This is a genomic window from Polycladomyces zharkentensis, from assembly GCF_016938855.1.
Taxonomy (GTDB): Bacteria; Bacillota; Bacilli; order Thermoactinomycetales; family JIR-001; genus Polycladomyces; species Polycladomyces zharkentensis.
The window spans coordinates 1-57,671 of the sequence record NZ_JAFHAP010000001.1 but is presented as its reverse complement, the minus strand read 5'-3'; the positions used below and the strand labels follow the sequence as shown (position 1 = coordinate 57,671).

General features: G+C 53.4%; 51 protein-coding genes (1 of these 51 running past the window's edge). 40 read left to right on the top strand and 11 right to left on the bottom strand.

Translation table 11 applies throughout. The annotated features are described in order from the left end of the window. The 19 genes from JQC72_RS00255 to JQC72_RS00165 all read left to right on the top strand — a co-directional run. Window positions 1–283, top strand: the 3' end of a protein-coding gene (locus JQC72_RS00255) for an argininosuccinate synthase (protein WP_205492116.1). The gene continues 974 nt to the left of window position 1, outside the view; the window shows 283 of its 1,257 coding nt (coding positions 975–1,257); the start codon falls outside the window, past its left edge; it ends in the stop codon at window positions 281–283. After that, the gene (gene argH, locus JQC72_RS00250) at window positions 234–1,637 is read left to right on the top strand and encodes an argininosuccinate lyase (protein ID WP_205492115.1); all 1,404 of its coding nucleotides are present in this window, start codon (window positions 234–236) and stop codon (window positions 1,635–1,637) included. Before JQC72_RS00255 ends, argH begins: the two co-directional genes overlap by 50 nt. 333 nt (window positions 1,638–1,970) lie before the next feature. Continuing rightward, entirely contained in the window at window positions 1,971–2,657 is a 687-nt protein-coding gene (ftsE, locus tag JQC72_RS00245; RefSeq protein ID WP_205492114.1) for a cell division ATP-binding protein FtsE, read from the top strand. Continuing rightward, window positions 2,647–3,543 (top strand): permease-like cell division protein FtsX, encoded by an 897-nt coding sequence (gene ftsX, locus JQC72_RS00240; RefSeq protein ID WP_205492113.1) that lies wholly within the window; start codon window positions 2,647–2,649, stop codon window positions 3,541–3,543. The genes ftsE and ftsX overlap by 11 nt, the downstream gene beginning before the upstream one ends. A gap of 31 nt (window positions 3,544–3,574) precedes the next feature. Continuing rightward, window positions 3,575–4,732, top strand: coding sequence for a murein hydrolase activator EnvC family protein (locus tag JQC72_RS16680; RefSeq protein ID WP_205492112.1), 1,158 nt, complete (start codon window positions 3,575–3,577; stop codon window positions 4,730–4,732). A gap of 42 nt (window positions 4,733–4,774) precedes the next feature. Then, entirely contained in the window at window positions 4,775–5,836 is a 1,062-nt protein-coding gene (locus JQC72_RS00230) for a murein hydrolase activator EnvC family protein (RefSeq protein ID WP_205492111.1), read from the top strand. 223 nt (window positions 5,837–6,059) lie between these two features. Continuing rightward, window positions 6,060–7,124, top strand: coding sequence for a murein hydrolase activator EnvC family protein (locus tag JQC72_RS00225; protein WP_205492110.1), 1,065 nt, complete (start codon window positions 6,060–6,062; stop codon window positions 7,122–7,124). Between the two features lie 63 nt (window positions 7,125–7,187). Further along, window positions 7,188–7,403 (top strand): hypothetical protein, encoded by a 216-nt coding sequence (locus JQC72_RS00220; protein ID WP_205492109.1) that lies wholly within the window; start codon window positions 7,188–7,190, stop codon window positions 7,401–7,403. 462 nt (window positions 7,404–7,865) lie between these two features. Beyond that, window positions 7,866–8,036, top strand: coding sequence for a hypothetical protein (locus tag JQC72_RS00215; RefSeq protein ID WP_205492108.1), 171 nt, complete (start codon window positions 7,866–7,868; stop codon window positions 8,034–8,036). 303 nt (window positions 8,037–8,339) lie between these two features. Further along, on the top strand, window positions 8,340–9,425 hold the full coding sequence (locus JQC72_RS00210; RefSeq protein ID WP_205492107.1) for a murein hydrolase activator EnvC family protein: 1,086 nt from the start codon (window positions 8,340–8,342) through the stop codon (window positions 9,423–9,425). A 219-nt stretch (window positions 9,426–9,644) separates the two neighbouring features. Further along, window positions 9,645–11,117 carry a S41 family peptidase gene (locus JQC72_RS00205; protein WP_205492106.1) on the top strand — a complete coding sequence of 491 codons (1,473 nt, stop codon included), beginning with the start codon at window positions 9,645–9,647 and terminating at the stop codon, window positions 11,115–11,117. Window positions 11,118–11,212: 95 nt separating this feature from the next. Then, the gene (locus tag JQC72_RS00200; protein WP_205492105.1) at window positions 11,213–12,373 is read left to right on the top strand and encodes a PDZ domain-containing protein; all 1,161 of its coding nucleotides are present in this window, start codon (window positions 11,213–11,215) and stop codon (window positions 12,371–12,373) included. Window positions 12,374–13,249: 876 nt separating this feature from the next. Further along, window positions 13,250–15,232 (top strand): excinuclease ABC subunit UvrB, encoded by a 1,983-nt coding sequence (uvrB, locus tag JQC72_RS00195; protein ID WP_205492104.1) that lies wholly within the window; start codon window positions 13,250–13,252, stop codon window positions 15,230–15,232. A gap of 4 nt (window positions 15,233–15,236) precedes the next feature. Then, window positions 15,237–18,116, top strand: coding sequence for an excinuclease ABC subunit UvrA (gene uvrA, locus JQC72_RS00190; protein WP_205492103.1), 2,880 nt, complete (start codon window positions 15,237–15,239; stop codon window positions 18,114–18,116). Between the two features lie 334 nt (window positions 18,117–18,450). Next, entirely contained in the window at window positions 18,451–19,164 is a 714-nt protein-coding gene (treR, locus tag JQC72_RS00185) for a trehalose operon repressor (protein ID WP_205492102.1), read from the top strand. A 106-nt stretch (window positions 19,165–19,270) separates the two neighbouring features. Then, window positions 19,271–20,683 (top strand): PTS system trehalose-specific EIIBC component, encoded by a 1,413-nt coding sequence (treP, locus tag JQC72_RS00180; protein WP_205492101.1) that lies wholly within the window; start codon window positions 19,271–19,273, stop codon window positions 20,681–20,683. A gap of 23 nt (window positions 20,684–20,706) precedes the next feature. Beyond that, the gene (treC, locus tag JQC72_RS00175) at window positions 20,707–22,392 is read left to right on the top strand and encodes an alpha,alpha-phosphotrehalase (RefSeq protein WP_205492100.1); all 1,686 of its coding nucleotides are present in this window, start codon (window positions 20,707–20,709) and stop codon (window positions 22,390–22,392) included. Window positions 22,393–23,023: 631 nt separating this feature from the next. Next, window positions 23,024–23,296 carry a hypothetical protein gene (locus tag JQC72_RS00170; RefSeq protein ID WP_205492099.1) on the top strand — a complete coding sequence of 91 codons (273 nt, stop codon included), beginning with the start codon at window positions 23,024–23,026 and terminating at the stop codon, window positions 23,294–23,296. 80 nt (window positions 23,297–23,376) lie between these two features. After that, a complete protein-coding gene (locus JQC72_RS00165) occupies window positions 23,377–23,769 on the top strand; it encodes a DUF302 domain-containing protein (protein ID WP_205492098.1) in 393 nt (130 codons plus the stop codon). Window positions 23,770–23,819: 50 nt separating this feature from the next. Here the strand turns inward: JQC72_RS00165 and gnd are convergent, their stop codons facing one another. The 3 genes from gnd to JQC72_RS00150 are packed head-to-tail and all read right to left on the bottom strand — an operon-like array spanning window position 23,820 to window position 27,608. Continuing rightward, entirely contained in the window at window positions 23,820–24,719 is a 900-nt protein-coding gene (gene gnd / locus JQC72_RS00160) for a phosphogluconate dehydrogenase (NAD(+)-dependent, decarboxylating) (RefSeq protein WP_205492097.1), read from the bottom strand. Window positions 24,720–24,740: 21 nt separating this feature from the next. Beyond that, window positions 24,741–26,072: a GntP family permease gene (locus tag JQC72_RS00155; RefSeq protein ID WP_205492096.1), complete on the bottom strand. Its 1,332-nt coding sequence runs from the start codon at window positions 26,070–26,072 to the stop codon at window positions 24,741–24,743. Window positions 26,073–26,084: 12 nt separating this feature from the next. After that, window positions 26,085–27,608, bottom strand: a complete 1,524-nt coding sequence (locus JQC72_RS00150) for a gluconokinase (RefSeq protein WP_205492095.1) — start codon at window positions 27,606–27,608, stop codon at window positions 26,085–26,087. 348 nt (window positions 27,609–27,956) lie between these two features. Between JQC72_RS00150 and JQC72_RS16760 the strand changes: the two genes are divergently transcribed. From JQC72_RS16760 to JQC72_RS00105, 9 genes are all read left to right on the top strand, one after another. Further along, window positions 27,957–28,097 carry a helix-turn-helix domain-containing protein gene (locus tag JQC72_RS16760; RefSeq protein WP_419179823.1) on the top strand — a complete coding sequence of 47 codons (141 nt, stop codon included), beginning with the start codon at window positions 27,957–27,959 and terminating at the stop codon, window positions 28,095–28,097. A 174-nt stretch (window positions 28,098–28,271) separates the two neighbouring features. Beyond that, the gene (locus tag JQC72_RS00140) at window positions 28,272–28,619 is read left to right on the top strand and encodes a phage holin family protein (protein ID WP_205492093.1); all 348 of its coding nucleotides are present in this window, start codon (window positions 28,272–28,274) and stop codon (window positions 28,617–28,619) included. After that, window positions 28,616–29,605: a PucR family transcriptional regulator gene (locus JQC72_RS00135; protein WP_205492092.1), complete on the top strand. Its 990-nt coding sequence runs from the start codon at window positions 28,616–28,618 to the stop codon at window positions 29,603–29,605. Before JQC72_RS00140 ends, JQC72_RS00135 begins: the two co-directional genes overlap by 4 nt. Window positions 29,606–29,724: 119 nt before the next feature. Next, window positions 29,725–30,834 (top strand): ABC transporter ATP-binding protein, encoded by a 1,110-nt coding sequence (locus JQC72_RS00130; protein WP_205492091.1) that lies wholly within the window; start codon window positions 29,725–29,727, stop codon window positions 30,832–30,834. A gap of 363 nt (window positions 30,835–31,197) precedes the next feature. Further along, window positions 31,198–32,133: an HPr(Ser) kinase/phosphatase gene (gene hprK, locus JQC72_RS00125; protein ID WP_205492090.1), complete on the top strand. Its 936-nt coding sequence runs from the start codon at window positions 31,198–31,200 to the stop codon at window positions 32,131–32,133. 81 nt (window positions 32,134–32,214) lie between these two features. Next, window positions 32,215–33,246: an acyltransferase gene (locus JQC72_RS00120; protein ID WP_205492089.1), complete on the top strand. Its 1,032-nt coding sequence runs from the start codon at window positions 32,215–32,217 to the stop codon at window positions 33,244–33,246. A 218-nt stretch (window positions 33,247–33,464) separates the two neighbouring features. Further along, window positions 33,465–34,388, top strand: coding sequence for a prolipoprotein diacylglyceryl transferase (gene lgt, locus JQC72_RS00115; protein WP_205492088.1), 924 nt, complete (start codon window positions 33,465–33,467; stop codon window positions 34,386–34,388). 202 nt (window positions 34,389–34,590) lie between these two features. After that, a complete protein-coding gene (gene ppaX, locus JQC72_RS00110; RefSeq protein WP_335342363.1) occupies window positions 34,591–35,253 on the top strand; it encodes a pyrophosphatase PpaX in 663 nt (220 codons plus the stop codon). Between the two features lie 274 nt (window positions 35,254–35,527). Beyond that, window positions 35,528–36,031: an acyltransferase gene (locus JQC72_RS00105; protein ID WP_205492087.1), complete on the top strand. Its 504-nt coding sequence runs from the start codon at window positions 35,528–35,530 to the stop codon at window positions 36,029–36,031. A gap of 15 nt (window positions 36,032–36,046) precedes the next feature. Here JQC72_RS00105 and JQC72_RS00100 read toward each other — a convergent pair whose 3' ends face one another. Both JQC72_RS00100 and JQC72_RS00095 read right to left on the bottom strand, forming a co-directional pair. Beyond that, window positions 36,047–36,487: a macro domain-containing protein gene (locus tag JQC72_RS00100; RefSeq protein WP_205492086.1), complete on the bottom strand. Its 441-nt coding sequence runs from the start codon at window positions 36,485–36,487 to the stop codon at window positions 36,047–36,049. A 99-nt stretch (window positions 36,488–36,586) separates the two neighbouring features. Beyond that, window positions 36,587–36,814 (bottom strand): hypothetical protein, encoded by a 228-nt coding sequence (locus tag JQC72_RS00095; protein WP_205492085.1) that lies wholly within the window; start codon window positions 36,812–36,814, stop codon window positions 36,587–36,589. Window positions 36,815–37,338: 524 nt separating this feature from the next. Between JQC72_RS00095 and JQC72_RS00090 the strand changes: the two genes are divergently transcribed. From JQC72_RS00090 to JQC72_RS00080, 3 genes are all read left to right on the top strand, one after another. Then, window positions 37,339–37,923, top strand: coding sequence for a hypothetical protein (locus JQC72_RS00090; RefSeq protein WP_205492084.1), 585 nt, complete (start codon window positions 37,339–37,341; stop codon window positions 37,921–37,923). A gap of 820 nt (window positions 37,924–38,743) precedes the next feature. Beyond that, window positions 38,744–39,370: a TetR/AcrR family transcriptional regulator gene (locus tag JQC72_RS00085; RefSeq protein ID WP_205492083.1), complete on the top strand. Its 627-nt coding sequence runs from the start codon at window positions 38,744–38,746 to the stop codon at window positions 39,368–39,370. Window positions 39,371–39,399: 29 nt separating this feature from the next. Next, on the top strand, window positions 39,400–42,918 hold the full coding sequence (locus JQC72_RS00080) for an efflux RND transporter permease subunit (protein ID WP_205492082.1): 3,519 nt from the start codon (window positions 39,400–39,402) through the stop codon (window positions 42,916–42,918). 524 nt (window positions 42,919–43,442) lie between these two features. Here the strand turns inward: JQC72_RS00080 and JQC72_RS00075 are convergent. The 6 genes from JQC72_RS00075 to JQC72_RS00050 form a co-directional block, all read right to left on the bottom strand. Further along, window positions 43,443–43,787 carry a hypothetical protein gene (locus JQC72_RS00075; protein ID WP_205492081.1) on the bottom strand — a complete coding sequence of 115 codons (345 nt, stop codon included), beginning with the start codon at window positions 43,785–43,787 and terminating at the stop codon, window positions 43,443–43,445. 240 nt (window positions 43,788–44,027) lie between these two features. After that, the gene (locus tag JQC72_RS00070; RefSeq protein WP_205492080.1) at window positions 44,028–45,302 is read right to left on the bottom strand and encodes an MFS transporter; all 1,275 of its coding nucleotides are present in this window, start codon (window positions 45,300–45,302) and stop codon (window positions 44,028–44,030) included. Between the two features lie 48 nt (window positions 45,303–45,350). After that, window positions 45,351–46,712, bottom strand: a complete 1,362-nt coding sequence (locus JQC72_RS00065) for an ATP-grasp domain-containing protein (RefSeq protein ID WP_205492079.1) — start codon at window positions 46,710–46,712, stop codon at window positions 45,351–45,353. Further along, window positions 46,709–47,839, bottom strand: coding sequence for a KamA family radical SAM protein (locus tag JQC72_RS00060; protein ID WP_205492078.1), 1,131 nt, complete (start codon window positions 47,837–47,839; stop codon window positions 46,709–46,711). The genes JQC72_RS00065 and JQC72_RS00060 overlap by 4 nt, the downstream gene beginning before the upstream one ends. A gap of 597 nt (window positions 47,840–48,436) precedes the next feature. Further along, window positions 48,437–49,519: a quinone-dependent dihydroorotate dehydrogenase gene (locus JQC72_RS00055; RefSeq protein WP_205492077.1), complete on the bottom strand. Its 1,083-nt coding sequence runs from the start codon at window positions 49,517–49,519 to the stop codon at window positions 48,437–48,439. Between the two features lie 234 nt (window positions 49,520–49,753). Next, on the bottom strand, window positions 49,754–49,900 hold the full coding sequence (locus JQC72_RS00050) for a hypothetical protein (RefSeq protein WP_205492076.1): 147 nt from the start codon (window positions 49,898–49,900) through the stop codon (window positions 49,754–49,756). A gap of 175 nt (window positions 49,901–50,075) precedes the next feature. Between JQC72_RS00050 and JQC72_RS00045 the strand changes: the two genes are divergently transcribed. From JQC72_RS00045 to hisIE, 9 genes are all read left to right on the top strand, one after another. Further along, window positions 50,076–50,666 carry a non-canonical purine NTP pyrophosphatase gene (locus JQC72_RS00045; protein WP_205492075.1) on the top strand — a complete coding sequence of 197 codons (591 nt, stop codon included), beginning with the start codon at window positions 50,076–50,078 and terminating at the stop codon, window positions 50,664–50,666. 272 nt (window positions 50,667–50,938) lie between these two features. Continuing rightward, window positions 50,939–52,117, top strand: coding sequence for an ATP phosphoribosyltransferase regulatory subunit (gene hisZ, locus JQC72_RS00040; protein ID WP_205492074.1), 1,179 nt, complete (start codon window positions 50,939–50,941; stop codon window positions 52,115–52,117). After that, the gene (gene hisG / locus JQC72_RS00035; protein WP_205492073.1) at window positions 52,114–52,755 is read left to right on the top strand and encodes an ATP phosphoribosyltransferase; all 642 of its coding nucleotides are present in this window, start codon (window positions 52,114–52,116) and stop codon (window positions 52,753–52,755) included. The genes hisZ and hisG overlap by 4 nt, the downstream gene beginning before the upstream one ends. Continuing rightward, the gene (gene hisD / locus JQC72_RS00030; protein WP_205492072.1) at window positions 52,755–54,047 is read left to right on the top strand and encodes a histidinol dehydrogenase; all 1,293 of its coding nucleotides are present in this window, start codon (window positions 52,755–52,757) and stop codon (window positions 54,045–54,047) included. The genes hisG and hisD overlap by 1 nt, the downstream gene beginning before the upstream one ends. Beyond that, window positions 54,040–54,630 carry an imidazoleglycerol-phosphate dehydratase HisB gene (gene hisB / locus JQC72_RS00025; RefSeq protein WP_205492230.1) on the top strand — a complete coding sequence of 197 codons (591 nt, stop codon included), beginning with the start codon at window positions 54,040–54,042 and terminating at the stop codon, window positions 54,628–54,630. The genes hisD and hisB overlap by 8 nt, the downstream gene beginning before the upstream one ends. 2 nt (window positions 54,631–54,632) lie before the next feature. Then, complete coding sequence (hisH, locus tag JQC72_RS00020) at window positions 54,633–55,253, top strand: imidazole glycerol phosphate synthase subunit HisH (protein ID WP_205492071.1); 621 nt, start codon at window positions 54,633–54,635, stop codon at window positions 55,251–55,253. Continuing rightward, complete coding sequence (hisA, locus tag JQC72_RS00015) at window positions 55,250–55,996, top strand: 1-(5-phosphoribosyl)-5-[(5-phosphoribosylamino)methylideneamino]imidazole-4-carboxamide isomerase (protein WP_205492070.1); 747 nt, start codon at window positions 55,250–55,252, stop codon at window positions 55,994–55,996. Before hisH ends, hisA begins: the two co-directional genes overlap by 4 nt. Further along, entirely contained in the window at window positions 55,993–56,769 is a 777-nt protein-coding gene (hisF, locus tag JQC72_RS00010; protein WP_205492069.1) for an imidazole glycerol phosphate synthase subunit HisF, read from the top strand. Before hisA ends, hisF begins: the two co-directional genes overlap by 4 nt. Next, window positions 56,748–57,392: a bifunctional phosphoribosyl-AMP cyclohydrolase/phosphoribosyl-ATP diphosphatase HisIE gene (hisIE, locus tag JQC72_RS00005; protein WP_205492068.1), complete on the top strand. Its 645-nt coding sequence runs from the start codon at window positions 56,748–56,750 to the stop codon at window positions 57,390–57,392. Before hisF ends, hisIE begins: the two co-directional genes overlap by 22 nt. Window positions 57,393–57,671: the final 279 nt, after the last annotated feature.

Here is a 57,671-nt window from a genome sequence, read left to right as displayed (position 1 = left end):
CGCCTTTATCGACGTGACGCAAGAAACCGTCAGCGGAACGGTGCGCGTCAAGCTGTTCAAAGGGCATGCCGTGGTCACCGGCCGTAAGTCGGATCGATCTCTGTACAATGAAAAGCTGGCCACCTACACGCCGGAGGACACCTTCGATCATCAGGCAGCCGTCGGTTTTATCCGTCTGTGGGGATTGCCGACGCAAGTATTCGCCACCGTCAACCCGAAGAAGGAGGATCACGATGAAGCTCTGGGGCGGGCGATTTACCAAGCCGACCAACCAGTTGGTTGAGGAATACACCGCATCGATCGGGTTTGATCAACGGCTGGCCGAAGAAGATATCCGGGGGAGTATGGCCCATGTGCGCATGCTGGGCGCCTGTGGCATTTTGACGAAGGAAGAGACGAAGACCATCCTTTCCGGGTTGGAAACGATCCGGGAACGCATCCGCCGCGGGGAAGTGTCGTTTTCGGTCGAGAATGAAGACATACACATGAACATCGAGAAACTGTTGATCGAGGAAATCGGTCCCGTCGGCGGCAAACTGCATACGGGTCGCAGCCGCAATGATCAGGTGGCGTTGGATATGCACCTGTACGTTCGTCATCAAACCGTTGAACTGGTCCGTTTGCTTGTCGGCGTGCAGGAAGCGCTCATCGCACAGGCGGAAGTGCACGTGGATACCATCCTGCCGGGATACACCCACCTGCAGCGTGCCCAGCCCGTGCGGCTGGCCCATCACCTGTTGGCTTACGTTTCCATGTTTCAGCGTGATATCGAGCGGTTGATGGACAGTTACAAACGGGTCAACATTTCGCCGTTGGGTGCCGGTGCGATCGCCGGGACGACCTTTCCGATCGACCGGTACATGGTAGCGGAGGAACTCGGCTTCGACGGTATCTATGACAACAGCATGGACGCCGTCAGCGATCGTGACTATCTGGTGGAGTTTCTCTCCATCGCTTCGCTCATCATGGTTCATCTCTCCCGTCTGTCCGAAGAGTTGATCCTGTGGTCCAGTGAAGAGTTCGGTTACATCGAGTTGGATGATGCCTTCTGTACGGGCAGCAGCATGATGCCGCAGAAGAAAAATCCGGACGTCCCCGAACTGGTCCGGGGGAAAACAGGACGCGTCATCGGTCATCTGGTGGCGTTACTCACTGCATTGAAGGCCTTGCCACTCACTTACAACAAGGATATACAGGAAGACAAAGAGGGCGTGTTCGATACGGTGGACACGCTGACCGGGGCGCTCGCGTTAACGGCGCCGATGCTTTCCAGCATGAAAGTGAATGTGGAGAAAATGCGGGAAAATGCGCAAAGCGGGTTTGCCAACGCCACTGATCTGGCTGATTATCTGGTGAAGAAAGGCTTGCCGTTCCGCGAAGCGCATGAAGTCGTCGGGCGTTTGGTACTGCATTGCCTGGAACGGGGCAAGACATTGACGGATTGTGAATTGGCGGAATTCAAGGCCGCCTGCCCGCTGATTGAGGCGGACGTTTATGAAGCACTTCAATTGGAACGGGTGGTGGACGCGCGAAATATCCCCGGCGGTACGGGGCGTCAAGCCGTTTTGGCCGCGATCGAAGAAAAAAAATCGAAAATCGATGAAACCCATACGTGGTTAGATCACGTTATTGATTAATGAAATGGATTTCTATCAACCGAAATCGGATATAGAAACCCTTGCCTGACGGCAGTCAGGGTGTTGACAAGATGCGGACGACATTTGTCCGGGAGAGGGAGCAAGGGTCGAAAAAACGACCCGTTTCCCATTGTCAGCAGTCCACTGCGGGAGGGTAGTGGGTTTCTTTCGTTTTGCTTTTGTCGAATTAGCGAACGAACAGGAAAGGCGGCTGGGATTGCGGGATAAAGATGCTATACTATAATAGTAATGTGATTTGATGCGTGTGATAGGATGGGGAGTTTGTTACATAGTTTCATAGAAAACCAGGTACACGAGGCTTGAGGTGATATTGTGATCGAAATGCATGATGTTTGGAAAAGATACCCGAACGGTGTTGAGGCGTTGCGTGGAATTGACGTCAAGATCGAACAGGGAGAATTCGTCTACATTGTCGGACCGAGTGGTGCGGGTAAGAGTACCTTTATCAAGCTCATGTACCGGGAAGAAAAGCCATCCAGCGGTGTCATCCTGATCAACGGCGTCAATGTCAAACGCGTTCGGGATTGGAAAATTCCGTATTTGCGTCGCAATATTGGAGTGGTATTCCAAGATTACAAATTGTTGCCCAACATGACAGCGTATGAGAACGTCGCTTTCGCCATGGAGGCGATTGAGGCGCCGAGACGGCAGATTCGCCGGCGCGTGGAGGAAGTCTTGGAGCTGGTCGGTTTGCAGGATCGGATGCACGCCCTCCCGTCCCAATTGTCCGGTGGGGAACAGCAACGGGTCTCCATCGCCCGGGCGATTGTAAACAATCCCAGTTTCCTGATTGCGGACGAGCCTACGGGGAACCTGGACCCCGAAAACTCGTGGGACATTATGTATTTGCTGCAGGAGATCAACAACCGTGGAACGACCATCGTGATGGCGACCCACAACAAAGAGATCGTGAACACGATGCGCAAGCGCGTCATCGCCATCGAACAAGGCGTCATTGTGAGGGACGAGTGGCAGGGGGAATACGGTTATGAAGATTGATACGATGTTCCGCCATGCTCGCGAGGCGGTCAAAAGTTTACGCAGAAACTCGTGGATGACGTTCGCCGCGGTCAGTGCGGTGGCCGTCACCTTGCTCATTTTCGGATTCTTTCTCGTGTTTGCCTTCAATGTCAGCTATTGGGCCGGCGAATTGGACAAACAGATGGGTGTAACGGCGTTCGTCTCGCAGACGGCCACTACGTATGACGTGGATGCGTTGAAAAAACAGATCTCGCAGATGCCGGAAGTGAAAAGCGTGGAATTCGTCCCCAAATCGGCGGGACTGGAACAGATGAAAAAGCAATGGGGGAAAGATTCCACATTCCTGGAAGGATTGGAAGGGAACCAGAACCCGTTGCCTGACATGTTCCGTATTGTGCCCAAAAACCCGCAAAAAATCGAGGAATTGGAGAGCAAGATCAAACAGCTCAACCAAATCGATGATGCCGACTCCGGTGACGGGGTCTCCGACAAACTGCTCGATCTGTCCTATTACGTCCGTATCGTGGTGTTGGTCTTCGGAACCGGGTTGGCCGTCTTGGCTGCGTTCCTGATCTCCAACACCATCAAACTGACCATCTTCGCCCGCCGCCGTGAAATTGAGATCATGCGGTTGGTGGGGGCGAGTAACTGGTTTATTCGTTGGCCGTTTTTCATTGAAGGTGCCTTGATCGGGATTTTGGGATCGATTGTGCCGGTGACGATCGTGTTGGTGGTGTATAACGCGTTCCTCCACATCATGGATGCGGGTCAGGGGTACAACTTCTTCAAAGCGTTGGACATGTGGCCCCTGTCTCTGTATGTCACGCTGTTGACCATGGCGTTGGGTGTTGTGATCGGAGTCTGGGGAAGTATCATGTCGATTCGCCGATTCCTGAAAGTCTGATCATGCCAAAAACGTTTTGGAGGGGAATGGTGTGAAGCGCTTCTTTTTGTTGGCGGTAAGCGTTTGTTTGGCCTTGGGAGTCGTCTTGCCGCCTGCCGGCGCTTCGGCTCAATCCGGGCCGAGTGAAATCGATCGGAAAAAGGAAGCCATCAAAGAGCGGGACAAGCAGATTCAGCAAATCGAAAAAGAGAAAAAGGTGAAAGCCGAAGATTTGCAGTCGCTGGTGAAGCAAATCGATGAGATGAAACAACGGCTGGCGGCATTGAATGATCAGGTATACCGATCAGAACAGCAGTTACAACAGTCGAAGGCGCGTCTGTCGCAACTGGAAAAGCAGCTGGAGGAGCGGCAGGCGCTGTTTCGAAATCGGGTACGACAGTTGTATATGCAGGGCAACATGTTTTACTTCGAAGCGCTGATGAGCTCCGACTCGTTCGCACAATTCCTCTCCCGGCTTTATTGGGTACGCGAAGTGGTCAAGGCCGACCGGCAATTGATTGCGGGGTTTCAGAAAAACCGGCAAGAAGTCGCGCGTCAAAAATCCCTCATCGAGCAGCAGTTGAAACAGAAAAAACAGCAGATGGCCGCAGCAGAGGGTTTACATAAACAACTGATCGCCGAATATCGTCGGAACGAAGCGCAATTGGCCCAGTTGGAACAGCAGCGGTCGCATTTGGAAGAACTGAACGAGCAGGACACCCGGCAGGTTCAGCAGTTGATCGCACAAAGGGAACGTGAGTTGGAAAAGCGTGCATCCGGCGGTGACAAAGGCGTTCAGAAACCCAAATATCAAGGCGGGAAATTTTACTGGCCTGTGGACGGTGGCCGCTTGACATCCAAATTCGGCCTTCGTTACCATCCGATCAAGCATCGGTGGCGTCTTCACGCGGGAATCGACATTGCCGACCGTCTGGGATCGCCGATTCACGCCGCCGCTGACGGCGTGGTGATGGAATCCCGTCCCGCCAGTGGTTACGGTTGGATCGTTGTCATCTATCACGGCAACAACTTGGCCACGTTGTACGCACATGTATATCCTCAGGATGTGCGGGTCAGCGTGGGACAGCACGTATCGCGGGGCCAGGTGATTGCGGCGGTTGGCAATAATGGGGTGTCCACGGGACCCCACCTCCATTTTGAAGTTCACAAAAACGGAGAACCCGTCGATCCCCTGCCTTATTTCAGATGATCCGTGGACAACTGGAAGAACACAACACAGGGAGAGGGTTGGATGAAGCGCACGTTGCTTGCAATGGTATTGGCTGTCAGCTTGGTTTTCAGCGGGCTGACGGTCAACGGGGTGAACGCGGAGAGCAAAGTGGACAAGACCAAAAAGGAATTGCAGGATATTCGGAACCGGAAGTCACAGAAGGAAGCGGATCTGGAAAAAGTGAAGGAACAGCTTGATGCCAGGGAACAAAAACTGAATGAGCTGGAGAAAAAATTGGACGAACAGAACAAAAAGGTGGAGAAAGCGAAAAAAGATCTCCAGCAAGCGGAAAAAGAACTCAATCAGCATGCGGCCATCTTCAAACAACGAGTCCGTGAGATTTACATGAAAGGCGACATGGGATACATGAAGGCCTTGTTTTCAGCCGGCTCCTTCAACGAATTCCTGGTCCGTTTTGAGACGATCCGCCTGATCGTCAAACAGGATCGCACCCTGTTGAATCATTATTTCGAAGCCAGGGAGAAAAAAGAGAAAGATCAGCAAAGGTTGTTGGCAGAGCAAAACAAATTGAAAGAGGAAAAGGCCAAGGCGGATGAAGAATATCAAAAGCTCGTCGCCTTGGTGAAACAGCACGAAGCGTCTTTGCACCAGCTGGAGGAAGAAGAAGAAATCAAGCAGGAAGAGCTGGACAAGATCAACGCGCAATTGGCCTACAGCCGCGGCCTGTGGAATGGCGGATATTTGTCACGTCCGTGCGACGGACCGATGACGTCCCCCTACGGTTGGCGCGTTCACCCGGTGACCGGGGAAGCCAAATTCCACGAAGGCGTGGACTTCGGCTGTCCAATGGGATCGCCGATCTATGCCGCGGCCAGCGGAAAGGTGATCGAAAACCGTCCGTCCAACGGGTATGGATGGATTGTTGTCATTGACCACGGCGGATTGTCCACCTTGTATGCTCACATGTATGGCAACACGGTTACGGTCAATGTGGGTGAACGCGTGGCTCGCGGTCAAAAAATCGCGGAAGTGGGGAACAACGGGCGTTCCACCGGACCGCACCTTCACTTTGAAGTGCGGAAAAACGGAAGATTGCAGGATCCGGCGAAGTATTTAAGGTAATCATTCTTCCTTTTTCAAATCCAGCAATAAGTCGACCCGCCCGATTGGTTCAATCAAACGCCGGGATAGATGCAGGAAATGCGAACGGGGCATCCGTCCTGATCCGGGAGCGGGTCGACTTTTTTATATAGTATTTTTAGTATTCGGTGATCAAACGAGATGCCGGGCAAGTCCCCGACGGTTTTCGTTGACACCTGAAAAAAACATATGGAGAGAGGGTTGAATGAAGCGCACGTTGCTTGCAATGGTATTGGCTGTCAGCTTGGTTTTCAGCGGGCTGACGGTCAACGGGGTGAACGCGGAGAGCAAAGTGGACAAGACCAAAAAGGAATTGCAGGATATTCGGAACCGGAAGTCGCAGAAGGAAGCGGATCTGGAAAAGGTGAAGGAGCAACTGGATGCCAGGGAACAAAAACTGAATGAGCTGGAGAAAAAATTGGACGAACAGAACAAAAAGGTGGAGAAAGCGAAAAAAGATCTCCGGAAAGCGGAAAAAGAACTCAATCAGCATGCGGCCATCTTCAAACAACGAGTCCGCGAGATTTACATGAAAGGCGACATGGGATACATGAAGGCCTTGTTTTCAGCCGAATCCTTCAACGAATTCCTGGTCCGATTTGAGACGGTCCGCCTGATCGTCAAACAGGACCGTACCCTGTTGAATCATTATTTCGAGGCCTGGGAGAAAAAAGAGAAGGATCAGCAAAGGTTGTTGGCGGAGCAAAACAAATTGAAAGAGGAAAAGGCCAAGGCGGATGAAGAATATCAAAAGATTGTCACCTTGGTGAAACAGCACGAAAAGGCGTTGAGCCAACTGGAGGAAGAAGAAGAAATCAAGCAGGAAGAGCTGGACAAGATCAACGCAGAGCTGGCTTACAGCAGTGGGATGTGGAGTGGCGGAAAATTGTCGAGACCGTGCAACGGGCCGATCACGTCCCCCTTCGGTTGGCGGCCACACCCGGTGACGGGGGGATACAAACACCATGATGGTGTGGACATTGGTTGCCCGATGGGAGCGTCCATTCGTGCCGCGGCCAGCGGGAAGGTGATCGAAAGCCGTCCGTCCAGCGGATATGGGTGGATTGTTGTCATTGACCACGGCGGATTGTCCACCTTGTATGCTCATATGTATGGCAACACGGTGACGGTCAATGTGGGTGATCGCGTGGCTCGCGGTCAAAAGATCGCGGAAGTGGGCAACAACGGCACCGGCACCGGCCCGCACTGCCACTTCGAAGTGCGGAAAAACGGCAAGTTGCAGAATCCTGTGTATTATCTGTCGAGATAGTCCATTGTCTCAATCAAGCAACAAGTCGACCCACCCGGTGGCCCAAGATATTATCGGTGGTGGATGAAAAATCCAACAGGAACACAATCGATCAACCATTTGCCGATCCGGGAACGGGTCGACTTTTTTCGTGACTTGCCCCACACGGCTGAAGCACCGGAGGCACTCCCTTTGGTCGTCGTGGTCTTTTCGCTTCATCTGGCGTGGCAGCCCACATCCATCCACGATGGTTTCGTCATGCCTGGGCAATTTTCGTTTCACGAGTTTTTGCTCGCATAGCAGTTTTAAGTGTTTTCGCACTTCTTGACTCGATTGCACCAAAATTCTGTCGGACAAGCAAAACCCGCAGGATCAGGAAGCAGCCGCATAGGTGGCGCAGTTGAAACCGAAAGTGGCCGCCGAGATGCAAGCGCTGAAACAGCTCAATGCACAGCTCGCTTTCATCCCAACCCTGAAGGGATGGGTTTTCCTGCACGCTCTTCATAAAAGTATCACATTGATGTGTAGCGAAACGAGAGCCGGTGGCCACGTCCAGGGCGTGTCCAGAGTTGGTATGGTTCGATCAGACGGACAATGCACATACTGATTCATTCGCTGAATGGCAGCATTCAAAACATGCGAATGGAAACACCTTTTTGACACTGGATTCCATTTTGAGGGAATATTCGAAGAGAATAACGATACAGACAAAAGGATCACGCGCAAGGAGAGGATGGAATGAATCGAGGAGGGTAGACAGGGGTGATGGTGCTCAGTCTGGTGTTTCGGGAGGGCCGGCAGGCGTATCGTTACGGGGAAATCAAGACGGATCAGAAGAAAAGAGCGGGAACATGGGTGTGTTCATCCCGTTACCGGGAGGCAGGAGTCGATTTCGACGGACCCATGGCACACCGATTCATGCTGCTGCGGTGAAGGAAAGTCACCCCGCAAGCGGCTACGGCGGGCCGTCATTCTGGATCAGGCGGTTTCACCATGTTGGATGGGCATAGTTCGGTACGCGTGAGTGCGGGCAAACGGATGCTGCGGCCAGGTGATCGCGGAAAATGCCGGGTCCTCGCATACATCTGCAAAATCCGATCCGTTACCTGCAGGGATCAGCTCCATGAGCAGAGTGGCCTTTTTCCGGAACGCGACCGTTGCGGGAGTGGGCGGGAAAAAGGCCACTCACAGAGAAGAAAATCAGCACAACCAGGAGAGATGGAGGAACAGAGAAAGATGCGGAAAGGAATCCTGTTGGCGGCAGCGGTTTGCTTGGGACTGTTCATTTCTTCTCCGGCATGGGCGGTTCCCTCCTCAGCAGTGAAATCGAAGAGTGAGCTCAATCAGGTACGTCAGCAAAAAGGACAGGTGCAGGGGAAAATCAAACAGTTGAACGAGAAGATGAAAGCCAACCAGGCGGAGCTGGAACGTTTGGAGAAAGAAAGTTACCGAATTGATGACGAGATTCTGCGGACGCAGCAAGAGATCCGTCAGATCAACGCAAAGTTGACCCGCCAGCAAGCCATTTTCAAACAACGGGTTCGCCGTTTGTATGAGCAAGGGGATTTCGGCTTCATGCGCACCTTGTTGACAGCCGATTCCTTTCAGGCGTTTCTCACCCGTTTTGAGACGATGCGCCTGATCGTCAAACAGGATCGGAACCTGTTCGACTCTTATTTTAAATGGAAGCAAGCCAAAACCCGTTACGAATCCTCACTGGTTCAATTGAAGGCCGAACAAAAAAAGAAAGCCGAAGAAGCCAAAGCGGCATATGACCGAATGTTGGCCGACCTGAAGAAAAACCGGGTACGGCTTGCCGAGCTGGAGGGGTTGGAAGATATCAAAGAAGACGAAGTGCGTCGGATCAATCTCAGCTTGCTGCACAGTGGCCGGTTGTCCTTTCCGTACGAGGGCGGCCCTCTTCGTTGGCCTGCCAACAGTCATGAGATCACGTCCCCGTATGGACCGCGCGTCCACCCGCTCAAAGGGGTGATGCGACCGCATATGGGGATCGACATCCACGGAAACTACAACGATCCGGTATATGCGGCGGCCGGCGGAGTGGTGGTGAGAAGCGGGCCGTCACTCGGCTACGGTTGGATTATTGTCATTTACCACGGGAAAAAAGGGGGACAAGACCTTTTTACCTGGTATGGTCACAGTTACGAAAATCAGGTTTTGGTGCATGAAGGCGACGAAGTGAAGCGGGGACAGCGCATCTCCGGGATTGGCAGCAACGGTTTTTCCACGGGTCCGCATCTCCATTTTGAGGTGCGGTTGGGAGAGAAAGCGGTCAACCCTGTTCTGTACCTTTCCCATTGAGGAAGCACGGGGATGATTCCGGTGACACATTGCGCTATAATAAATGGATGAACGAACCAATCCGAAAAGAACTGTACAGTTCCACGGACTGGACAGTCTTTCTTTTTCGATATGCCTGTTGGAATTCCTGACTATTCCCGGCCTGTCTATCATATATTATCTTCGACCTGCGATCGGGGATGAACGGAAGACATACAGGCTGACAAAGGTGGTGTCGACATGCAATTTCGCGGACGGACGGTGGCGCTGATGGTGATCGTTTCCATCGTCCTCAGCAGTGCCGCGACAGCAGCGGTGGTCAAAGACGGCGGCATTTGGGATCGGTTGACAGGAGCGCCGGCCCTGTGGTTGAACGGTGATTTTTCCGCCGCCGTGCAAGGTGATGTTGACGGATTTGAAAAATTAAAAACGGCGTATGCCGTGATCAAGTCCCAATATGTACGGGGAGCAAACGACAAAAAACTGATCGACGGTGCCATCCAAGGGATGGTGGATTCGCTCGGAGATCCCTATTCCGCCTATATGGACCCGACTACGGCCAAACAGTTTGAGTCTACTCTGGAATCGTCATTCCAGGGAATCGGGGCGGAAGTCACCATGAGAAACGGAAAGGTGACGATCGTCTCCCCGTTTAAGGATTCACCGGCGGAAAAAGCGGGATTGCGCCCCAACGATCAAGTGATCAAGGTGAACGGCGTCAGCTTGGAAGGAATGAGCCTGAATGAAGCGGTGATGAAGATTCGCGGGCCCAAGGGGACCATTGCCAAGCTGGAAGTGATCCGTCCCGGTTACAGTGGGGTATTGCACATCAACGTCAAGCGGGACAACATTCCCATCAAGACGGTCGAATCCAAAATGATGCCGCAACAAATCGGCTACATTCAGATTACGCAGTTTTCCAACGACACGGCGAAAGATTTCGGTAACCAGCTGAAACAGCTGGAAAGCAAGGGGATAAAAGGGCTGGTTATCGACGTGCGTGGCAATCCGGGCGGTTTGTTGCCTGCGGTGCTCGATATTGCCGATCAGCTGGTGCCTGGCGGGAAAAATGTGCTGGTCACGCAAGACAAAGCCGGAAACAAAGTCGTTTATAAATCGAAGCTGCAAGGGAAAAAATCGTATCCGATCACCGTCCTGATCGATAAGGGCAGTGCCAGCGCGTCGGAGATTCTGGCCGCCGCGTTGAAGGAATCCGCCGGAGCGCAAGTGGTGGGCGAGAAGTCGTTCGGCAAGGGAACGGTACAGACGGTGAAGGACTTTGACGACGGCAGCAACCTGAAGCTGACCGTAGCCAAATGGCTGACACCCGGAGGAACCTGGATCGACCAGCATGGCGGTACCGCAGGAATCCAACCGACGATCCCGGTGAAGTCTCCGGAATACGCACAGGCAACGCCCCCGTCTCCAGGACAGACGCTGAAGCGGGATATGAATTCTTCTGCAGTGCGCAACCTGCAGATGGTGCTGGATGGCTTGGGATTCAATCCGGGTCGAAAAGACGGTTACTTTGATCAGAAAACGGAATTGGCCGTCAAAGCCTTCCAAAAAACCGAGGGCTTGCCCATGACCGGAGTGGTGGATGACAAAACCGCCGCCAAAATGCAGGATGTGTTTATTGCGATGTTGCGCGACCCGGCAAATGACGTGCAATTACAAGTGGCCATTGAAGCGACCAAGAAAAAGATCCACTAAATAAAAAAAGGAAAATCAAACCGGTTGTCGAAAATCAACCCCACGACGAGATTCGCCGTGGGGTTTTGATTGCAATTTGCCCAGGAGGGATCGGCTTGATTTCATGGTTGGCTTCTCCATTGTCGTCACCGAACACATGGAAAGCCTTGTTGGTCCATCCGCTGTGGTGGACGGCTTTGATGTGCGTGTTGATGCAATTCGTGTTTAAAGGCTTGCGGGAATGGCGAAAATACGGTCGGCGTCTGGACCCGCCCACGCCGTTGTTGTTGCGTACGGTTTTTTTGGGAGCGGTGAGCGGTGGAGTGTGTTCGGTTCTCATTTCATTTTGGCAGTGGGAAGTCCGCCCCATGGAGTTGTGGTGGATTTGGGGATGGACGGTGGTGCTCGGTTTATTCCGGCTGCGTTGGGCGTGTGTCGCTTATGGAGGCGGATTGCTTGTCTTGTTCGCGCTTGTTGCGTCACACGTGTCGGCTGAGCAGGTGCCGCCGGAATGGCTGGACGTATGGCGGAGATTCTCCATGGTCACCGAGCGGGACTGGTTATATTTGATTGGATTGCTGCATGTGCTGGAGTGGTTGTTAATCCGAATGGACGGTTTGGCCGGGTTCATTCCGGAAACAGTCCGGCACCGTGACGGGTACATGGTCGGCGGATTCCGACTGCAAAAGCTGTGGGCGGTTCCGCTCATTGTTCCGACTGCGGGCGGATGGTTGCCATTGCCCTTGTTGCTGGGCTTCTCTCGTCTCAATCTGTCGATGCTTCATCAGCAACAAAAACGGCGGGCATCCACTTTTGCCTTGCTGTATGCGCTTGTATTGGCCGGGTTGACCTGGGCTTCCACATGGTGGACACCTTTGATATGGGTGGCTGCTGTTTTTTCCGTGGTGGGTCATGAGGCCATCTATCTGATTGGGAAATGGCGGGAAAAAAGGAGAGAACCACGGTTTGCCTCCCATTTTCGCGGAATGTCCGTGTTGGCCGTGTTGCCGGATACGCCGGCGTCACAGATGGGGATTCGTCCCGGTGAACGGATTACCAGGATGAACGGTGTTCACATTCGGACGGTGGACGATATACGGTTGGCGATGCAAAAGTCGCCCGCTTACTGCAAGCTGGAAGTGGTGGATGAAATGGGGGAAACGAGACTGGTACAACGGGCGGTATACGAGGGGGACCCGTCAGACCTCGGTGTGATCCCCTCACCGGGCCCGATCACTCGGATCTCCTCACCTGTTTCGGAGGCGGTTTCTCCCTAGGGAGTGTGTTTGAATACGGTCCAATTCCGTTCCCGGCTCGCTCCACCCGTGTCCAGCAAGCAAGCAGATCATGGCGCTCCGCCCCGGTAAGTGCGGGATGCCGGCAAAGTACGCTATGCTCTAAGGAAATTGCCCGTGATTCCCTTCTGCGCTTTTCGGGTCTTCGCCCGGCAGGGCGTGTCTGTCGCTTGTCTGGGAAAACTTTTGATCCTTCATGGATTTACCGGACACGTCTGGTATGATTGGCAGCTATTGTGATCAGATCGCTCCCGTTTCGGGAGCGTTGTTTTGTTGGCGGCGGTGACGAGGAAGAAGCATAGGGAATGGTACAGTAGTGCGACCTTTTAAGAGTGCCTTTGAAGAGGGAAAATGTTTCCCCCGGACGGGTGACTATGGTCGTGAAAGTATGGAGAAGCGTGAAAGATGGTTGTTCGCACACCGGCACGGAAGAGATGGTTTGAAAATGACCTGTTTGCGGCAACGATAAGGAAGGAAACAGTTTCGTATGCAGGGACAATTTCACTAGGGGCAATGTTTTTTTCGAATGAACGACGATCCAGGCTCGAGCATGGATCCGGAAAACCGTTCTTCGATCGTGGATGATTTGTCCACCATGGTTCTGGAAGGCAACAGGGTGAAAATGGTCTCTTGGTACGATAACGAGTGGGGCTTCGCCGGCAATCTCCGCTGTACGAAGCGTGTGTTGCCCATCTCTTGTGCCGCTCGGTTTCCTTCTTAGCAGGGTACTGGTGGAACGAGTCGGGAATGTGATGTGTGTGCTATTTTCCAAATACATCCTAGAACGGATGTTCCCTTACCTGGTTTTTCTTATGATATAATGAAAAGGATGACGAAACGGAGCCGAGGTGATGGGCCTTGGAACGAAAGTTTCAATTGGTTTCCGAATACGAGCCGTGCGGCGATCAGCCGAAAGCGATCGAACAGCTTGCACAAGGCGTTTTATCGGGAAAAAAGTTTCAGACCCTGCTGGGAGCTACCGGAACGGGGAAAACGTTCACGATCGCACACACGATCGCCCGCGTGAACAAACCGACCCTTGTGATTGCACCCAACAAAACGCTGGCCGCCCAGCTGTGCGGGGAGCTGAAAGAGTTTTTCCCGCACAATGCGGTGGAGTATTTCGTCAGTTATTATGATTACTATCAACCGGAAGCCTATGTGCCGCAAACGGACACATATATCGAGAAAGACGCGTCCATCAACGATGAGATCGACAAATTGCGCCACTCCGCCACGAGTGCATTGTTGGAGCGGCGGGACGTCATCATCGTGGCGAGTGTCTCCTGCATCTACGGCTTGGGTTCACCGGACGAGTACCGTGACCAGGTGCTCTCCCTGCGCGTCGGGATGGAGCGGGATCGAAACGAGGTTCTGCGCAAACTGGTGGATATCCAGTACCAGCGCAATGACATCAACTTTGTCCGCGGCACTTTCCGTGTACGGGGCGACGTGTTGGAGATCTTCCCCGTTTCACGGAGCGAGCAGGCAGTGAGGGTTGAATTTTTCGGTGACGAGATCGACCGGATTCGCGAGATCGACGTCGTCACCGGTGAAATTATCGGGGATCGCGAACATGTGGCCATCTTCCCCGCGTCGCACTATGTGACGCGGGAAGAAGTCATGCGTCGTGCGCTCCGCGATATCGAACAGGAGCTGCAGGAGCGGTTGGCCGAATTGCGCGAGCAGGGCAAACTGCTCGAAGCCCAGCGGCTCGAGCAGCGCACCCGCTACGACATGGAGATGATGCGGGAGATGGGATTCTGTTCGGGCATCGAGAACTACTCCCGTCACCTGGTGGGCAAAAAAGCGGGTGAACCGCCGTATACGCTGCTGGATTATTTCCCCGATGACTATCTGATCGTCATCGACGAATCGCACGTTACCGTGCCCCAGATCCGTGGGATGTACAACGGAGACATGTCGCGCAAAGAGGTATTGGTGGAGCACGGCTTCCGGCTGCCCTCGGCCAAGGATAACCGACCGCTCAAGTTTGAGGAGTTTGAGGAACGGATCAATCAGGTCATCTTCGTTTCGGCCACACCGGGTCCATATGAACTGGAAAAAGCACCTGACGTCGTGGAGCAGATCATCCGTCCCACCGGTCTGGTCGACCCCAAAGTGCATGTGCGGCCGATTGAGGGGCAGATCGATGATCTGATCGGTGAAATCCACAAGCGGATCGAACGGGACGAGCGGGTGCTGGTCACCACCCTGACCAAAAAGATGGCCGAGGATTTGACGGACTATCTGAAAGACGTCGGTATCAAGGTGCGCTATTTGCATTCGGACATCAAAACGATTGAGCGGATGCAGATCCTGCGCGACTTGCGGTTGGGCGAATTCGATGTCTTGGTGGGGATCAACCTGCTCCGGGAAGGATTGGACCTGCCCGAGGTGTCGTTGGTGGCCATCCTGGATGCGGACAAGGAAGGTTTCTTGCGCGAGGAGCGTTCCCTGATCCAGACGATCGGCCGTGCGGCCCGCAATGCTAACGGCGAAGTCATCATGTACGCCGACACCATCACCAAATCGATGCGAAAGGCAATCGACGAGACGGAACGGCGTCGCCGCATCCAGATCGCGTACAACGAGCAGCATGGCATCACACCGCAGACGGTGCGCAAAAAAGTGCGCGATGTGATTGAAGCGACCAAGGTGGCAGAAGATAAGCCCACATATGAAACGGCCAACCGGGTCGCGAAGATGACCAAAAAAGAGCGTCAACGGTTGATCGCTCAGCTGGAAAAAGAGATGAAAGCGGCGGCCAAGGAGTTGGAGTTCGAGCGGGCGGCGGAACTTCGGGACATGATCATCGAACTGAAAGCGGAGGGAGCATGAACACATGGCACAGGAACACATTGTGGTTCGCGGTGCGCGAGTGCACAACCTGAAAAATATCGACGTCACCATTCCGCGGGACAAATTTGTCGTGTTGACGGGATTGAGCGGATCGGGCAAATCTTCGCTTGCCTTCGACACCATCTATGCGGAGGGGCAACGTCGTTATGTGGAATCCCTCTCCGCCTATGCCCGCCAGTTCCTCGGCCAGATGGACAAACCCGACGTCGACGCCATCGAGGGATTGTCTCCGGCCATTTCCATCGATCAGAAAACGACCAGCCGCAACCCGCGTTCAACGGTGGGGACGGTGACGGAGATTTACGATTACCTCCGCCTGTTGTTCGCTCGTATCGGTCGCCCCGTCTGTCCCGAACACGGAATCGAGATTTCCTCGCAGACGGTACAGCAAATGGTGGACCGGATCATGGAACTGCCTGAGCGGACGAGGATTCAGGTTCTGGCCCCCATGGTGAAGGGACGGAAAGGGGAACATGTCAAACTGTTGCAGGACATCGGCAAACAGGGGTTTGTCCGGGTGCGGATTGACGGGGAGATCCGGGACTTGTCCGAAGAAATCAAACTGGAGAAGAACAAAAAACACACCATTGAAGTGGTCGTGGACCGTCTCGTCGTCAAACCGGGGATCGAGACCCGACTGACCGACTCAATCGAAACGGCACTGGGACTTACCGATGGCCAGGTATTGATCGATGTGGTGGACGGGGAGGAACTGTTGTTCAGCCAAAACCTGGCTTGCCCGGAGTGCGGATTCAGCATCGACGAGCTTTCGCCCCGGATGTTCTCGTTCAACAGCCCGTTTGGTGCGTGTCCGACCTGCGACGGATTGGGCAGCCGGATGGAAATCGACCCCGAGCTGGTGGTACCGGACCCGGAGAAAACGATTCGGGAAGGCGCGCTGGAGCCGTGGGCCCATTCGTCCAGCAATTATTACGAACAACTGTTGGAAACGGTCTGCGACCATTTCGGCATCGACATGGACCGGCCCTTTGCCGAACTGTCGCAGGAAGAGCGAAATCTCTTGTTGTATGGTACGCAAGAGCGGATTCCGTTCCGCTACACCAACGATCTGGGTCATCGGCGCGAAACCCAGGTGCGTTTCGAGGGCGTGGTCAATAACCTGCAACGTCGCTATCATGAGACCGGTTCCGATTCGGTTCGCGAAATGATCGAAAACTATATGAGCACCAAGGCTTGCCCCACCTGCAAGGGAGCCCGTCTGCGCAAAGAAAGCCTGCATGTCTTTGTCGGCGGGAAAAACATCGACTATGTGACGCGGCTGTCCGTCCGTGACGCACTTGCTTTTTTCGACAACCTGGAACTGAATGAAAAGGAACAACAGATCGCCCGTCAAGTGTTGAAAGAAATCCGGGAACGTCTCGGATTTCTGGTCAACGTGGGACTGGATTACCTCACCCTGCACCGCTCGGCGGGCACGCTCTCCGGTGGAGAAGCCCAGCGGATCCGTTTGGCCACCCAGATCGGCTCTTCATTGATGGGGGTCCTCTACATTTTGGACGAGCCGAGCATCGGACTGCACCAACGGGACAACAACCGTCTGATCGAAACGTTGGAGCGGATGCGTGATCTGGGCAACACACTGATCGTCGTGGAGCACGATGAAGACACGATGCTGGCCGCCGACTACATCATTGACATCGGGCCGGGTGCCGGTGCACACGGGGGGCGTGTCGTGGCGGCAGGCACACCGGAAGAGGTGATGCGCCATCCCGATTCGTTGACCGGGCAATATCTGAGCGGGCGCAAATTCATCCCGCTCCCCGAAGAGCGGCGCAAGCCCAACGGCAAGTGGCTGGAGGTGCGCGGTGCCAGAGAGAACAACCTGAAAAACATCGACGTCCGCATCCCGCTCGGAGTGTTTACCTGTGTGACGGGCGTTTCCGGTTCCGGCAAAAGTACGCTGGTCAATGAAGTGCTGCACAAGGCGTTGGCCCGTCAACTGAACAAGGCCAAAGTGATTCCCGGCGCCCACGACGAAATCTTCGGGATTGAGCATTTGGACAAAGTGATCGATATCGACCAATCGCCGATCGGGCGCACGCCGCGTTCCAACCCGGCCACCTACACCGGCGTGTTTGACGATATCCGCGAAGTGTTCGCGTCGACGCCGGAGGCCAAAGTCCGCGGTTACAAGAAAGGGCGTTTCAGCTTCAACGTCAAGGGAGGCCGTTGTGAAGCCTGCCGCGGAGACGGAATCATCAAGATCGAGATGCACTTTTTGCCCGACGTCTATGTACCGTGTGAAGAGTGCAAAGGCAAACGGTACAACCGCGACACGTTGGAGATCAAATACAAAGGGAAGAACGTGGCTGATGTGCTGGAGATGACCGTGGAGGAAGCGTTGGAGTTCTTCCAAAACATCCCGCGCATCAAGCGAAAACTCCAAACCTTGTACGATGTCGGATTGGGATACATGAAACTGGGTCAACCGGCGACGACGCTTTCCGGCGGGGAAGCCCAGCGCGTCAAACTGGCTTCCGAGTTGTACAAACGGAGCAATGGCCGAACGCTTTACATCCTGGATGAACCGACCACCGGTCTGCATATCGACGATATCGCCCGCCTGCTCCAAGTCCTGCAACGGTTGGTGGACAACGGGGACACGGTGCTGGTGATCGAACACAATCTGGACGTGATCAAAACAGCCGACTACATCATCGACCTCGGACCGGAAGGCGGAGCCGGGGGAGGCACCATCGTCGCCGCAGGCACTCCCGAAGAAGTGGTGGAAGTCAAGGCCTCCCACACTGGACGTTACCTGAAGCCCATCCTGGAACGGGATCGTCAACGGATGGAACAGTGGATGAAGGAATTGGAGCGCAAGGTGTCCGCATCATCCTGAGATCCAAAGGGAAGTGGTTTGTTTCCGTCTCTGCTGTGCCTGACCATTCCCTCAGGCGGCCATGTTTTCCCGGGCGAGCGATGGATCAAGCCCGACCGGGCATCGGTTCGGAAAGGTGCAGGAGCCCACAGCGGGCATGTCCTTTTTGAGCGAAGACTATGCCCGCGTTCTGCGTCTCCGGTTCGGAGCGGCCTTGCGTTGCTTCCTTGCGGATGCAGGTCGGGCGAGCCGGGAAAATCATGCACACGATCTGGACAGACGCACTTTGTCAAAAATCTGAGCCGCCGGTAGGCGGCGCTTTTTATGCGGGCACGACCGGAAAAGGGGGGAGAACATGAGCCGGAGATATATCCGGATATATGAGGATATCAAAGGGAAAATATTGGAATATCATTATCTTCCCGGCGATAAGTTGCCGTCTGAAAATGACTTGTGCCGACATTACGGAGTCAGTAGAGGAACCATTCGAAGAGCGTTGGATTTATTGGCCGAAGAGGGACTGATCCACAGTCTGCACGGGAAAGGCGTTTACGTGTTGGAAAACAAACCGATCACCTTTTCGGTGGGGGGACTCGTCAGCTTCAAGGAGGCCAGCAAATTGAGTGGCCAAGCCTTTGTCACCCATGTCCCCAAGTTGGAAAGCGTGATGATCAGCCCTCCTCTTCACAAAAAAACCCAACTGCCTCTCGGGGAAGAGGCGTATCATCTGTATCGTGTTCGCGAGTTGGATGGGGAAAACATCATTTTGGACATCAACTATTTTTTAAAGGATGTCGTGACCGACCTGACAAAGGAGATCGCGGAAAACTCCATCTACGAATATATGGAACAAACGTTGCAACTCAAAATCGGATTTGCCCGAAGAGTGATCCAGGTCGAACCGGCTACTTCGAAAGACAAGGAATATCTGGACCTCCAGCCGAACAATCCCTTTGTCGTGGTGGTGAAGAATTTCGTCCATTTATATGATGGAACCCGGTTTGAATATACCGAATCCCGCCACCGACCCGATCGATTTGTTTTTACGGAATTTGCCCGTCGCCGATAAGGCGACTTTTTTTATGATAACTTGTATAGACAAGCATTGACGAAACTTGTATATACAAGTTATCATAGTGTCGAAATATGTAAGCGGATACAGGAGGAGAAACAACATGGATGCGATGAAGCATTCGGTGGAACGGATCGTTCAAGCCGTTGGGGGCAAGGACAACATCGTCACCGCCACCCATTGTGTCACGCGGTTGCGGCTGGTCTTGAAAGATGAAGGGAAAGTTGACAAAGATGCACTGGAACGTGTGGATGTGGTGAAAGGTTCCTTCTCCGCCAACGGACAGTTTCAGATTGTCATCGGTTCGGGCGTTGAGAAGGCTTACGGATATTTGCGTGAAATCACGGGTATGCAACATGCCACCAAGGAAGAAGTCAAAAGCGAAGCCGAGAAAAAACTGAATCCTCTCCAAAGACTCATCAAAACATTGGGAGATATCTTTATTCCGCTTCTGCCGGCGATTGTCAGCGCGGGTCTGTTGATGGGGATCAACAATGTATTGACGGGAAAGGGCATTTTCTATCCCAATCAGGCCTTGATCGACGTCCATCCGGAATGGAAGGATTTCGCCGGCATCATCAATTTGATCGCCAACACCGCCTTTGTTTTCTTGCCGGGACTGATCGGTTGGTCTGCCGTCAAACGTTTTGGGGGCAGTGAGCTTTTGGGCATCGTACTGGGATTGATGCTGATCCATCCGGATTTGATGAATGCCTGGAGTTACGCCGAAGCCGTCTCCAAAGGAACCGTTCCTTACTGGAACGTATTTGGGTTGAGTATCCAAAAAATCGGATACCAAGGTCAAGTCTTGCCGGTACTTGTATCCGCTTTCGTGTTGACCAAGATTGAATTGTATTTGCGAAAACGGGTACCGGAAGGTTTTCAACTGCTGTTGGTGGCACCGATCGCGCTTTTGATCACCGGATTTCTGGCTTTCATCGTGATCGGTCCTGTTACATTTGCCGTTGGGAAAGCGATTACATCTGCATTTGTCTGGGTCTTCCATCAATTGCCGTTGATTGGGGGACTGATTTATGGTGCATTCTATGCGCCTTTGGTGGTCACCGGCATGCACCATACGTTCCTGGCCGTGGATCTGCAGCTGATCGCAAGCACGGGCGGCACCTTCCTGTGGCCGATCCTGGCGTTGTCCAATATCTCTCAGGGATCGGCGGCGTTGGCCATGATGTTTGTTTCCAAAGAGGAAAAGGTCAAAGGAATGTCTTTGGTCTCCACGATCTCCGCTTATCTCGGCATCACGGAACCGGCGATGTTTGGGATCAACATCCGCTACCGCTATCCTTTTTATTGCGGCATGATCGGGTCCGCCATCGGAGCAGTGGTCATCACTTCGCAACATGTCAAAGCTTCTTCGATCGGCGTGGGCGGTCTCCCCGGATTCCTGTCCATTTTCCCTCAGTATTGGGGTGTGTTCTTCATCGGGATGGCCATTGCGTTGATCGTGCCTTTCGCCCTGACGATCGTATGGGGAAAATCGAAAAAGAAATCCGCATAACCACATCAAAAAGGTGATGGAAAATGACGCAACCCTGGTGGAAAAAAGCAGTCGTGTACCAAATCTACCCGAAGAGCTTCAAAGATACGACCGGGAACGGTGTGGGCGATCTGCAGGGGATCATCGAAAAGCTCGACTATCTGAAAACATTGGGGGTCGACGTGATTTGGTTGACGCCCATCTATGAATCCCCGCAAAGGGATAACGGTTATGACATCAGTGATTATTACCGGATCAATCCGGAATACGGCACGATGGAGACATTCGAAAGACTCCTTAAGCAGGCGCATGACAAAGGGATCAAAGTGATTATGGATATCGTGGTGAACCATACTTCCACCGAACATCCATGGTTCCGGGATTCGGCCAGGTCGAGGGAAAATCCCTATCGTGACTTCTACATTTGGAAAGACGGAGTGAATGGAGGACCGCCAAACAACTGGCAATCCAAATTCGGCGGGAGTGCATGGCAGTATGATAAACGAACGGGGCAGTATTATCTGCATTTGTTTGATGTGACACAAGCCGATTTGAACTGGGAGAACCCGGAGCTTCGCGAGCGCATCTATGAAATGATGCGATTCTGGATCGACAAGGGCGTGGATGGATTTCGGCTGGATGTGATCAACCTCATTTCCAAGGATCAGCGTTTCCCCGATGATACGCTGGAAACGCCATTGGACGACGGACGCAAATTCTATACGGACGGCCCGCGTATACACGAGTTTTTAAAGGAAATGAACCGACGCGTGTTTGCCGGGAATCCTGAGCTTCTGACGGTGGGAGAGATGTCCTCGACGACAATTGAAAACTGTATCAAATACACCCATCCGGATGAAAAGGAACTGAACATGGTTTTCAGTTTCCATCATCTCAAGGTAGATTATCCGAACGGGGAAAAATGGGTCGCCGCTGATTTTGACTTTCTCCGATTAAAAAGGATTTTAAGCGATTGGCAATATGGAATGCAGCGGGGCGGAGGATGGAATGCCCTGTTTTGGTGCAACCATGATCAACCGAGGGTGGTCTCCCGATTTGGCGATGACCGGAAGTACCATAAGGAATCGGCCAAAATGCTGGCAACCGCCATCCACTTGTTGCAGGGGACTCCCTTTATCTATCAGGGAGAAGAAATCGGCATGACCAATCCCTGTTTTGACAATATCGAGGATTATCGGGATGTGGAGTCCATCAATGCCTATCATCTGCTGCGGGCGCAGGGAAAAGACGAGAAAACCGTGATGGCCGCCTTGAAGCAAAAATCACGGGACAATGCGCGTACGCCCATGCAATGGAGCAGTGAAGAGAATGCAGGCTTTTCGAGTGGAACCCCGTGGATTGGTCTCGCGCCCAACTATGAGGAAATCAATGTGGAACAAGCTTTAAAGGACCCGGATTCGATTTTTTATCACTATCAAAAACTGATCCGGTTACGCAAAGAATACGATGTGATCGCCTATGGGGATTATGAATGGATTTTGGAAGACCATCCCCACATCTATGCGTATCTCCGTCACTATCGTCAGGAAACGCTGTTGGTGATCAACAACTTTTACGGGGTGGAAACGACCTTTCATTTGCCTGAGCATCTCAATCTTGGCGGGCGGCATCGCATATTGATATCCAATTATCCGGACACGGAAAACCAATTGCACCATCTGAAATTACGTCCATATGAATCGGTGGCTTTTTATATAGAGCGAGCGTAAACACCCAACCCTTCAAGATTGGGATGAAAGCGAGCGTCGGACGCGGGGGGCTTGGTCCCTCTCGCAAGTCCGACAGCATTTGGGTACCATCGAGTCGTGAAGGGCGAAAACACTGAAAACCGCCAGGCGAGCAAAAACTCGTGAAACGAAAAAACACCCGCGCCTGGATGAAGCCATCGTGGATGGAGGTGGGCTAACGCCGGATGAAGCGAGAAGCTCACAGCGTTCGAAGGAAGTGCCTCCGGTGCTTCAGCCGTGTGGGGCAAGTCACATGGTGGATGTACCCGTACCGCAATAACAAAGGTACGGGCTGTTTTGTGAATCGGTAAAGAAGTGTCTGGTCATTCCAAAAGGGGCATTGTTTTTCCATGCAGTGACAAGCCCCAACCCGATTGTACATTGATAAAGCTCAGTAATGGAATAGTGGGCAATTTCCTCTTGGAAAAGCGTACGTTGGCCGCGTCCTGAGCCTGAACGTTTGGAGCGTCTTGCGTTGCTTCCTTGCGGGTGCGGGTGGATCGAGCCGGAAAAGTATCAGGTGATATTTGCCGGACAGGCCCCAACCCACTTCCCTAATTCCTATTAATATGATAGGATTAATCGTATATAAAAGCGCAAGGAGGTCGAAAACATGTACATCACCTTGCGGGAACGCCTGTTTCTGGGGAAATTCGTCGCTTCACTACAACGGACGGCCATGAACGGAGAGCGGAGGCTCAATCTCTCCATTCTCAATAAATTGGTAAACCCCCATCTGTCTTTTGACCAAAAAGAGTATGCGTATTTGATCAAAAAGTTGTCAGATCGCTTTGAAGAGGCGTGCGATTGCAGAAACGAACATGAAGTCAATCTTGTACAAAGTCTGATGGTGAAGCTGGAAAACAGCATGAAAGCACATACTTGATCAAAACCGCAGTCGGCCAACCCTCCTTTCGGGTAAAATGGTGGTGGAAGGGAAGTTGCCTGGAATAGGAGGGGTTAGAAATGTTCCACTATACTGTAGAGACAGAAAAAACGGTGGACGAGGCTGTTCGTGCGGTGGAAGAGGCTTGTGCCAAGCGAAAATTCAGTGTGTTGTGGCAATTGGACATTCCGACCAAACTGTTGGAGAAAGGAATCCATTTTGATCAATCGTATCGCGTGTTGGAAGTGTTTAACCCGGATATAGCCAAAAAAGTTTTGACCCGCAATCAGCAGGCGGGCCATTTTCTCCCTTGCAAAATCGTGGTATATACGGATGTAAATACGGGAAAGACACAAATCGGCCTGAGTCGACCAACTGCGCTGTTTGCATTGACGGAGGACGAACATTTGCAGCGTATCGCCAAAGAGGTGGAATCAACACTGGTTTGTGCTCTTGATGAGGCCAAGGGTTGATCACTGGAATGACGAGACCCCCGCCAAGTGCGGGGGTCGGATGTTTGTCGTCACTTTTTCTCCACTGCGTGTCCGCCGAATTCGTTGCGCAAGGCGGCGACGACTTTTCCGTGGAAGGTGTCGTCTTCCAACGAGCGGTAGCGCATGAACAGCGACATCGCGATGACCGGGGCACTGGCCTGGACATCCAAAGCCGTCTGCACCGTCCACAATCCTTCGCCGGAAGAATGCATGACACCGCGAATCCCTTCCAGCCGGGGATCTTTGGCGAAAGCGTTTCGGGTCAACTCCATCAACCAACCCCGGATGACGGAACCGTTCGACCATACGCGGGCCACTTCTTCGTAATCAAAGTCGAACTGGGATTTGTCCAAAATCTCGAAGCCCTCGGCGATCGCCTGCATCATGCCGTACTCGATTCCGTTGTGCACCATTTTGAGAAAATGGCCGCTGCCGGTACGTCCCGCGTAGAGATAACCGTTTTCCACGGCGAGGTCACGGAACAATGGCTCCAAATGTTGCCCAAACGTCTCCTTGTCGCCGCCAATCATGAAACAGGCGCCGTGACGTGCTCCTTCCATTCCGCCGGACGTGCCGACGTCGAAAAAGCGAATTCCCCGGTCACCGAGACGCTCGGCCCGGACGATGGAATCACGGTAGTGGGAGTTGCCGCCGTCAATGACGATGTCGCCTTCCTCCAGCACGGGGACCACCGATTCCAACACCTGATCCACGATGTCCCCCGCGGGCACCATCAGCCACACGATGCGTGGGCGCGACAGCTTCCGGGCCAATGTTTCGATACTGTCAGCGGGGATGGCGCCCTTTTCTGCCAGGGTTTGTACGGGTTCGGGGTTGACGTCGTGGACGACCACCTCGTGACCGTGGTCCAAGGCGTTCAGGACGAGGTTCATCCCCATTTTGCCGAGACCGATCATGCCGAACTTCATTATCTTCATCTCCTTCAGCTGTTACACTATCCCATTTAACAACAAAATCAACGGCAAGGCAACGACGGACAGCAGGGTTTCCGCCGCGGTCCAGGTCCAAAACGTCTCTTTCAGGCTAATCCCAAAATATTCCTTGATCATCCAGAATCCCGAGTCATTCACATGAGACAAAATGATCGAGCCCGCCCCGGTGGCCAACACGAGCAATTCGGGTGATGTTCCCGGTACGGCCTGGGCGATGGGAGCGACAATCCCGGCTGCCGTCAACATCGAAACGGTGGCCGAACCGGTTGCCACACGGATTGCCGCGGCGATCACCCAAGCGAGCAGAATGGGTGACAAATGGGATTTTGCCGCCAATTGGCCCACGGCTTCACCAACCCCGGAGTCGATCAGCACTTTGTTGAACGCACCACCTCCGCCGATCACCAACAGGATGGAGGCGGTGGGAGCCAGACAATCGTTTGCCCAGCGTTGTATCGTCTCGCGGTTTGTCCCCTGCAGGGTTCCCAAGCTGAAGAAAGCGTACAAGGTGGCGATCAGCAAGGAAACGATGGGATCGCCGACAAACGACAACACGGAAGAGAGCACCCCATTTTTCGGCAGGAAAATTTCTGCCACAGTGGCGACCAACATCAGAATGACGGGCAACAAAATGGTAAACAGGGTGTTGGCGAAACCGGGCAGATTTCCCTCCCGGCGGCGAACGGAGAAAGAAGCGGCCATTTTTTCGGGAACGGACTTATGAATCCGTTTGCCGATCCATTGCCCGTACAGGGGGCCGGCGACAGCAGCGGCGGGCAGGCCAACCAAGAGGGCATAGAAAATGGTCTTACCCACATCGGCGTGATAGATGTCCACCGCCGCCATGGCGGCCGGATGGGGCGGAACCAACCCGTGCACCACGGACAACCCCGCCACCAGCGGAATACCGATCATCACCAAGGAAAGGCCCGTTTCAGCAGCGATGGTAAATACCAGCGGAATGAGCAGGACAAACCCCACTTGAAAAAAGACGGGGATTCCGACGAGAAATGCCACCGTCATCATCGCCCAATGTACGCGGCGGCGTCCGAACCGGCGAATCAAGGTATTGGCAATTTGCTCCGCTCCGCCCGATTCGGCCATCATTTTCCCCAACATGGTGCCCAATGCCAGCACGGTGGCGATGAAGCCAAGGGTATTTCCCATGCCTTCCTTGAGGGATTTGACAATATCGGAGAGCGGCATACCGGCGACAAGTCCGAGACCGACAGCGGTTACGATCAGGCTGACGAACGGATGCCATTTCACCCAAGTGATGAGTATGAGCAATACGACAATGGACAGTGCGGCAAGCAGCAACAAGCTCATCCGGATCTCCTCCTATTGTTGCCATTGGGATAGAGTGTGAAAAGACGGTCGCAAACGACGGTAGGTTTCTTCAAACAACGGAAACCATTGTCGGTACAGGCGTACCCGTTCCGGGTCCGGATGCATGCGTCGTGTGATGCGGAGCCACTCGCTCACGCGGGACAAATCGTCCATCGCCCGGATGGCCGTCAAAGCCAATACAGCCGCGCCCATCGCCGAGGCCTCCTTGTTTTCCGGCACTTCGACGGTGGCATTCAATACATCTGCCGTCAGTTGCAACCAAAATGGGGATCGGACAAATCCGCCCGATGCCCGGATCGTTTCAGTTTGTGCGCCGCTCACGTCACGTACGGCATCAGTGATGGCGCGCAGGGTGAACGTTACGCCTTCCAATGCCGCCCGTGCCAGATGGGCGGTTTGGTGGTGCAAACGCAAACCCACCCAAGCTCCACGGGCGTCAGGGTCCCAATAAGGGGCGCGCTCACCGGTCAAAAAGGGGAGAAACAGCAATCCATCAGCACCGGGTGGAACCGATTCGGCAAGGGACAACAGGCGGTCGACGGAGGGAGGAGACGAGTCGGAGGCGCCCTTGAACACGGATTCGGACAGCCAGCGCAACATGTCTCCACCGCTGTTGGTGGCTCCGCCGATCACCCACCGGTCATTTGTCAAGGCATAACAAAACGTGCGAGCGTTTTCATCGGTCGCCGGAGAGAAAGCCGCCGTCCGAACCGCACCGCTCGTTCCCACGGTGACAGCCAATTGTCCAGGTTGGATCGCTCCAACGCCCACGTTGGCCAGAACGCCGTCACTGGCACCGATGACGAAGGGGGTGTCGGGGGAGAGACCCATCCGTTGCGCACAATCCCGTCGCAACCCCGTAAAAACCTCGGTCGGAGAAACGACGGGTGAGAGGCGATCCGATGCGATGCCGACAAAGTGCAGGATGTCCGGGTCCCAGTCGCGGGAGGACAAATTGTACAGCCCCGTTGCGGAAGCGACAGAGGCGTCTGTGGCCCAACGACCGAACATCCGATACCATATGTACTCCTTGATCGAGACGAATTTGGAAGTACGTCGAAATAAGTCCGGCTCTCGTTCTTTCATCCACAACAATTTGACCAGTGGGGACATCGGATGAACGGGTGTCCCCGTCCGTCGGTAACAATCACGGCCGAACGGCAGGGTACGCAGTTTTTCCGCCTGCTCCGCCCCGCGGTTGTCCGCCCAGATCCATGCACGGGTGAGCGGATTTCCGTCGGAATCTACGGCGATCAAAGCGTGCATCGCCGCACTGAATCCGACGGCGGCCACTTTTTCCGGGGAGATGCCGGCCGCATCGACAGCTGTTCTTACACTGTGCATAACAGCTTGCACGATCTCATCGGGGTCTTGTTCCACCCAACCGGGATGTGGTTGAATCAGTGGATAGCCCGTGGTACCTAGTCCCAAAACGTTTCCGTAAAAGTCGAAAACAACTGCTTTGGTGCTCGTTGTGCCAATGTCTACACCGATGACGACGGATGGAGAAGTCATAACAAACCTCCTGTGGGTAGGTCGAGTCTGGTATGAATGAGGGGACCGGCCTGATTGAATTGAACAGAGGGGGTGGCCTGTTTCCGTAATCAAAGGATAATGGAAACGTTATCATTTATGCAATACCTTTTCTTTCGAATCTTATGTCAGCGGTTATAAAGAGCGTGCGGGAAAACCCAGCCCTTGACCCGGCCTTTTAGGGTTGGGATGAAAGCGAGCGTCGGACGCGGGAGGGTCTCAGCTCTATCAAGTCCGACATTGTTCCAAGTAATTCTGATCCATTCTGAAAATGCCGGTAGAATCACGTAACATACAAGAAAAAGACCGTACAAAGAGTCGATCACGGTGATGAGAACCTGCAAATTCAGGCTGAAACCAACGAAAGAGCAAATCGAGAAGATGGAAAGGACACTGGGCATGTGCCGCCGGCTCTGCAACTCCATGCTTGAACAACGAAAGTTCGCCTGCAAAAGACGCGGTATGAAATGAAATCAATGGGTAATTGGAGATCCGTTCCACCTCAGCCGGGTTTTGTTGTCAGCAACACACATTTCCCAAAAACGTTCACCAATGGATTATGCCGGGAATAAGGCAAAAAGAAGTGTCTCCATGATCCTCGGAAGGGTAGAATATATACGGTAGCAATCAAAAGGAGGATTGCGCGTGGGCTGGATTGTCAAATGGTTGATCAATGGTTTGGCCGTTTTCTTGGCCGCGATGTGGATACCCGGCGTTCAGGTGAAGGGATACGGTACGGCATTGCTCGTCGCACTGGTGCTGGGAATTGTGAATGCTTTGATCCGTCCGATTTTGGTGGTCCTGACGTTACCGCTCAACATCATGACGCTGGGGTTGTTCACGTTCATCATCAACGGATTTCTGTTTTGGCTGGTGGGACATGTCATTCAAGGGTTTTACGTGACCAGCTTTCTCGGTGCGATTTTGGGCGCGATCTTTGTCAGCTTGGTCTCTTGGGTGTTGAACATCATTTGGAAAGGAATCGCCCGATGAACCAAAAGTGGGTGTCATGGGCACTTCGCCTCCGGCAGATGCTGGGGGCGGAGGTTCGCATCGTCCGCACGGGAGAAGCCCGAAACACGCAACATGCATACCTCCCCATACCAGAAGCCGAATGGTGGTCGCTGGAGATCGCCGCTCCGTTGACAGAACGCGAGCGTAAACTGGTCACCGCGTTGTTGACGGAATGGACCCATGAAAATGAATCGTCCGCGAAAAGGGAAGGATTTGCGGAACGGATCGCGCGATGGCTGCATGACGCAGAACGTGACCCGGATACACCCGTGCCGATCGAGCTGTCGGAGCGGGATTGGGAGGGGCGCGTTCCACTGTTGGTCATGCATGCGAAGGCGGCTTTCCCACCGGCTGCGCTGGCTGTCCTCGAATCCTATTTTGAACGGCAGGCTTGGCTGGTACCGATGCGGGAGCGGGAGTTGCTGGTATTGGTACCGGCTTCTCTCATCCAAACGGACGAGGAAACCACATTGACCGAGGAGTTGTACCGAGCCGGGGAAGGATTGGTCGAAGTGGCTGCAGCCGAGATCGGAGAGACGGTGACGGTTGTGATCCATCCGCCGTTGTTCGATCCTGATCAATTGCCGGTTGCGGTGAAGGAACTCAGAGCCGCTTGGCGGCTGGGTCGGCGTTTCCACCCCCAACGGGCGGTGATTGCCACATGGAATGCCCGGATGGAGCGGTTATTGATGGAAATTCCCGATGACGCCGTTCGTCAGTGGCTGACACAATCTCCGACACCGTTTTGGGAGGACGGGGAACTCAGAGAGACATTGACGGCGTTGTTTCGTCACAACCTGAATCTGAGCGAGACGGCCCGAGCGTTGTATGTACACCGGAACACGTTGCTCTACCGGTTGGAGAGATTGAAACAGGAAACCGGTCTGGATGCCCGCCGATTTGAAGATGCCGTTTATATCTATACGGTTTTGCTGTTGACGGCGACAGAGGCGCATGAGGAATAAACCTTTCGGCAGATTGTTCAAACAATGGCGACAAATTTTGTGCGGTTTGACCATGGCCCGTGATCGGTTCCTTTCGTTACAATCAAGTCAAGACAGCGCTTACACGGGAGGGGACGAACATGGCACAGGTCCGGTTGAATCATGTGTATAAACGGTTCGGTGATGTGACGGCCGTGAAGGATTTCCATCTGGAGATTCAGGACAAGGAATTTTTGGTGTTGGTCGGTCCGTCCGGCTGCGGGAAATCGACCACGTTGCGCATGATCGCCGGTTTGGAGGAAATTTCTGAAGGAGAGCTGTACATAGGGGATCGTTTGGTCAACGACGTGCCGCCGAAGGATCGCGATATTGCGATGGTTTTCCAAAGCTACGCCTTGTATCCGCACATGAACGTCTACCAAAACATGGCGTTCGGATTGAAACTGCGCAAGTTCAAAAAAGAGGAGATCGACAAGCGGGTGCGCGAGGCGGCCCGGATTCTGGACATTGAACATTTGCTCGACCGGAAGCCCAAGGCACTCTCCGGCGGTCAGCGCCAGCGGGTGGCGTTGGGACGGGCCATCGTTCGGGAACCGCAGGTATTCCTGATGGATGAGCCGTTGTCCAACCTGGATGCCAAATTGCGCGTACAGATGCGCACGGAAATCAGCAAACTGCATCAGCGTTTGGAAACCACCGTCATTTATGTTACCCACGATCAAACGGAAGCGATGACGATGGGCGACCGGATCGTCGTCATGAAGGACGGTGTGATCCAGCAAGCGGCGACGCCCTCGGAAATCTACAGCAACCCCGCCAACATGTTTGTTGCGGGCTTCATCGGATCGCCGGCGATGAACTTCATTGACGGGACGCTGTTTGAAGAAGCCGGGGACGTCTATTTCCGCAGTCAGGGATTGCAGGTGAAAGTGCCGCAGGGTAAAGCCAAGCTGTTGCGTGAAAAGGGATATGTCGGCAAAGAAGTGGTATTCGGGATCCGTCCGGAAAACATTCATGACGAGCCGCTGTTTGTGGAATCTTCTCCGGACAGCACCTTCCGTGCCAAAGTGGAAGTGGCCGAGAACATGGGGGCGGAAATGTACCTCTATCTGAGCGGCATCGCAGACAAGTGGGTAACGGCCCGCGTCAACCCACGGATGAACTTTACGCCGGGAGTGGAAGTGGAATTGGCCTTCGACATGAACAAAATGCACATCTTTGACAAAGACACCGAACAGACAGTGTTGTGACCCAACGGCGTTCATGCGGGTGATGTTGATGATGACGAAAGCGGTCGTGGATGGACGTGGGTTGCCACGCCACGGGACCAAAGTGAGTGCTCCGGTGTTTTGGCCGTGTGATGCAAGTCACTCGTCCGCTTTGCAGGGAAGGCGACATTTTTCTGCAAGCGGCTTTTAACAAGTGTATCAGCCGTTTCCCGCGTTGTCCGGGAAACGGTTTGTTGTTTCGGGAGAGCGTTTGAAATTTTGGGATCACGGCCGGTGGCATCCACCTCGGGAACATGCTACACTGTTGACAAAACGTACATGGCGGAGACAGATTGATCATTCCGTCCGATGTTGTTCGTGGAATGTGGAAAAGAGGGGAAAGTCATGGGCAAAACGATTACGGTGAAAGAGCTGGTCCAGCAATTCAACTTGGAAGTCATCTGCGGTTGGGAAGGGTTGGAGCGTCCGCTGACGGTGAGCGATTTATACCGACCCGGGATGGAATTGGCGGGTTTTTTCACGTATTATCCCGCTGAGCGGCTGATGCTGTTGGGGAAAACCGAATTGACGTTCATCAACGGCCTGACTGAGGAAGAACGGAAGGAACGGCTGTGGCGGTTGTGTCATGAATCGACCCCGTGCTTTTGCATCACCCGGGATATGAATGCCCCGAAAGAATTGGTGGAGGCGGCCAAAGAGAAAAAGATTCCGGTGTTGCGTACATCCATGGCCACCACCAAATTTGGAAGCAAAGTGACCAACTATCTGGAGAAGCGTCTGGCGCCCACCACCACTGTTCACGGCGTACTGGTCGACGTGTATGGGGTGGGTGTGCTGATCATGGGCAACAGCGGAATCGGCAAAAGCGAAACCGCACTGGAGCTGGTCAAACGGGGACACCGGCTGGTGGCTGACGATGCGGTGGAAATCATGCAGACCGAAGAGGATGAGTTGGTCGGGCATGCACCCGAGTTGATCCGTCACCTGCTGGAAATCCGCGGGTTGGGCATCATCAACGTGATGACGTTGTTCGGTGCGGGGGCCGTTCGGGAATACAAGAAGATCTCCCTCGCGATCAAACTGGAAAACTGGCAGGAAAACCGGCAATATGACCGCCTCGGACTGGATGAAGAGCGAATTCGCATCATCGACACCGAGCTTCCGCAGCTGACCGTGCCGGTTCGACCGGGGCGAAACCTGGCGGTCATCGTCGAAGTGGCCGCTATGAATTTCCGGCTGAAACGGATGGGATACAACGCCGCCCAACAATTTGCACAAAAATTGGGTCAAGCGATCGAAGACGCAGATGAATTGGATTAAACGTTTTCCTTTTCCCCTGATAGGGAAAAGAGACCCTGAGAGACAGGCGTCCGGAATTTCGGTGGATATGGGGGGCATACCATGGAAACACGAATCCGGGAAGCGGATTTCATCAAGGGGATTGCCATCCTCGGGGTCATTTTGATTCATGTGACTGCATTCAGTTTGCGGGATACGGTGCCGACCGCCGACGGCGGTATCTACCTGGCGATCAACCAGATCAGCCGGTTCAGCGTACCGGTTTTTTTCATGCTGTCGGGATTGTTTTTGTTTCACCGGTATTATGGCTCCGGATTTTCAATGGCACGATTTCTGAAAAAACGAGCCCGTTACATCCTCGTTCCCTATCTGATCTGGTCCGTATTTTATGTTGCGTACGCATGGACCTTTCATCCGGAGACGGCACCACATACAGCGGAGGACTTCGTGATGGCGCTGTTGACGGGCCGTGCTTACTACCACCTCTATTTTGTGTTTGTGATGGTGCAGTTTTACCTGATTTTGCCCGTCCTGTTTTGGGGTTATCGCCGGTTCGGCGGTCTCACCATGGTGGCTTTGGCACTGATGGTGTATGCGCTGTCAGAGGTGATCACATGGTGGGACGGCGCCGGTCGTCCTGAATGGAGCAAGGAATACACGGAAAACGCGATTTCTTTGTTTCCCACGTGGCTTTTTTACTTTTGTCTGGGCGGATGGTTGGGCCAACGGGTGGAACGGCTGAAGCGGATGATTGACCGATTGTCAACGACGGGCGTCTCTCTCATTTTTGGATCAATGGTCATCCTGACGTTGGCCGAGAGCTTTTTTCGCGGGCGGTTCGGCTTTTACAACTTCACCGTCTCGATTTATTCCATCGCTTCATTGATCTTGTGGTTTCAGCTGGGGGAACGGTGGAAACGGTCGTGGGTCGCGGTACTGGGTCGATACTCTTACGGGTTGTATCTTGTCCACCCATTTTTGCTCAACCTGTTGAGCCGTGTGACGCCGCATCTGTTTCCGGAAGCTTCCTGGCAGGAGTTTTCGTTTATGCTGGTGATGGTGACGGGGCTGTCTTGGGCGATGGTGTGGGTGATCAGCCGGATGCCGTACGGTGAATTGCTGAAAGGAAAGTGACGAGAAAAACAGAGGCCTGTCGGTATGCAAGCCCACTCGGTGGGCATTTTTTTCGGTTTTCATTTTAATCACCCGTTCATTTTCATTTGCCGTGGAAGTAATGTAAAATGGTAAAAGCAAACATGGCGGATGACGAGGCGATCATTGCATCGTCATGGAAGATCTGAGAAGATCTGAACGAGAACGGACACGCTATTGAGAAGGGAGAGCGACCACACATGCACTTGGCCATGGTCATCGATCCTGTCGCCTTTTCCCTCGGCCCTTTGCAAATCCACTGGTACGGCATCATCATGGGCACAGCCGCACTGCTCGGATTGTGGTTGGCCATTCGGGAGGGAAGACGGCACGGATTGGACAGCGAACTGTTCTTGGATATGATGATCTGGGTGATTCCATCCGCGATCGTCGGCGCGCGTCTGTATTACGTGCTGTTTGAATGGGAGTATTACGCCCTTCACCCCGCAGACATCATCGCCGTGTGGAAAGGCGGGTTGGCCATCCATGGCGGATTGATCGGCGCATTGATCGCCGGTTATTTCTTCGTGAAAAAAAAGGCGGTTCGCTACCTCCACCTTGCCGACATCGTGGCACCCAGCATTATTTTGGGACAAGCGATCGGCCGGTGGGGCAATTTCATCAACCAGGAGGCGCACGGCTCACCGGTCAGTCTCGCATTTTTGCAAAGCCTGCACTTGCCTGACTGGATCATCCAGCAGATGAATATCCAGGGCGTTTATTACCACCCGACGTTCCTGTACGAATCCATCTGGGATTTCGTCGGCTTTCTGCTGCTGATTCTGCTTCAGAGATGGAATCCGCGGCGCGGCGAAGTCTTTTTCAGCTATCTGATCTGGTATTCGATGGGTCGTTTCTTCATCGAGGGACTGCGTACGGACAGCCTGACGTTCAATGGACCGGACTGGCTGGCTCACCTGCTCAATCTGCTCTGGTCCCCGATGACGGTGAAGTTCACACCGGGAATCATGATGGACGGCAACATCCGCATCGCCCAATTGGTCAGCGTTACGTTGGTGTTGGCCGGTATCCTGCTGATCGTCGTTCGGCGGATACGGGGGAATACGGAACCGTATCTTTCGAAGGCGGAGATCAACGACACATCCGTCAGCCGGGCGGAGTGATCTGCTTCTCGGATGAAATGGATGCCACGGGAAATCGATCAGGGATACGGCTTATTCAGGCTTGGACGAGCCCTTTGTGATTGACCCGGATGAATCGGGAAGCCCACGAGCTTCAGTCTTGTTGGGCAAATCACCGCAGGGTTTTGGCAGTCTCGCTCGCTCCAGGGGGAGCGAGTCTTTTTTGCAAAGGGGGATGAACCGGGTGTCCAAACGGTATACCGTGATGCTTTTCGACTTGGATGGCACGTTGATTGATACACACGAACTGATTCTCGCTTCGTTCATGCACACACTGGAACGGCATTGTCCGGGGAAATACACCCGCGAAGACGTGATCCGGTACATGGGGGAACCGCTCATCGATCAGATGCGTCGTTTTGACCCGGATCAAGCTGAGGCGATGGTACATACCTATCGGGAGCACAACATCCAACATCACGATGAATATGCAAGTGCATTTCCCGGTGTGGTGGACGTATTGCATCGCTTGGCGGAAGCGGGCGTCAAAATGGGGGTCGTCACCAACAAACAGCGCAAGACGGCCGAGATGGGATTGCGGTTGCTGGGTGTGGAGAAACTGATGCAAACCGTGATTTGTTTTGGCGAGACGGCGAAGGCCAAGCCGCACCCCGACCCTGTTTTGACAGCGATGAAACGGCTTCACGGAAAGCCCGATCAAACATTGATGGTCGGAGACAGCAAATACGACCTGATGGCGGGTAAACGAGCCGGTGTGGCCTCCGCGCTGGTTGGTTGGAGTATGCATGACTCGGCTGAATTGCGCGCGTTGGAACCGGAATACGTGTTGAATTCGCCGGAGGATTTGCTGGGCTTGGCCGGGATCGGTCCGAAAGGAACATCCTGATTTGAATTTTTGAATTCTGTATAAGAGCGAAAGCTTTTCAGAAAAGCGGCTGGGTGTATGCGGTCAACCGCTGATCAGTGTAAAGGGTAGTCGGTTTCCCATGAGCGCTGCTTGAGCGTAACGATTCAAGAGAGAAGAAACCGGCTCACCCGAAGCAAATGGACCATCCCATATGCACATGGAGTTCGCGGGAGTTGGAGGAAAAAGCCTCATTCTCCCGAACAGGGAAAATGGGAAAACAGTGTCATGGGATTGGGCAAAAGGGGGGGCGAATATGCGGCGGACGGAACGTTTTCCCGTCGAGGGCAGCAATGCTTTGTGGCAGCTATACCGGACGGTTTCCTTCTGGAAGGTATTGCGCAATGTGGTCATCGGGGAGTTAAACCGATACAATCCGCACCTGGGATTCAAAAACTGGGTATACCGGACATTCTTGGGGATGCGGATCGGCGACAAAACCGCCCTGGCATTTAAAGTGGTGGTGGATGTCCTGTTCCCCGAACGGATTCGTATCGGCAACAACACGATCATCGGCTACAACACGACCCTGTTGACACACGAATATCTGGTAGAGGAGTATCGGATCGGCGATGTGGAGATCGGTGATCATGTGATGATCGGCGCCAACACCACCATCCTGCCGGGGGTACGGATCGGAGATCGGGCGGTGGTCGGCGCCGGCTCGGTCGTGACGAAGGATGTCCCGGCGGGAGCGTTTGTCGCGGGTAATCCGGCGCGCTTCATCCGATGGCGGGAGGGAGCGTCTTCTCCCGAGTAATCCGCTTGGCACCTGTTAAACATGGGGTTCAAATACATAGACATCGATATCCAGGCCGCCCAGATATTGCTCTATTAACTTTTTCACTTCACGCCAGTCCAGTCCGCCCAACCCACACCCGAGGGCCGGAACGGCGATGCATTCGATTCCTTTTGTCTCGATGACCCTTACCAGATCCCGCAACCCTGTTTCGATGTATTCCAATCGGGATTTCTGCCGCCAATGCTTTTTTGTGGGGAAGTTTAAAATCCATTTTCCTCGTTCGAAAACCGGGTAAACCGCACCCGGTTTCATTTTGCCGGTTTGACATGCCAAAACATACGCAGCGAAATTGGCAGGATATGCCGCTTTGAATGCGAAAGCCAAACCTTTTCCCATCACTCCGACACAATTGACAGGATTCACAAGCGCTTCTACATCCGCTTCCAGTATATTTCCTCGTACATACCGAATCATGGTTTACTCCTGATGATTTCCTTTTCAATCCGTTGTTTCATTTTGCAAAGAACATGAAACGCCTTTTTTTCGGAAAAGCTCAACAATTTTCCGGATCTTTTATGAAAAAGGCTTCAATCGCATGCCGTTGTTCAAACATATCGAGTTCAGGAGCCACAGTGGAACGGATTTCGTACTCTGAAACGCCCCGATGATCAAGTTGCCGATGACCCGGGCATCGATATCCGACCGAATTTGCCTCAGCTCCTGGCCGCGCTGGATGACAATCGCCATAAACGCTTCCCATGCCCGTTGTTGTTTCGTCTGTTTACCGGACTTGTTTTTCATGACGTTCTCCTTCCCTGGGGAATATCCATTTTTCCTGTTGAATCCTGTCATCAATCATTCTACAATAAAACAAACCAAACGTTTAGTATGATTCATCCGCATATAGAATGGAGGTCATGTATGAGCAACGAGAAGTCGTGGGTCATTGGCGGGTGATTGGTGGTTGTGTTTATCTATATCGCTTTTTGTAGGCAGGGCTTTTGGTGGAGACAATCGTGATAACGTTCATGGAGAGATACAACCTGAAGGAATACTGACACATCAACTGAGCTTTCTGGTGAATGGGAAAAAGTGAGCAGAGGTTGGAGCAGTGGAGCTTGTAAAGGTCAGGTTGAATTATTGCAGAAAAGATCAGAAAATTACAACGTATATTTTGGATGGGAACAAGTACCGCATAGACTTTCCGTTTGGAGAATCACATTTGTGAACTGAATTTGGTTGATAACCAATGAAGGATGAAATTCGCGGATGATCAAGAAAAGCCTTGTTTGTATCAAATTATACAGAAAAGGCTGGGGGAGAGTATGAAAGAATCTGCCAAGATCTTTCTAAAAAGATTCCTTCAAGTTGCTTTGACGAGTTTCTTGTTTGGTGTCATCGCTTTCTGCATCCAACTCGTTATCAGGTACACCATCTGGCTCGTCACGATTATTGAAGATTTCTCCTTGCGAAAATTATGGAGAACGGTGTCTCAACACGATATCGTGCTATTTGTGTGGGTCCTGGTATTTGTCCTTGTGTTTCTTCCTTTGTATCTCCTTGTCTTTCTGCTCTTGGATCAATGTTATGGGCGAAAGCGAGGGGCACTGCTGTATTCTCTGGTCGGAGTCGTCTTGTGCTTTGTTCCGGCTGGTATTTTTACCATGCAATTTCAGCATCCACCTAACTTCTTTCATCAGTTTAGGGCATTTCATACATTCAGTTACTTCGTGGAGTTATATGCATTTCCGATGAGCGCGGGAATTGCATTTGGCCTCCTCTGGTGGAATGGATCAAGAAACGGATACTTCCGTGATCATCCCCTCAGCCTTAATTGGAGCATACGTTCTCCGAAGGGGACAGGTTATGAAGAGCGAGCGGGAAAACCCAACCTTTCGGGGATGGGATGAAAGCGGACGTCGGACGTGGGAGGGGTTGGTCCCTCTCGCACCGGCCGAATGTGGGTACAAACGAGTCGAGAAATGCGCAAACACTGAAAGCTGCCAGGCGAGCAAAAGCCCGTGAAATGAAAATCACACGGACTTGGATGAAGCCATTGGATGAATGCGGGCTGTCACGCCGGATGAAGTAAGAAGGTCAAACCAAAGGGAGTGACGCCGGTTCTTCGGCCGTGTGGGCAAGTCACGACAGTTTCGGTGTTCATATTCATTGTCTTATCAGGGCAAGTTTACCGACCATTTGAGAGATCCCCCGAAACTCACAAAGAACTACCCTTAGCGGGTAGCTCTTTTTTTCATTGAACGATAAAATTCACCCGAGTACCGTCCGGATCATCCTCAAGTTGGTTGCTCACCCATACGCCTGCTCCACGGTTTCACTTGGGACTGATAGAACCACATCTGTGCGGTGGCTCCTTCCAGACACATAGCCATTGGCCATTCGTCTTGATCCTAACCGCTTTTCGGTGGATCAGGCGCCATGACTCCTTCAAGTTCGACCGAGTGAAGACAAATGGAATGCACAGGAATGGAATCGCCAGGATTCCTCCAAGCGAAGCGTACTTTGCCCGCGTTCTGTCCTCAGGGTCGGAGCGGTCATCATCTGCTTACCGGCAGGGCAGTTGGAGCGAACTCGGAAAACGATGCGGACAGATTCACCGGACATGTCCTGAGCAACTGACTGTCACAGTTGTTTTGTTTGACTCGTTGGTCTAAGCGGAAATAAAATGAGATTGACATCAGTGTCAGTCTAAACGAAAGAGGTGGAGCCATGTCGCCGCGAACACCCGAGCAAAATGCGGCCATACGGGAAAAGCGTATTCAGCAGATACTGGATGCCGCGTTAAAAGTATATCGCGCACGGGGATATCACGGAGCCGAAATTGGGGAGATTGCCCGCGTGGCAGGCCTGGGACGCGGATTGATCTATTATTACTTCCGCAACAAGAAGGATTTGTTTTTGACACTCATCCGTCATACATTGGAGGCATGGCAGGAACGTGCGAAGGGAATCTTGGACGCCGATTTGCCCGTTGCCGAACGACTGGCGCGATACTTGAAGGAGATGTGCGTACAGGCACTGCAACATCCGGAAATCACCTATTTCCACACTACCATCTCCCGCAATCTGCGTGTCGTATTTCCAGATGAAGCCACAGAAGTGATGTCCCATTACGAGCAACATATGTTTGTGCCCTTTCGCCGCCTGATCGAAGAGGGGGTTCGCAAGGGGGAACTGCGCGACGTGGACCCTCAGGTTGCGGAGCGGATGTTTTTCAGTGTGTTGTACGGTGCACTCGATAACGAAAACATGATTACACCGGAGCATATTGATCCGTTGATGGAAATTACATTGTTCGGTCTGGTGAAAACAGGCGGGGGAACGGACGATGATTGATTGACATATTGGTCAAAGGAGGGGCGTATGTGAGCGTACTGACTCGGTTCTCCCTGCGAAACACCGCTGCCGTGCTGATCCTGGTTTTGCTGGTCACCTTTGGTGGATTGTATACGGCAACACAGCTGAAAATGGAAGCGATGCCCGACATCACGTTCCCGGTCATCGTGGTGATCACGCCGTATCCGGGGGCGTCGCCGCAGGACGTCGACCAAAAAGTAACTCAGCCGATCGAGCAATCGTTGCAGGGAATCGCCGGAGCCAAGAAGATCAGTTCGGTGTCTGCGGACAGCACCTCGGTTGTGGTCGTGGAGTATGATTTCGACACGGATCTGGACAAGGCCAAGCAGGAGATGCAGGAAGCGATCGACCGTGTTTCCCTGCCGGACGGTGCGATGAAACCGTCGTTCAGCCGGTTCGGGTTCAACACGTTTCCGTTCATGATTCTGGGGGTGACGAGCAAAACCAAAACCCCGGACGAACTGGAAAAATGGGTGAAGGAAACGGCTGAACCAATCCTGAAATCAGCGGATGGCGTGGGTCAGGTGCAGATCAAGGGGCAGGGACCCAAAGCGGTGTATGTCCGGCTGAAGCAGGATCAGCTGAAAAAGTACAACCTGACGGCGCAACAGGTCCAACAAGCGCTCCAAGCGAGCAACGTTTCCATCCCGGTGGGCGAACTGTCATCCGGTCGGTTGGACTTGCCGGTGCGGGTGGATCAGAAGATCACGTCGGTGGATCAACTGAGAAATCTGCGCCTCACCATCCAACCCAATCCGCAGGAAGGGATGGAGGATGCCTTCAACCAGATCGGCCAAGGCATGCAGGGATTGGGTCAGGCTGTCGGCGGACTGGGCCAGTCGATGGGTCAACTGGGCCGGGGATTGGGTGAAGTGGGCCAAGGTGTGGGGCTGTTGCAGGCTCAGGTGCGGATCTTGCAGGCGGCACAGCAACTGCAGGCACAGCTGTTGGGGGATCAAATCGCACTTAACGCCGCGGAAATGCGGCTCAAGCAAAACCCGCAGGATCAGGAAGCAGCCGCACAGGTGGCGCAGTTGAAACCGAAAGTGGCCGCCGAGATGCAAGCGCTGAAACAGCTCAATGCACAGCTGAGCCAACTGCAAAAGCAGATGCCGCAACCCAAGGGGGCACCAGCAGGCGGAGTCCCGCGCGGAATGGGGGAGCAACCGAAAACAAGCGGCAAACCGGAAATCAAGGAAGCACAAATTCAGACGGTCAAACTGTCCGAGATCGCCGACATCAGCGAATCGCGACATGACAACACCGTGATTACGCGTATGAACGGGAAGCCGTCGGTCAACATCGAGTTGATCAAGGACCCCGACGGCAACATCGTGGAAGCGGCTGAAGCGGTCTCGGCCAAACTGAGGACGCTGAAAAAGCAGAATCCCGATGTGCAATTCACACTGCTGTTTGATCAGTCGCGTGCGGTGAAGGCGTCCATTCACACAATGGTGCGGGAAGGTTTGTTGGGTGCACTGTTTGCGTCCGTTGTGATTCTCTTGTTCTTGCGCAATTTCCGAACGACATTGATCGCCGTCGTCTCGATTCCGCTGTCGGTGCTGGCCACGCTGATTTTGCTTAAACAGGCGGACATCACGTTGAATGTGATGACCCTGGGCGGTTTGGCTGTTGCCATCGGGCGCGTGGTGGACGACAGCATCGTCGTGATTGAAAATATTTACCGCCACTTGATGCAAAACCGCGAGCGAACCGTCGATCTGATCGCCTGTGCCACCAAGGAAGTGGGGGCGGCCATCACATCTTCCACCCTCACGACGGTGGCGGTATTTGTACCGTTGGGATTGGTGAGCGGCATCGTCGGCAAAGTGTTTCTGCCGTTTGCGCTGACGGTGGTGTTTGCCCTTCTTTGTTCACTGATCGTCGCCGTCACGGTCGTTCCGTTGATGGCGAAACTGATGCTCTTGAACAAAGGAAAACGGCGGCGCTTCAAAGAGAAGGAAAGCGGAATGGCGGCCGGTTACCGACGGGCGTTGGCATGGGCACTGGATCACAAAGGTATCGTTCTGTCGGTGTCCACCTTGGCACTTGTCGCCAGTCTGTTTCTCATCCCGTTGGTGGGAACCAGCTTCCTTCCGTCCGAAAAGGACAAAGCTTTGCAAGTGAAACTGGAATTGCCGCCGGGGACCGCTTTGCGTACCACCGACGCCCAGGCTCGCAAGCTGGAAGCGAAATTACGCGCCTATCCCCAAGTAAAGCAAGTGTCCACGACCGTGGGCAACTTGCGCGGACAGCTGGCAGGGGATGGTACGATCGGCAGCACCAACAAGGTGTCCCTGTTTGCCAACCTCGATCCGGATACGGACATGGACCGTTTCTTGTCCCAAGTGCGAAACGATTTAAGGAAAATCAAAGGAAACGGTGAACTGCAAGTATCCGAAGTGAAAAGCATCGGACCGCCTTCCAGCCAGATTGTTGCGATCATCAAAGGGGAACGAATGGCGGACATCCGGAAAACGGCCGACATCCTGACGGACAGAATGAAGCATGTGAGCGGTCTTACCAACGTGACCAACAACCTGAGTGAACAAAAGGAACTGGTTACCGTCCATGTCGATGAGGCCAAAGCGGCCCAACACGGTTTGATGCCGATGCAGGTGGCGATGTCGATTCGCGGATTGTTGCAGGCGGACAAAGTAGGCGAGCTGGAGAATGGGAACCAGACTGAGGAGATCAAACTGGGGTTGGAAAACAAGGACCTGCACTCCGTTGAGCGATTGAAAGCCATTCAATTGTTGACCCCGACAGGCAAAATGGTCAACTTGGGGGACATCGCCTCCGTCCGGGTTGAGCAGGGGCCTGTCACCATTCAAAAGGAAAACGGCTCTCAGTATGCCCAGGTCTCCGGCGACGTGATCGGCAAGGACACAGGGGCGCTGTCACGGCAAGTCCAGCAAATCATCAACGGGGTGAAACTGCCGTCCGGCGTGAAGGTAACGCTGGGGGGCGACACGGAGGAGATGCAGAAAAGCTTTGGCCAGCTGGGAGTGGCCATGATAGTGGCTGTGGCCGCCGTCTACTTGGTGATGATCGTTACCTTTGGCGAAGCGACTGCTCCGTTCACGATCCTGTTTTCCTTGCCGTATGCTGTGATCGGCGGTTTGATCGGTTTGTGGTTGTCGGATCAGCCGATCAGTGTATCCGCGATGATCGGAGCGCTGATGCTGATCGGCATCGTCGTCACCAACGCGATCGTGCTGATCGACAGGGTTCAGCAACAACGGGCACGTGGTCTGGACGTCCGCTCGGCGCTGTTGGAGGCGGCAGGTACCCGGTTGCGACCGATTCTGATGACAGCGCTGGCCACCGTGTTCGCCCTGTTGCCACTGGGTCTGGGTTATGGTGAAGGGTCACTCATATCACAGGGATTGGCCGTTGTGGTGATCGGGGGGCTGACTTCCTCCACTCTGTTGACCCTCTTTATCGTTCCGATTATGTACAGCATGCTCACACGGATGAGAGACCGGTTGGCGCGGAATCGGCATACGGAAGCGACGACGGAGTAGGGTGCGCAAAACGACGGACTTTTCACAGCCTGTTTCCTACCACAAATGAGTTTGATTTTTTTGCCAACATATGCGTATAATATAAATAAGTGAGAAGGAGCCCTCAGTAGGGCCGCGTTCTTACAACCCATTGATCACGAAAAAGTGACCCTCAGGTTGGCAGGCCCACGGGTCACTTTTTTCGTGATGTCACGACGTGAACGACAACTTGTATCACCAACGCAGTAGTTGCAACAACTTGCAACACCAGCGATAGCAAATCGATCGTTTCCGTCACAAGCATCACCTCCTTTCTTCGCCGTGTGACGAAGAAAGGAACGCGACCCGTCCTCGGACTCCTCCTCTACAACCATTTCCACGCAAAGAGCGGGAAATCCTTCCTTACTCTTTTTTGGTCAGTGGCGATACGGCACAAGGCAGTCGATGCAATCAGAGGGATTACCCGTTTCCACGGAACATTGTGAGTAAGCAACCGAGGTGCGGCAACCGTCGCCGCTCCCGCTTTTCTTCTGGTGACGGTCTTTTCATCTTGCAGAGGATGTGTTGGTTTGCTCTACTGCATAATATCCCCCGGTCATGATCAAAAAGCTGGGGATGAACCAGTGGTATGTGTCGATAAAGATGGCGAAAATGCCGGTGGCGAATGCCCCGCTGAGGGTCAACGATTGGACCGCAGGAAGTCGGGCGAGTATCGGCGGAAGCGTCAGCACTACTTGCAACACTGCACATTCCGTAAGGAAAAGGGGAAGGAATCGGGGGGCACGCGGATCGAGGTCGCTCCATGTTCCCCACAATCCCAACACGACCCCCGTAACGGTCACGAAGCAAGCGTAGCCGAAACGGGCGGATCGGTTCCTGTCCTCCATCATTTGTTCGCCTCGCTTTGGAAGGTGTCATGATATCGGAATTTCGACAGAAAAACGGGATATTCCCTCTTTTTTCAACGGGATCAACTCTTGATGCTGGTTATCCACTTTCCCCTTGCCCCGTACAAATCCAGTTTGTTTATCCATGGACTCCTATCCCACCTTCTCCTCCATTTCAATACAGCAAAGGTGTCACTGAGGGTAAGGCGGTTTCAATCAGGCTATCTTTTTTTGTGTAACAATTTAACTCATCGATTTTCCCCTTGGCCATTTCCTTTCAACATATTTGCTTCTTTTCATGTGAAATGCAACAAACCAGATACACATCATGAGCGGAAGACCGTGCATGATGGCTACTGTTTGAAATGGGGAAATAACGTCAAGTAACGGCGAGCAAACAAGCATCCCGATCCCAAAACCAACAGTGTGGAAGGAGGAAGAGACACCGAAAATCCTTCCCCTGATATGATCAGGCTCATTTTGCAGGCGTGAATTGTAGCAAATCGCGGATATGCCGTCAGAGACACCTGCAAGTAACGCACAAATTAAGATGAAGGACCAATGCTGACCCCAAAATAACAGGATAAAAAAGGCGGACATGAAAAAAGTGGAAATGCCAAAGGCCATTTCGCTCACTTTGGTTTTGTTCAAGCTTAACCATTTGACCAAGCCGCGCGCTCCGATCAAGTTGCCCACCGCCCAAGACGCCCAGATGATCCCGGCATAGAAGGAAGGCTTATCAGGCTTTAATTGAGCAGAAAAAACGGGCATACCCACATTATGAGAAGCGGAACCAAAGGTATCGATAAAACGAATAAACATGAGCGCCATCAAAATGGGCAGCAACTTCAAATACTGATATAAGATCTTTACCTCCTTAATCAAGTTGACTTTCGATTCAACAGGTCCGGCTTGGTTCTCCAAATTTTGTTCCCTGGTTTGGATGGGGAGGAAAATCAAAATGACTGCTGACAGAAAAAAGGTGAAGGCATCAAAAAGAAACAGGGGACGGTATCCCAACACATTCAAAGCAATTCCGGCGGTGAGAGTACCAATCACCATTCCGACAGATTGAAGCGCATTGATCAATGAATTTGCTTTTACCAGTTGTTCTTTCCCCACGATCACCGGAATACTGGATTGCAGAGCAACGTTAAACACTTGACCAAAGGAACCGAGTATGAAAGAAGTAACTGCCAACAGCACCATTGACCACTGAATCGGAGCCAGAACCAACAAGACGAGTGCAACACCACGAATGATGTCGGCAAATATCATCAATGTTTTCCTGTTCATCCAATCAGCCAATATTCCGGAGAAAAAGCCGAAAAAAAAGCCTCCGAAAAGCCGAATCGCCATAAAAAGCCCCATGGCCCAAGCACTGCCCGTCAAAACATAAGCATAAAGATTAAAAATAACCATGTTTAGAAAGTTTCCAATATCGGAAATCCCTTTGCTTGCAGCAAGTATATAAAAATAGAACATGGGGTCTTTCTTTAATGACAATCGATTCACCATTTTATCCACTCCCCGAAGAAGTCAGCCTTCCCTAGCAGAAGGCTGACTTTATTTCCCCTTTTCTTTTTTGATGATATGGAAACGAACCACTTTCTTTGCTTCCTCGTAAACGGAGAGAATTTCCTCGTAACTGTTTCCCCTCATCCATCCCATTAAAAGAAAAACTTCCTCATCGTCACCATGAATATATGAACCTTCCGGGAACAACAATGTGGTGGACAAAATGCCGGGTAACCTTTTCAACTTGTCGAGTCCTTCCACCCGTTCGAAATAACCCGAATGAGGCGGATACAATGTAAACATGGCATGCAAATCGGAAATGCTGTCATAAGTGCCGGGTTTGAAAGTTCCAAGAGCCAAATCCAATATAGCGTCCGGTACGGAAAAACCGATCATGGTTTCCAAACTCTGCGTGACAAGCATTCCACCCACTCGCGGATTGATTTCCAAGAGCTGAGGACCGGTTTTTTCGTCATAGCGCAATTCCACATGGCAAAGAGCGTTTTTGATACCCGTTGCTTTCGCCACTTTTACCGCATATTCTTTCATTCTTTGGATTTCCTTATCATGAAACCTTACGGGCGGAACAACCAGTAAATGTTCGTATACGACTCTGTCACCTTCCGTCACCAAAACCTTGTCATGAACCAATAGGGGAATCACTTCAGTTTCCGTTACCACGATTTCCACACTTGCTTCTCGGCCGGAAATATAACCTTCAACCAACATGGAAGTGAGGGGATTAAATTCGATCATCTTTCCGCTCTGGTCGGGAAACCGGTGAATGCAAGAGTACATGTGTTTGTACAAGGATTGTGGCAACTTTTTTAATCCCATATGAAATCCTTTAATCAATTCTTGTTCGTTTTCACATTTGATCACCAATTGTGATGCGCAACCGTTAATCGGCTTTAGAATAACGGGGTAACCAATTCGCTCCGCATGCCTGAGCAAACTCTCTTCATCAGTGGCAAGACCGAAATCGACTGTATTGAGACCGGCGTGGAAAAGCGTGTCCCTGGTCAGATATTTATTATTGGAACGGTATAACCCTTCCACTGACTGTGTGGGAAGTCCCCTTTCTTCGGCCAACTTTGCCACATGGGCTCCAAGAAGACCGTCCTGAGTGAAAAAACCACCCACACAGATCAGACCCGCCAAGCTTTTTTCCTTTTCAAACTCTTCGACAGCCTTCTTGATATGATCGAAATCCCATCGCTCTGTTTCTACCAGGCGATCAAACAGGGGCTGTTTGTACGCTTGTTCATATTGCTTCAACTGCTCTTTTTCATGGGGATGCATGGGTCGAAACAACACAAAGTTATCAAATCCCCGTTCCTTTGAACGTTTCGCCAATTTTACCAAAATACCAAACGCCTGATTTTCGACAAAAACCATCGCTTTGTTCATGCCAAAATCTCCTCATCATCGTGACCGTCAAGATAATGGGATACGATATAGCCGTCTTCATTCACTTCATGCAACGGAGGAAGTTGGTCGCTATCGGAGAATTCCAAAAAATCGGCAGCCTTATATGGAGTGACTGAGCGAATATATCTTTGTCCATCAATGTCCACATACTCCAATTGGTGTCCCGGCGCAATACGGTGTTTCCCGATTGGCGTAACATATACATATTGAAATGCGGTAGTTCCTGAATAAGGGGACAGTTCTCGAAGGATATCCAGACCTTTTTGTACAGAAGTGCGGAAATGCTTGGCCCCAACCACCGGCATACAATGGAACAGGTAGTAAGGAATGATTCCCGTAGACAGGAAAGCTTCCACCAAATCGCGAATGGAACGTACCGAATCATTGATTCCTTTCAGCAAGACCACCTGTCCCCAAACGGTAATCCCTTCTTTGATCAACCGCTGATAGGCACGTACAACCTCTTTTGTCAATTCATCCACATGATTGATGGACAATCCGATGGAGATGTTTTTTGATAATCGGGGGTCATGATAATCAATTCGTTTATAACTGGCGATCATTTTGGCTAAATCATCAGTGACTGATTCCGGCGAAAACAAAATGTTGCGCGTTCCGATCCGGATATTGCGCACATGGGGAATGGGGAACACTTTATCCAATACTTTTTTTAGTAATTCAGGATCGAGAAAAGGGTCTCCACCCGTAATCAACACTGTCCGGATTCTCTCGTCGGATGAAATAAACTGAACCGCTTTCTCAATATCTTCATCACTCATCCGCTTAGCTGAACCGGCCAATGTTCTCGTTTTTTTAAAACAATATCGGCAGTATGCTGAACACTCGAAATAAGGGGTAATGACAGCCCGGTCTTCATATATCCGTTCCAAACCATAGATTCCTTGATTATTCTTTCCTGCCTCGAAGGGTGTTTCCGTACCGAAATCCAGTGCTTCATATGGGCTTGGAATAAACTGCTTCGCTACTGCTTCAGATTGTTTTGCTAATCGTGCCAGGCTTGGACTCATTTTAGAACGAAATCGTTTGATTGTTTTTTTCAACATTTCCCGTTCATATTCCGTTTGAGTCAGATTTGGGTTTCTCATTGTTCCTCCCCCCACATCCGGTTCTGATGAGAGTGAACTTGAACAGAACAACCGGAGCAATCACCGTTCGACTTCTTCAACGCCGAATTCCGCCATTGCAGTAAAATGTCCTTTCAATTCATTATAATATTGATAATTATAATAAATGTCAATACAGTAATGAAATATCTCCCGAGATAGAAAGTGCCAATCCGGGGCTGCGGCGGTAAGCTCTGCATTCATGCATTGCATCACTGTCTCCAGAAGAGTTCCACCAACTAAGCGGAGAGATCGCGCTTCCTGTACGGCATGTCTTGCAAGGAGAAATATGCAAGATGGAGGGGTATAAGGCACGCGGATTCCAGCGGGACGAATCGAACAGCTGAACCAATGGCTGATGCACTTGACCGTTCGCTCGGATGGAAATGGAGTCGGTTGATGGACGACATTTCGGCTCATAAAAAAAAGCCGACCCTCATAAACGGGGTCTGGGACGGGCCTTGTTGATGGCACAAGGCGAGGAGCGGACGGTCCTTCGCACCGGAACGTTCCTCACGTCCAAGGGTAGCACAGTGAAATTGGGAAACCAAAATGCTCCGGATCATTCGAGACAGCATATCACACGTCCGCTCCGACGGCTGCTTCAATGGAATCCAATCCGTCGCGTTCCAAAAGACGGATCAACGTTTGATTGATCTCTCTGGCGATGCCGGGGCCGCGGTAGATCATGCCGGTATACACCTGAACCAGCCGGGCGCCTGCCCGGATTTTTTCGTAGGCGTCCTCACCGGTGAAGATGCCGCCTACCCCGATGATGGGTACCCGGCCCTCGGATTCCCGGTAGATGTGCCGGATGAACTCGGTGGATTGGCGTCGGAGCGGTTTCCCGCTCAAGCCGCCGGTTTCTCCGGCATGCGCGTTTTTCAATCCCTCCCGGGCCAACGTGGTGTTGGTGGCAATGAATCCGTTGATGCGGTGTTGCAATCCGATCCGCACCATGTCGGACAACATCTCCAGCGGCATATCGGGAGCCACCTTGAGCAGAATGGGGCGCTCTTCGCCCGTTTCTTGTTGCAGTTGCCGTTTTTCCGCCATCACCTCAAGCAACAGCCGGTCCAGGGCGTTCATTTGCTGAAGATCACGCAAACCTTGCGTATTGGGAGAACTGATGTTGATAACGAAATAATCGCCGTATCCGTACAGCGTCCGCAGTCCGATCCGGTAGTCGTCGGACGCCTGTTCATTGGGGGTGTCCTTGTTTTTACCCAAATTGATGCCAATGGGAACGGCGGGTCGGGGAAGACTGACAAAAGATCGGGCTGCATGTTCAATGCCGCTGTTGTTGAAGCCCATCCGATTCACGATGGCCTCGTCTTCCGGCAGTCGGAACAAGCGTGGCTTCGGATTGCCCGGTTGGGGGCGTGGAGTGAGTGTCCCTACCTCGATCGATCCAAACCCGAAAGCGGCCAACGCCGGGTATACGCCCGCGTGTTTATCGAACCCGGCCGCCAGACCGACGGGGTTGGGAAAAATGCGATTCCAGCAACAGACGGCGAGCCGATCATCCTTTACGCGCATGCGACGTTCGACAGCGGCAAGAAGTGCAGGGACGGACTGCATGGCCTGCAAACTGCGTATCGTCCACTCGTGTGCCGTTTCCGGGTCCAATCGAAACAGCCATTTTTTCCATGTTGCATACAAGGGCACTCGCGTCCTTTCCGATCAGGGTTTCGTATGGTAGGATACCACATTTTCGGGAGGAGAAGTACCCAAATCAGATATCGAAAAGGACGGAACAAACAGAGCGGCCTTTTTCCGGTAACCAGGGTGTAGCGGTCGGAGAACCGAATCGAAGGGGCGATGTGGATCATACTGATCCTGATCCCAAGGGATGAGCGGGAAAGATCCACCCGGTGACTTTGTCAGCCCGTTTTGTCAACGTGCCAGAATACCGACCAACAGGCAGAGAAGCCCCAGAATCACCGCTTCCCAACCGGCGCTGTTTCTTCGGAGCAGGAAAAACGCACCGGCCAATTCCAGGATGATGCCGATCATGATGAAAAGATGGGCCAATGAGCTCATGTTCTCCCTCCTCCGTTTCAAATCGACTTATGGGTATGAGAAATGCGAAGACGGAGATGGGACCCGTGATTTCCCCTTCAAGTATAAAAAAAGTGTCGCCCTCTGAGTATGACGGTTTTTTGCCCATATACCGACTGCCATCCATTATAATGGTACGGGAACGGGGGAATGGGAAGTGAAGTTGCAATTTGCCACACAAAATGAAGGAAAATTGGCAGAAGCGAAACGGGTACTGTCCCGATTCGGGATCGACGTGATCGGATTGCCCGTCGATTTGTGGGAGCCTTCCAGTGGAGAAATCCAAACGGTCACAATGGAAAAGCTGCGGCAAATTCGCCGAATGGGATACGACCGTGTCATGGTGGATGACGCCGGAATTTTTTTCGCCGCATACGACCATTTTCCCGGTGTGTTGACCAAAAGGGTGTTTGACCGGATTGGTTACCGCGGAGTGAGAAAACTATTGGAAGGGGAAGATCGAACGGCATGGTTTGAAGGGTGCATCGCTGTTTCTTGGGACGGGAGAACCGGTCTGTTTTCCGCACGGACATCCGGTCGCATCCTCGATCCGATTCCCGATGACATCCGACCGGAAGCGGGCTTGCCATTCAATCCCATCTTTATCCCCGACGGCGAAACACGGGTGTTGGCCGCGATGACGCCTGAAGAACAAATGAAGCATTCGTATCGCAGCCGCGCACTGGAGCAAATGGCGGAATGGTTGTTGAATCAACAGCGTGAAGGCTTCCATCTTTTTTCCCGGTAAAGGGTGGCCGAAATCGGGGAAGAAAGTTTTCGCGGTGGCGCCGGATCAAAGAGCGGGGGTGAAGATTTAGGGCATCTCTGGTTCGTCTATCGGTGGTCATTTGTTTTTCGGGCGAGCGACAATGATGTGGTAAAAATTGTTATCCTCAGTAATCGAAAGAGATGACCCCATGCCTCTGGTGGGGGATTGACGCTGGTGGAAGTCGGTGTTACACTACCAGAAAAATACTTTAATTTATTAGCAAACTAAAGCATCGCTGGGAGTGGAATGGGATGGCAAAACCGCGGGAATTTGAAAAACCGACCGGATTTCGTGATTTTCCGCCGTCATTGGCGGCGAAGAAACGCGCGGTGGAACAGCGGATTCATCGGTGTTTCGAGCGTTGGGGATATCAGGAAGTGATTACGCCGACGCTGGAATACCATGACACCGTGGGTCTCGCCAGTGCCATTCCCGAAGAGAAACTGTTTAAGCTGATCGACCGGGAAGGAAAAACACTCGTGCTGCGTCCCGACCAAACCGCACCGATTGCGCGCATGGTGGGGTCCGTGTTGCGGGAGGTGCCCGTACCGCTTCGACTGTTGTACCATGGCAGCGTGTTTCGGGCACAGGAACGTTCCGCGGGTCGCAACGCCGAGTTTTTCCAATCCGGCGTGGAACTCGTCGGGGAGGCTTCGCCCGAAGCGGAAGCGGAAGTGATCGCGCTTGCGGTGGAAACGATTCGGGCATGCGGGTTGGACGCGTTTCAATTGGCTGTGGGTCATGTGGGCCTGCTGGATGGAGTGCTGCGGCAGGCAGTGACGGATGAAGATGCGGTCCAAGAACTGAAAGAGTCGTTGGGAGCCCGCAATATGGTTGGGTTTTTTGGTTTGTTGGAGCGATTTTCCTTGCCCGATTCGGTGAAACGGGAATTGACATCGTTGCTTCAGGTACGGAGAAATCCCTCAAAGTTGATGTCGCTCAACTTGGTGACATCGTCTCCGGAGACACAGGCGGCGGTGGAGCGGCTTTCAGCGATGTGGTCGTCGCTCGACGATTTCGGTGTGACGCCGCACGTGGTGCTGGATCTGGGATTGGTTGGCAGTTTGGGTTATTATACGGGCATTTATTTTGAAGGATATACGGCTTCTCTCGGCTTTCCCGTCTTGAGCGGGGGAAGTTACGACCGGTTGTTGGAGCGGTTTGACCGTCCGCTTCCGGCGACAGGGTTTGCGGTAAAGCTGGATCGCGTCATGGAAGCAGGCGGAGTGACAGAACCGCAGGGGCGGCGGGTGGCTGTTCTGTTCGACCGGTCACGCCGTTCAGAGGCGATTCATGTCGCCAAGCGGATGCGCGAACAGGGACACCATGTCGTGTTACAGTGGCGTGATGACGAGGGCGGACATCCGTCGGACGAATGGTTGGCGTTATTTGACGAAGTGATCCGCATCGGGGAGGAGGAAGGGCGATGAATGACATGTTGACGATCGCGATGCCGAAAGGGAGGATTTTTGAGGAAGCCGTCAACCTGATGCGGGAAGCCGGTTTTCCCATCCCGGACGAGCTGAGCGAGGATTCGCGGAAATTGATCGTCACCGTGCCGGAAGCCGGCCTTTCCTTTTTCCTCGCCAAACCGATGGATGTGCCGACCTATGTGGAGTATGGTACGGCCGATCTGGGCGTGGTGGGCAAGGATGTGTTGTTGGAAGAAGAGCGGGATGTGTACGAGCTGCTCGATCTGCGCATCAGCCCTTGCCGGATTTCCGTCGCCGGTTTGCCGGACTGGCAACCGACGCTCCATCCGCGGGTGGCGACGAAATATCCCCGCATTGCCGACCGGTATTTTCGCGAACGGGGGCAGCAAGTGGAAGTGATCCGGTTGAACGGTTCGATCGAGCTGGCTCCTTTGATCGGTTTGGCCGACCGGATCGTGGATATCGTGTCAACCGGGCGTACCCTGAAAGAAAACGGATTGGTGGAACTGGAAACCATCACCACCGTCACCTCGCGCCTGATCGCCAATCGCTCCAGCTATCGCATGAAAAGTGAACGGATTGATGTCTTGACCCGCTCGTTGGCCGACACGGTTCATCAAGGAGGGAGCGTGTGATGATCGCAATCGTGAAGCCGGGGGAGCTGAATACCCGTCGCTCGGTGGACAAGGGTACGGAGCAACAGCGGCATACGGTGCGCACCATTCTGAATGAAGTGCGGAACGGCGGTGACGGGGCCTTGCTTGCCTACACGCGCCAGTTTGATGGTGCCGATCTGACACGGTTGGACGTGACGGAAGAGGAAATCGCGCTCGCCTACCGGGAAGTGACGGAAGAGTGGCTGACGTCCCTCCGGCAGGCGGCGGAACGCATCCGTCGCTACCACGAGCGTCAGCGGCAGACATCATGGTTTCATCCGGAAGCGGACGGCACCATACTGGGGCAATTGATCCGACCGCTTGCACGGGTTGGTATATATGTTCCGGGAGGGCGAGCCGCTTATCCGTCCTCCGTGCTGATGAACGCCATTCCCGCACAGGTGGCGGGCGTGGAGGAAATCGCGATGGTAACGCCGCCTGACCGGGATGGACGTATCCCGGCCACCACGTTGGTCGCCGCCAAGGAAGCCGGGGTGACGGAAATATGGAAAGTGGGCGGTGCACAGGCGGTTGCCGCACTGGCGTACGGTACCGAATCGATTCGCCCCGTCGACAAAATCGTCGGGCCGGGCAACGTTTACGTGGCGCTTGCCAAACAGATGGTGTTCGGCGATGTGGACATTGACATGATCGCCGGGCCGAGCGAAATCGTCGTCGTCGCCGACGAAACCGCCGATCCGGAGTGGGTGGCGGCGGATCTGTTGTCTCAAGCCGAACACGACCCGATGGCTTCGGCGGTGTTGATCACACCGTCTCCCGCATTGGCCGAGCGAGTGGCGCAGGCGTTGGTGCAGCAGTGCGAACGGTTGGAACGCAGGGAGATCGCCGCACAGTCGTTGCGGGAGCAGGGAGCGATTTGCGTGACAAGCGACATGGAAGAGGCGATTGCCACCGCCAACCGTTTGGCTCCGGAACATCTGGAACTCATGGTGAAGCAGCCTTGGGACTGGATCGGGAAAGTGAAAAACGCCGGGGCGATCTTCCTCGGACCGTACAGCCCCGAACCCGTGGGCGATTATTTCGCCGGTCCCAACCATGTACTGCCGACCAACGGAACGGCGCGTTTCTCCTCGCCGCTCAGTGTGGACGATTTCATGAAAAAATCGAGCGTGATCGCGTACAGCCGTGAAGCCCTGTTCCGGGACGGACCGCATGTGGTGCGCCTGGCCGAGGGTGAGGGATTGGGAGCCCATGCGGCCTCGATCCGCGTGCGGCTGGAACGGAAGGAAAAGGGTGAAAACGATGCGTGAGCGAATGGCGGAAATCAAGCGGAAAACCAACGAAACGGACATTGTGGTCCGGCTCAATCTGGACGGAACGGGACGGACGCAATTGGACACAGGCGTCCCTTTTTTGGAGCACATGTTGGATCTGTTCGCCAAACACGGTCTGTTTGATCTGGAAGTGACCGCACGCGGGGACATCCACATTGACGATCACCATACCGTGGAGGACATCGGCATTTGTTTGGGCATGGCATTGGCGGAAGCGCTGGGGGACAAGAAAGGGATTCGCCGCTACGGCAACGCGTTTGTCCCGATGGATGAAACGCTGGGTCAGGTGGTCGTCGATCTGTCCAACCGGCCGCACCTGGAGTTCCGGGCCGAATTTCCCGATCGGCGGGTCGGTACGTTTACCGTTGAATTGGTCCATGAGTTTTTCTGGAAGTTGGCGCTGTCGGCGCGGATGAACCTGCATATCATCCTGCATTACGGACGCAACACCCACCATATGATCGAATCGCTGTTCAAGGCGGCGGGACGGGCGCTGGACGAGGCGACCCAGATCGACCCGCGCGTCAAAGGCGTACCTTCATCCAAAGGAGTGCTGTGACGATGATTGCCATCGTGGATTACGGGATGGGCAATTTGCACAGCGTCAGCAAGGCGCTGGAACGCATGGGATTTGAATACGCGGTGACGGAAGATCCCGAAGTGCTCCGAAATGCCGACGCGCTGATTCTCCCCGGAGTGGGTGCGTTCGGTGACGCGATGCGGGAACTGGGAGAGCGCGGTTTGGACAACGTCATCCGCGAGGAGGCATTGGCAGGCAAACCGCTGTTGGGTATCTGCCTCGGGATGCAGTTGCTGTTTACCAGCAGCGAGGAACACGGATACCATCAAGGATTGAACCTGCTGCCGGGTCATGTGGTGCCGTTTACCGGTGAGATGAAAGTGCCGCACATGGGATGGAACTGGTTGTCGTTTGACCGGCCGCATCCGTTTTTCAGCGGCATCGAGGAAGGGCACGTCTATTTCGTCCACTCCTATCACGTTCAGGCGGATAATCCCGAGGATGTATGGGCGGTGACGGATTATCACGGACCCGTCACGGCGATTGTGGGTCGCGGCCATATCGTGGGTATGCAGTTTCATCCGGAGAAAAGCGGTGAATTGGGCCTGGCCCTTCTGAAACGATTTGCCGAGCGCTGTCAGGAAAAGGTGGGAATGGTATGAGTTTCGTCGTATATCCGGCGATCGATTTGCGCGGCGGACGATGCGTCCGCTTATACCAAGGCGATTACGATGCGGAAACGGTGTACGCCCAAGATCCCGTCGCAGTGGCGCGGCAGTTTGCGCGGGAGGGGGCGCGATGGCTCCACGTGGTGGATCTGGACGCGGCACGTTCCGGTGAAGCGGTCAACGAGGACGTGATCCGTGCCATTGTGGCCGCGGTGGACATCCCGGTGCAAGTGGGGGGCGGCGTGCGCACGCGCGAGCGGCTGGAGCGTTTGTGGTCCATCGGTGTGCAGCGGGCGGTGATCGGCTCCGCTGCCATTGACGATCCGGAGTTTGTCCGTGCGGCGTTGGCCGATTACGGGGACCGAATTGCGCTGGGTGTCGATGCGCGGGAGGGACGCGTCGCCACCCACGGATGGTTGAAAACGGCCGAAGTGAGCGCCGAAGAATTGGCTGTGGAGATGGCCAGACACGGTGCGGAAACGTTCATTTTCACGGACATTTCTCGGGACGGCACGCTGCAAGGTCCCAATGTCGAAGCGGTGCGCTCGCTGGCCCGCGCCTGCGGCAAGCAGGTAATCGCATCCGGCGGCGTGCGGGACGTGTCCGATCTGGCGGAGCTGGCCAGCCACCGACAGGAAGGCGTGGCCGGGGCCATCGTGGGCCGGGCGCTGTATACCGGCGACATCCGATTGAGCGAGGCGGTTCGTGCCGTTGAAAGTGAGGAGACAGCCCCATGATCACCAAACGGATCATTCCCTGCTTGGATGTAAAAGACGGACGCGTGGTCAAGGGTGTTTCCTTCCAACAACTGCGTGATGCCGGTGATCCCGTGGAACTGGCCCGTCTGTATGACCGGGAAGGAGCGGATGAACTGGTCTTTCTGGATATCTCCGCTTCCCACGAAGGGCGCAAAACGATGGTCGACGTGGTGCAAAGCGCCGCGGCGCAACTGACGATCCCCTTTACGGTCGGAGGCGGCATCGGTTCGGTGGAGGACATGTTCCAGCTCCTTCGTGCCGGTGCGGACAAGGTGTCGATCAATACTTCCGCCATTTTGAATCCCCGGCTGATCGAAGACGGTGCCCGCCGGTTCGGCAGCCAGTGCATCGTCGTTGCGATCGACGCCAAATACGATCCCGAACGGGGCGATTGGTTCGTTTACACGCACGGCGGCAGACGGGAAACAGGCAAACGTGCCGTCGAATGGGCCAAGGAAGCGGTCGATCGCGGAGCGGGCGAGATTCTGCTCACCAGCATGGACCAGGACGGACAAAAGGACGGTTACGATTTGGCACTCACCCGCGCAGTGGCGGAAGCGGTACGCGTGCCGGTCATCGCTTCCGGCGGGGCCGGGGAAGCACGCCACTTTTATGAGGCTTTCGAAGAAGCGGGAGCGGATGCGGCACTGGCGGCGTCCATCTTCCACTATCAGGAGCTTTCCATCGAAGAAGTGAAGCGGTATTTGGCGGACAAAGGAGTGAACGTGCGGTGGACGGTCAAATCGACATAAGCGCGATCCGATGGGACGAACGCGGTCTTGTTCCCGTCATCGTCCAGGACGCGGTGAGCAAGGAAGTGCTGACGCTGGCCTATATGAACGAAACCGCGTTGAAGAAAACGATGGACACCGGGGAAACCTGGTTTTGGAGCCGTTCACGCCAATCGCTCTGGCACAAAGGGGAAACGTCGGGTCATACGCAACGCGTTGTTTCCCTCCATTGGGATTGTGACCGGGACGCTCTGTTGGTCAAGGTGATCCCCAACGGACCGGCCTGCCACACTGGTGCGGTCAGTTGTTTTCGCCCCGTTGATCCATCCGGGGAAGTAACGGCGACAGACCGATTCGACATCCTCAACCGGTTGGAATCCCTGATCGCCCGGCGTGAGGCGGAACGCCCGGAAGGTTCCTACACCACGTATCTGTTTGAAAAAGGACTGGACAAAATCCTGAAAAAAGTGGGCGAAGAGGCAGCCGAGGTGATCATCGCCGCCAAAAACGAATCGCATGAAGAACTGCGCTACGAAACAGCCGATCTGCTATACCATCTGTTGGTGTTGCTCAGGCACGCCAAGCTGCCGTTGGACGACGTATTGGCTGAATTGCGCGGGCGGTACGCCGATCAGAAGGAATAGTCGATGAAAGCCCCCACCGTCGGTACAATGGTGGGGGTTGTTTTATGCGCATGACAAAACATTGTAAAAAAGAACAAAGGCAAAGTTTGAAGCTCAGGGGTTGAACCACCGATCCCAACGGTACATTCAAGGGTATACCAACCCGCCGGAGGAACAGGCGGCGTAATACGTGGAGGGCTTTTAGGGGAAAACCAACCCTTCCGTGCAGGCGCGATTCATTCCGCGTTTTTCTATTTTCTACCCATCTTTCGTAATCCATTAGGGCGTGTCTGGTGAATA

What these genes read in the sequence shown, in the direction of transcription:
- argH (WP_205492115.1), top strand. Translation starts at nt 234, where the DNA reads ATGAAGCTCTGGGGCGGGCGATTTACCAAGCCGACCAACCAGTTGGTT.
- ftsX (WP_205492113.1), top strand. Translation starts at nt 2,647, where the DNA reads ATGAAGATTGATACGATGTTCCGCCATGCTCGCGAGGCGGTCAAAAGT.
- JQC72_RS00230 (WP_205492111.1), top strand. Translation starts at nt 4,775, where the DNA reads ATGAAGCGCACGTTGCTTGCAATGGTATTGGCTGTCAGCTTGGTTTTC.
- JQC72_RS00225 (WP_205492110.1), top strand. Translation starts at nt 6,060, where the DNA reads ATGAAGCGCACGTTGCTTGCAATGGTATTGGCTGTCAGCTTGGTTTTC.
- JQC72_RS00220 (WP_205492109.1), top strand. Translation starts at nt 7,188, where the DNA reads ATGAAAAATCCAACAGGAACACAATCGATCAACCATTTGCCGATCCGG.
- JQC72_RS00210 (WP_205492107.1), top strand. Translation starts at nt 8,340, where the DNA reads ATGCGGAAAGGAATCCTGTTGGCGGCAGCGGTTTGCTTGGGACTGTTC.
- JQC72_RS00205 (WP_205492106.1), top strand. Translation starts at nt 9,645, where the DNA reads ATGCAATTTCGCGGACGGACGGTGGCGCTGATGGTGATCGTTTCCATC.
- uvrA (WP_205492103.1), top strand. Translation starts at nt 15,237, where the DNA reads ATGGCACAGGAACACATTGTGGTTCGCGGTGCGCGAGTGCACAACCTG.
- treR (WP_205492102.1), top strand. Translation starts at nt 18,451, where the DNA reads ATGAGCCGGAGATATATCCGGATATATGAGGATATCAAAGGGAAAATA.
- treP (WP_205492101.1), top strand. Translation starts at nt 19,271, where the DNA reads ATGGATGCGATGAAGCATTCGGTGGAACGGATCGTTCAAGCCGTTGGG.
- treC (WP_205492100.1), top strand. Translation starts at nt 20,707, where the DNA reads ATGACGCAACCCTGGTGGAAAAAAGCAGTCGTGTACCAAATCTACCCG.
- JQC72_RS00170 (WP_205492099.1), top strand. Translation starts at nt 23,024, where the DNA reads ATGTACATCACCTTGCGGGAACGCCTGTTTCTGGGGAAATTCGTCGCT.
- JQC72_RS00165 (WP_205492098.1), top strand. Translation starts at nt 23,377, where the DNA reads ATGTTCCACTATACTGTAGAGACAGAAAAAACGGTGGACGAGGCTGTT.
- gnd (WP_205492097.1), bottom strand. Translation starts at nt 24,719, where the DNA reads ATGAAGTTCGGCATGATCGGTCTCGGCAAAATGGGGATGAACCTCGTC.
- JQC72_RS00155 (WP_205492096.1), bottom strand. Translation starts at nt 26,072, where the DNA reads ATGAGCTTGTTGCTGCTTGCCGCACTGTCCATTGTCGTATTGCTCATA.
- JQC72_RS00150 (WP_205492095.1), bottom strand. Translation starts at nt 27,608, where the DNA reads ATGACTTCTCCATCCGTCGTCATCGGTGTAGACATTGGCACAACGAGC.
- JQC72_RS16760 (WP_419179823.1), top strand. Translation starts at nt 27,957, where the DNA reads ATGAGAACCTGCAAATTCAGGCTGAAACCAACGAAAGAGCAAATCGAG.
- JQC72_RS00135 (WP_205492092.1), top strand. Translation starts at nt 28,616, where the DNA reads ATGAACCAAAAGTGGGTGTCATGGGCACTTCGCCTCCGGCAGATGCTG.
- JQC72_RS00130 (WP_205492091.1), top strand. Translation starts at nt 29,725, where the DNA reads ATGGCACAGGTCCGGTTGAATCATGTGTATAAACGGTTCGGTGATGTG.
- hprK (WP_205492090.1), top strand. Translation starts at nt 31,198, where the DNA reads ATGGGCAAAACGATTACGGTGAAAGAGCTGGTCCAGCAATTCAACTTG.
- JQC72_RS00120 (WP_205492089.1), top strand. Translation starts at nt 32,215, where the DNA reads ATGGAAACACGAATCCGGGAAGCGGATTTCATCAAGGGGATTGCCATC.
- lgt (WP_205492088.1), top strand. Translation starts at nt 33,465, where the DNA reads ATGCACTTGGCCATGGTCATCGATCCTGTCGCCTTTTCCCTCGGCCCT.
- JQC72_RS00105 (WP_205492087.1), top strand. Translation starts at nt 35,528, where the DNA reads ATGCGGCGGACGGAACGTTTTCCCGTCGAGGGCAGCAATGCTTTGTGG.
- JQC72_RS00100 (WP_205492086.1), bottom strand. Translation starts at nt 36,487, where the DNA reads ATGATTCGGTATGTACGAGGAAATATACTGGAAGCGGATGTAGAAGCG.
- JQC72_RS00095 (WP_205492085.1), bottom strand. Translation starts at nt 36,814, where the DNA reads ATGAAAAACAAGTCCGGTAAACAGACGAAACAACAACGGGCATGGGAA.
- JQC72_RS00090 (WP_205492084.1), top strand. Translation starts at nt 37,339, where the DNA reads ATGAAAGAATCTGCCAAGATCTTTCTAAAAAGATTCCTTCAAGTTGCT.
- JQC72_RS00085 (WP_205492083.1), top strand. Translation starts at nt 38,744, where the DNA reads ATGTCGCCGCGAACACCCGAGCAAAATGCGGCCATACGGGAAAAGCGT.
- JQC72_RS00075 (WP_205492081.1), bottom strand. Translation starts at nt 43,787, where the DNA reads ATGATGGAGGACAGGAACCGATCCGCCCGTTTCGGCTACGCTTGCTTC.
- JQC72_RS00070 (WP_205492080.1), bottom strand. Translation starts at nt 45,302, where the DNA reads ATGGTGAATCGATTGTCATTAAAGAAAGACCCCATGTTCTATTTTTAT.
- JQC72_RS00065 (WP_205492079.1), bottom strand. Translation starts at nt 46,712, where the DNA reads ATGAACAAAGCGATGGTTTTTGTCGAAAATCAGGCGTTTGGTATTTTG.
- JQC72_RS00060 (WP_205492078.1), bottom strand. Translation starts at nt 47,839, where the DNA reads ATGAGAAACCCAAATCTGACTCAAACGGAATATGAACGGGAAATGTTG.
- JQC72_RS00050 (WP_205492076.1), bottom strand. Translation starts at nt 49,900, where the DNA reads ATGAGCTCATTGGCCCATCTTTTCATCATGATCGGCATCATCCTGGAA.
- hisZ (WP_205492074.1), top strand. Translation starts at nt 50,939, where the DNA reads ATGGCAAAACCGCGGGAATTTGAAAAACCGACCGGATTTCGTGATTTT.
- hisG (WP_205492073.1), top strand. Translation starts at nt 52,114, where the DNA reads ATGAATGACATGTTGACGATCGCGATGCCGAAAGGGAGGATTTTTGAG.
- hisD (WP_205492072.1), top strand. Translation starts at nt 52,755, where the DNA reads ATGATCGCAATCGTGAAGCCGGGGGAGCTGAATACCCGTCGCTCGGTG.
- hisB (WP_205492230.1), top strand. Translation starts at nt 54,040, where the DNA reads ATGCGTGAGCGAATGGCGGAAATCAAGCGGAAAACCAACGAAACGGAC.
- hisH (WP_205492071.1), top strand. Translation starts at nt 54,633, where the DNA reads ATGATTGCCATCGTGGATTACGGGATGGGCAATTTGCACAGCGTCAGC.
- hisA (WP_205492070.1), top strand. Translation starts at nt 55,250, where the DNA reads ATGAGTTTCGTCGTATATCCGGCGATCGATTTGCGCGGCGGACGATGC.
- hisF (WP_205492069.1), top strand. Translation starts at nt 55,993, where the DNA reads ATGATCACCAAACGGATCATTCCCTGCTTGGATGTAAAAGACGGACGC.